The sequence below is a fragment of the Sagittula salina genome (assembly GCF_017813235.1).
Taxonomy (GTDB): Bacteria; Pseudomonadota; Alphaproteobacteria; order Rhodobacterales; family Rhodobacteraceae; genus Sagittula; species Sagittula salina.
This window is the reverse complement of record NZ_JAGISH010000001.1, coordinates 677103-732603: the sequence shown is the minus strand read 5'-3', so window position 1 is coordinate 732603 and position 55501 is coordinate 677103. Positions and strand designations below refer to the sequence as shown.

The 55501-nt window shown below is 65.6% G+C and carries 57 protein-coding genes and 1 pseudogene (2 of these 58 only partly in view); 42 read left to right on the top strand and 16 right to left on the bottom strand.

The genetic code is table 11. The features are described from left to right. The 4 genes from J5474_RS03475 to arsB form a co-directional block, all read left to right on the top strand. On the top strand, positions 1–41 hold the 3' end of the coding sequence (locus tag J5474_RS03475; protein ID WP_209359339.1) for a GAF domain-containing protein. Its footprint begins 418 nt before the window's first position; only the last 41 of its 459 coding nucleotides appear in the window; the start codon falls outside the window, past its left edge; the stop codon is at positions 39–41. 138 nt (positions 42–179) lie between these two features. Continuing rightward, entirely contained in the window at positions 180–1073 is an 894-nt protein-coding gene (locus J5474_RS03470; protein WP_209359337.1) for a homocysteine S-methyltransferase family protein, read from the top strand. A 586-nt stretch (positions 1074–1659) separates the two neighbouring features. After that, positions 1660–2304 (top strand): RluA family pseudouridine synthase, encoded by a 645-nt coding sequence (locus J5474_RS03465; protein WP_209359335.1) that lies wholly within the window; start codon positions 1660–1662, stop codon positions 2302–2304. A gap of 88 nt (positions 2305–2392) precedes the next feature. After that, positions 2393–3421 (top strand): ACR3 family arsenite efflux transporter, encoded by a 1029-nt coding sequence (gene arsB, locus J5474_RS03460; RefSeq protein ID WP_209359333.1) that lies wholly within the window; start codon positions 2393–2395, stop codon positions 3419–3421. A gap of 134 nt (positions 3422–3555) precedes the next feature. Here the strand turns inward: arsB and J5474_RS03455 are convergent, their stop codons facing one another. Continuing rightward, on the bottom strand, positions 3556–4995 hold the full coding sequence (locus tag J5474_RS03455; RefSeq protein WP_209359331.1) for an aldehyde dehydrogenase family protein: 1440 nt from the start codon (positions 4993–4995) through the stop codon (positions 3556–3558). 210 nt (positions 4996–5205) lie between these two features. Here J5474_RS03455 and J5474_RS03450 point away from each other — a divergent pair, with 210 nt between their 5' ends. The 3 genes from J5474_RS03450 (at position 5206) to J5474_RS03440 (ending at position 8043) form a co-directional block, all read left to right on the top strand. Further along, a complete protein-coding gene (locus J5474_RS03450) occupies positions 5206–5859 on the top strand; it encodes a peroxiredoxin (protein ID WP_209359329.1) in 654 nt (217 codons plus the stop codon). A 306-nt stretch (positions 5860–6165) separates the two neighbouring features. Then, positions 6166–7206 (top strand): succinylglutamate desuccinylase/aspartoacylase family protein, encoded by a 1041-nt coding sequence (locus J5474_RS03445; protein ID WP_209359327.1) that lies wholly within the window; start codon positions 6166–6168, stop codon positions 7204–7206. 48 nt (positions 7207–7254) lie between these two features. After that, positions 7255–8043: an exodeoxyribonuclease III gene (locus tag J5474_RS03440; protein WP_209359324.1), complete on the top strand. Its 789-nt coding sequence runs from the start codon at positions 7255–7257 to the stop codon at positions 8041–8043. A gap of 35 nt (positions 8044–8078) precedes the next feature. On the opposite strand, the pseudogene J5474_RS03435 reads toward J5474_RS03440, so the two are convergent. After that, a pseudogene (locus J5474_RS03435) lies at positions 8079–8501 on the bottom strand (transposase); the annotation flags it as partial. Positions 8502–8853: 352 nt separating this feature from the next. Between J5474_RS03435 and trxA the strand changes: the two are divergent. The 3 genes from trxA to J5474_RS03420 are packed head-to-tail and all read left to right on the top strand — an operon-like array spanning position 8854 to position 10678. Next, positions 8854–9762 (top strand): thioredoxin, encoded by a 909-nt coding sequence (trxA, locus tag J5474_RS03430; protein WP_209359322.1) that lies wholly within the window; start codon positions 8854–8856, stop codon positions 9760–9762. Between the two features lie 53 nt (positions 9763–9815). Beyond that, positions 9816–10475 carry an LON peptidase substrate-binding domain-containing protein gene (locus J5474_RS03425; RefSeq protein WP_209359320.1) on the top strand — a complete coding sequence of 220 codons (660 nt, stop codon included), beginning with the start codon at positions 9816–9818 and terminating at the stop codon, positions 10473–10475. Then, positions 10472–10678 carry a Trm112 family protein gene (locus J5474_RS03420; protein WP_209359318.1) on the top strand — a complete coding sequence of 69 codons (207 nt, stop codon included), beginning with the start codon at positions 10472–10474 and terminating at the stop codon, positions 10676–10678. The genes J5474_RS03425 and J5474_RS03420 overlap by 4 nt, the downstream gene beginning before the upstream one ends. Positions 10679–10895: 217 nt before the next feature. On the opposite strand, the gene J5474_RS03415 is transcribed toward J5474_RS03420, so the two are convergent. Next, entirely contained in the window at positions 10896–11864 is a 969-nt protein-coding gene (locus tag J5474_RS03415) for a threonine ammonia-lyase (protein WP_209359316.1), read from the bottom strand. A gap of 142 nt (positions 11865–12006) precedes the next feature. On the opposite strand from J5474_RS03415, the gene J5474_RS03410 reads away from it, so the two are divergent. From J5474_RS03410 to rpsO, 3 genes are all read left to right on the top strand, one after another. Then, positions 12007–12528: a DUF1643 domain-containing protein gene (locus J5474_RS03410; RefSeq protein ID WP_209359313.1), complete on the top strand. Its 522-nt coding sequence runs from the start codon at positions 12007–12009 to the stop codon at positions 12526–12528. A 210-nt stretch (positions 12529–12738) separates the two neighbouring features. After that, complete coding sequence (locus J5474_RS03405) at positions 12739–13746, top strand: hypothetical protein (protein WP_209359311.1); 1008 nt, start codon at positions 12739–12741, stop codon at positions 13744–13746. 158 nt (positions 13747–13904) lie between these two features. Next, the gene (gene rpsO, locus J5474_RS03400) at positions 13905–14174 is read left to right on the top strand and encodes a 30S ribosomal protein S15 (protein WP_209359309.1); all 270 of its coding nucleotides are present in this window, start codon (positions 13905–13907) and stop codon (positions 14172–14174) included. A gap of 112 nt (positions 14175–14286) precedes the next feature. On the opposite strand, the gene J5474_RS03395 is transcribed toward rpsO, so the two are convergent. The 3 genes from J5474_RS03395 to J5474_RS03385 form a co-directional block, all read right to left on the bottom strand. Continuing rightward, positions 14287–14898: a glutathione S-transferase family protein gene (locus tag J5474_RS03395; protein ID WP_209359307.1), complete on the bottom strand. Its 612-nt coding sequence runs from the start codon at positions 14896–14898 to the stop codon at positions 14287–14289. 94 nt (positions 14899–14992) lie between these two features. After that, positions 14993–16255: a cation:proton antiporter gene (locus tag J5474_RS03390; protein WP_209359305.1), complete on the bottom strand. Its 1263-nt coding sequence runs from the start codon at positions 16253–16255 to the stop codon at positions 14993–14995. Positions 16256–16343: 88 nt separating this feature from the next. Continuing rightward, entirely contained in the window at positions 16344–17036 is a 693-nt protein-coding gene (locus J5474_RS03385) for a nitroreductase family protein (RefSeq protein WP_209359303.1), read from the bottom strand. Between the two features lie 549 nt (positions 17037–17585). Between J5474_RS03385 and pnp the strand changes: the two genes are divergently transcribed. Continuing rightward, a complete protein-coding gene (gene pnp / locus J5474_RS03380; protein WP_209359505.1) occupies positions 17586–19721 on the top strand; it encodes a polyribonucleotide nucleotidyltransferase in 2136 nt (711 codons plus the stop codon). A gap of 487 nt (positions 19722–20208) precedes the next feature. Next, the gene (locus J5474_RS03375; protein ID WP_209359301.1) at positions 20209–20556 is read left to right on the top strand and encodes a YigZ family protein; all 348 of its coding nucleotides are present in this window, start codon (positions 20209–20211) and stop codon (positions 20554–20556) included. A 381-nt stretch (positions 20557–20937) separates the two neighbouring features. Here J5474_RS03375 and J5474_RS03370 read toward each other — a convergent pair whose 3' ends face one another. Next, positions 20938–21624 (bottom strand): response regulator transcription factor, encoded by a 687-nt coding sequence (locus tag J5474_RS03370; RefSeq protein WP_209359299.1) that lies wholly within the window; start codon positions 21622–21624, stop codon positions 20938–20940. Positions 21625–21784: 160 nt separating this feature from the next. On the opposite strand from J5474_RS03370, the gene ribA reads away from it, so the two are divergent. From ribA to J5474_RS03350, 4 genes are all read left to right on the top strand, one after another. Continuing rightward, positions 21785–22861, top strand: a complete 1077-nt coding sequence (ribA, locus tag J5474_RS03365; protein ID WP_209359297.1) for a GTP cyclohydrolase II — start codon at positions 21785–21787, stop codon at positions 22859–22861. A gap of 63 nt (positions 22862–22924) precedes the next feature. Next, entirely contained in the window at positions 22925–23530 is a 606-nt protein-coding gene (locus J5474_RS03360) for a hypothetical protein (protein ID WP_209359295.1), read from the top strand. A 44-nt stretch (positions 23531–23574) separates the two neighbouring features. After that, the gene (locus J5474_RS03355; protein WP_209359293.1) at positions 23575–24576 is read left to right on the top strand and encodes an LLM class flavin-dependent oxidoreductase; all 1002 of its coding nucleotides are present in this window, start codon (positions 23575–23577) and stop codon (positions 24574–24576) included. Beyond that, positions 24576–25085 carry a L,D-transpeptidase family protein gene (locus J5474_RS03350; RefSeq protein ID WP_209359290.1) on the top strand — a complete coding sequence of 170 codons (510 nt, stop codon included), beginning with the start codon at positions 24576–24578 and terminating at the stop codon, positions 25083–25085. Before J5474_RS03355 ends, J5474_RS03350 begins: the two co-directional genes overlap by 1 nt. A 143-nt stretch (positions 25086–25228) precedes the next feature. On the opposite strand, the gene J5474_RS03345 is transcribed toward J5474_RS03350, so the two are convergent. Next, positions 25229–26413 carry a M24 family metallopeptidase gene (locus tag J5474_RS03345; RefSeq protein WP_209359288.1) on the bottom strand — a complete coding sequence of 395 codons (1185 nt, stop codon included), beginning with the start codon at positions 26411–26413 and terminating at the stop codon, positions 25229–25231. A 525-nt stretch (positions 26414–26938) separates the two neighbouring features. Between J5474_RS03345 and J5474_RS03340 the strand changes: the two genes are divergently transcribed. The 8 genes from J5474_RS03340 (at position 26939) to J5474_RS03305 (ending at position 36505) form a co-directional block, all read left to right on the top strand. Beyond that, positions 26939–28042 carry an ABC transporter ATP-binding protein gene (locus J5474_RS03340; RefSeq protein WP_209359285.1) on the top strand — a complete coding sequence of 368 codons (1104 nt, stop codon included), beginning with the start codon at positions 26939–26941 and terminating at the stop codon, positions 28040–28042. 115 nt (positions 28043–28157) lie between these two features. Then, positions 28158–29279, top strand: a complete 1122-nt coding sequence (locus tag J5474_RS03335; protein WP_209359283.1) for an extracellular solute-binding protein — start codon at positions 28158–28160, stop codon at positions 29277–29279. Positions 29280–29436: 157 nt separating this feature from the next. Then, positions 29437–30558, top strand: a complete 1122-nt coding sequence (locus tag J5474_RS03330; protein ID WP_209359280.1) for an extracellular solute-binding protein — start codon at positions 29437–29439, stop codon at positions 30556–30558. A 98-nt stretch (positions 30559–30656) separates the two neighbouring features. Further along, on the top strand, positions 30657–30947 hold the full coding sequence (locus tag J5474_RS03325) for a DUF1330 domain-containing protein (RefSeq protein WP_209359278.1): 291 nt from the start codon (positions 30657–30659) through the stop codon (positions 30945–30947). Continuing rightward, positions 30944–32599: an ABC transporter permease gene (locus J5474_RS03320; RefSeq protein WP_209359276.1), complete on the top strand. Its 1656-nt coding sequence runs from the start codon at positions 30944–30946 to the stop codon at positions 32597–32599. The genes J5474_RS03325 and J5474_RS03320 overlap by 4 nt, the downstream gene beginning before the upstream one ends. A 3-nt stretch (positions 32600–32602) precedes the next feature. Next, positions 32603–33784: an ABC transporter permease gene (locus tag J5474_RS03315; RefSeq protein ID WP_209359274.1), complete on the top strand. Its 1182-nt coding sequence runs from the start codon at positions 32603–32605 to the stop codon at positions 33782–33784. A 117-nt stretch (positions 33785–33901) separates the two neighbouring features. Beyond that, the gene (locus tag J5474_RS03310) at positions 33902–35185 is read left to right on the top strand and encodes a PAS domain-containing protein (protein WP_245216200.1); all 1284 of its coding nucleotides are present in this window, start codon (positions 33902–33904) and stop codon (positions 35183–35185) included. A gap of 63 nt (positions 35186–35248) precedes the next feature. After that, positions 35249–36505 (top strand): PAS domain-containing protein, encoded by a 1257-nt coding sequence (locus J5474_RS03305; protein ID WP_209359272.1) that lies wholly within the window; start codon positions 35249–35251, stop codon positions 36503–36505. Between the two features lie 56 nt (positions 36506–36561). On the opposite strand, the gene J5474_RS03300 is transcribed toward J5474_RS03305, so the two are convergent. Beyond that, on the bottom strand, positions 36562–37434 hold the full coding sequence (locus J5474_RS03300; RefSeq protein ID WP_209359269.1) for a branched-chain amino acid aminotransferase: 873 nt from the start codon (positions 37432–37434) through the stop codon (positions 36562–36564). A gap of 169 nt (positions 37435–37603) precedes the next feature. Here J5474_RS03300 and J5474_RS03295 point away from each other — a divergent pair, with 169 nt between their 5' ends. From J5474_RS03295 to dxs, 6 genes are all read left to right on the top strand, one after another. After that, entirely contained in the window at positions 37604–38107 is a 504-nt protein-coding gene (locus J5474_RS03295; RefSeq protein ID WP_209359267.1) for a MarR family winged helix-turn-helix transcriptional regulator, read from the top strand. Next, positions 38104–38805 (top strand): response regulator, encoded by a 702-nt coding sequence (locus tag J5474_RS03290; protein WP_209359265.1) that lies wholly within the window; start codon positions 38104–38106, stop codon positions 38803–38805. The genes J5474_RS03295 and J5474_RS03290 overlap by 4 nt, the downstream gene beginning before the upstream one ends. 97 nt (positions 38806–38902) lie before the next feature. Next, positions 38903–39829 (top strand): histone deacetylase family protein, encoded by a 927-nt coding sequence (locus J5474_RS03285; RefSeq protein ID WP_209359264.1) that lies wholly within the window; start codon positions 38903–38905, stop codon positions 39827–39829. Beyond that, the gene (locus J5474_RS03280; RefSeq protein ID WP_209359262.1) at positions 39826–40068 is read left to right on the top strand and encodes an exodeoxyribonuclease VII small subunit; all 243 of its coding nucleotides are present in this window, start codon (positions 39826–39828) and stop codon (positions 40066–40068) included. Before J5474_RS03285 ends, J5474_RS03280 begins: the two co-directional genes overlap by 4 nt. Beyond that, positions 40068–40952 (top strand): polyprenyl synthetase family protein, encoded by an 885-nt coding sequence (locus tag J5474_RS03275; RefSeq protein ID WP_209359260.1) that lies wholly within the window; start codon positions 40068–40070, stop codon positions 40950–40952. Before J5474_RS03280 ends, J5474_RS03275 begins: the two co-directional genes overlap by 1 nt. 81 nt (positions 40953–41033) lie before the next feature. Further along, positions 41034–42959 carry a 1-deoxy-D-xylulose-5-phosphate synthase gene (gene dxs, locus J5474_RS03270; protein WP_209359258.1) on the top strand — a complete coding sequence of 642 codons (1926 nt, stop codon included), beginning with the start codon at positions 41034–41036 and terminating at the stop codon, positions 42957–42959. A 51-nt stretch (positions 42960–43010) separates the two neighbouring features. Here dxs and J5474_RS03265 read toward each other — a convergent pair whose 3' ends face one another. Both J5474_RS03265 and J5474_RS03260 read right to left on the bottom strand, forming a co-directional pair. Beyond that, positions 43011–43619 carry an exopolysaccharide biosynthesis protein gene (locus J5474_RS03265; protein ID WP_209359257.1) on the bottom strand — a complete coding sequence of 203 codons (609 nt, stop codon included), beginning with the start codon at positions 43617–43619 and terminating at the stop codon, positions 43011–43013. A 4-nt stretch (positions 43620–43623) separates the two neighbouring features. Beyond that, positions 43624–44481: an SDR family oxidoreductase gene (locus J5474_RS03260; RefSeq protein ID WP_209359255.1), complete on the bottom strand. Its 858-nt coding sequence runs from the start codon at positions 44479–44481 to the stop codon at positions 43624–43626. A gap of 112 nt (positions 44482–44593) precedes the next feature. On the opposite strand from J5474_RS03260, the gene paaA reads away from it, so the two are divergent. The 7 genes from paaA to J5474_RS03225 all read left to right on the top strand — a co-directional run bounded on the left by paaA (position 44594) and on the right by J5474_RS03225 (position 49690). Continuing rightward, positions 44594–45577 carry a 1,2-phenylacetyl-CoA epoxidase subunit PaaA gene (paaA, locus tag J5474_RS03255; protein WP_209359252.1) on the top strand — a complete coding sequence of 328 codons (984 nt, stop codon included), beginning with the start codon at positions 44594–44596 and terminating at the stop codon, positions 45575–45577. A gap of 140 nt (positions 45578–45717) precedes the next feature. After that, positions 45718–46002 (top strand): 1,2-phenylacetyl-CoA epoxidase subunit PaaB, encoded by a 285-nt coding sequence (gene paaB / locus J5474_RS03250; RefSeq protein WP_209359251.1) that lies wholly within the window; start codon positions 45718–45720, stop codon positions 46000–46002. Further along, complete coding sequence (gene paaC, locus J5474_RS03245) at positions 46002–46748, top strand: 1,2-phenylacetyl-CoA epoxidase subunit PaaC (RefSeq protein ID WP_209359249.1); 747 nt, start codon at positions 46002–46004, stop codon at positions 46746–46748. The genes paaB and paaC overlap by 1 nt, the downstream gene beginning before the upstream one ends. Continuing rightward, positions 46742–47221 carry a 1,2-phenylacetyl-CoA epoxidase subunit PaaD gene (gene paaD, locus J5474_RS03240; RefSeq protein ID WP_209359503.1) on the top strand — a complete coding sequence of 160 codons (480 nt, stop codon included), beginning with the start codon at positions 46742–46744 and terminating at the stop codon, positions 47219–47221. The genes paaC and paaD overlap by 7 nt, the downstream gene beginning before the upstream one ends. A gap of 7 nt (positions 47222–47228) precedes the next feature. Next, on the top strand, positions 47229–48284 hold the full coding sequence (locus J5474_RS03235) for a 2Fe-2S iron-sulfur cluster-binding protein (RefSeq protein WP_209359247.1): 1056 nt from the start codon (positions 47229–47231) through the stop codon (positions 48282–48284). A 185-nt stretch (positions 48285–48469) separates the two neighbouring features. Continuing rightward, positions 48470–48961 carry a transglycosylase SLT domain-containing protein gene (locus J5474_RS03230; protein ID WP_209359245.1) on the top strand — a complete coding sequence of 164 codons (492 nt, stop codon included), beginning with the start codon at positions 48470–48472 and terminating at the stop codon, positions 48959–48961. A gap of 114 nt (positions 48962–49075) precedes the next feature. Beyond that, positions 49076–49690 (top strand): class I SAM-dependent DNA methyltransferase, encoded by a 615-nt coding sequence (locus tag J5474_RS03225; protein WP_209359243.1) that lies wholly within the window; start codon positions 49076–49078, stop codon positions 49688–49690. An 86-nt stretch (positions 49691–49776) separates the two neighbouring features. Here J5474_RS03225 and J5474_RS03220 read toward each other — a convergent pair whose 3' ends face one another. Together J5474_RS03220 and J5474_RS03215 are read right to left on the bottom strand one after the other, a co-directional pair. Beyond that, complete coding sequence (locus J5474_RS03220; protein WP_209359241.1) at positions 49777–50136, bottom strand: hypothetical protein; 360 nt, start codon at positions 50134–50136, stop codon at positions 49777–49779. 13 nt (positions 50137–50149) lie between these two features. After that, a complete protein-coding gene (locus J5474_RS03215; RefSeq protein WP_209359239.1) occupies positions 50150–50905 on the bottom strand; it encodes a class II aldolase and adducin N-terminal domain-containing protein in 756 nt (251 codons plus the stop codon). A gap of 179 nt (positions 50906–51084) precedes the next feature. Between J5474_RS03215 and J5474_RS03210 the strand changes: the two genes are divergently transcribed. Beyond that, on the top strand, positions 51085–52569 hold the full coding sequence (locus J5474_RS03210; RefSeq protein WP_209359237.1) for an AMP nucleosidase: 1485 nt from the start codon (positions 51085–51087) through the stop codon (positions 52567–52569). Between the two features lie 168 nt (positions 52570–52737). After that, positions 52738–53025, top strand: coding sequence for an HU family DNA-binding protein (locus J5474_RS03205; protein WP_209359235.1), 288 nt, complete (start codon positions 52738–52740; stop codon positions 53023–53025). Positions 53026–53603: 578 nt separating this feature from the next. Here J5474_RS03205 and J5474_RS03200 read toward each other — a convergent pair. From J5474_RS03200 to J5474_RS03190, 3 genes are all read right to left on the bottom strand, one after another. Next, positions 53604–54197 (bottom strand): ImmA/IrrE family metallo-endopeptidase, encoded by a 594-nt coding sequence (locus J5474_RS03200; protein WP_209359233.1) that lies wholly within the window; start codon positions 54195–54197, stop codon positions 53604–53606. 197 nt (positions 54198–54394) lie between these two features. Then, complete coding sequence (locus J5474_RS03195) at positions 54395–55075, bottom strand: GNAT family N-acetyltransferase (RefSeq protein ID WP_245216199.1); 681 nt, start codon at positions 55073–55075, stop codon at positions 54395–54397. 14 nt (positions 55076–55089) lie between these two features. Continuing rightward, on the bottom strand, positions 55090–55501 hold the 3' portion of the coding sequence (locus J5474_RS03190; protein ID WP_209359229.1) for an aminotransferase family protein. The gene runs 980 nt beyond the window's last position; the window shows 412 of its 1392 coding nt (coding positions 981–1392); the start codon falls outside the window, past its right edge; the stop codon is at positions 55090–55092.

Below are 55501 nucleotides of genomic sequence, written 5' to 3'. Positions count from 1 at the left end.
TGCAGGCGATCCTCGACGCGGTCTTCCGCCACGCCGCCTGATACCTGTCGGACCCGGCCAGCGTGCGGTCTGGCCGCCGTGAGGCGGGCGACTTCGGCTTGAAGTCCGGGGTCTTCCGTCCAGATATGCCCCGGAGGGGCGGCAATGGCGCGGCGCCGAGGCTTGGAAAGGATGTCCCGATGACAGCGATCACCCTGCTTGACGGCGGTATGGGGCAGGAACTGCTCCGGCGCGCGGGCGACCGGCCAACGCCGCTCTGGGCCACGCAGGTGATGGTGGATCATCCCGGGCTGGTGGGGCAGGTCCACACCGATTATTTCGCGGCCGGAGCCACGGTGGCCATGACCAACACCTATGCGTTACATCGCGACCGGTTGGTGAAGGCGGGGATGGAGGATCAGTTTCCGGCGCTTCTGCGGGCGGCCCTGGCCGAAGCAGAAAGCGCCCGCGACGCCCATGGCTGCGGGCGGATCGCGGGCAGCATCGGGCCACTCGGCGCCTCCTACCGCCCCGACATCCACCCGCCCCACGCGGAGGCGGTCCCGCTTTATGCGGAGGTGGCGGGAATGCTGGCGCCCGGCTGCGATCTCCTGATCTGCGAAACGGTCGCCTCGCTGAACCATGCCCGCGCGGTGCTCGAAGGCGCGCGGGGCATGGGCCTGCCTGTCTGGCTTGCTGTGACTGTGGACGACGAGGACGGCACGCGCCTGCGCTCCGGCGAGCCGGTGTCGGAGGTGGGTCCCATCGCCCGCGACGGTGCGGCGGCGCTGCTGGCCAATTGTGCGGCGCCGGAGGCGATGCCTGCCGCCTTGGCCCATCTGGCGAAGGCGGGGTTGCCTTTCGGTGCCTACGCCAATGCTTTCACCATGATCACCAAGGATTTCCTGAAGGACAGCCCCACTGTCGATGCCCTGACCCGCCGCCGGGACATGGGGCCGGAGATCTACGCCGACCACGTCATGCGCTGGCTGGACTGCGGCGCGACCATCGTCGGTGGCTGCTGCGAAACCGGTCCTTTGCATATTGCCGAGATCGCGCGCCGCTTGCGCGAAGTCGGGCACAAGATCGTCTGACACGCTGGCTCTTTTTCGCGGGCGCGCGCCCCCGCGGCGCGTTGGAGGATTCTGCCCCCTTGGGGCCTGCGGCGGCTCCCCCTGAGGTATCGTGAGAGTCAAAGAAGGCGGCTGGGATGCTGCCTGTGCCCCATCGCCGCCTGAGGGCTGCGCGCATGGGGCCTACGGGACTGCAGCAATCCGTCGCGGAATTGGGCTTGCACTCGCGGAATCGGGGGCGTGCCGTGGCGGGATTGCCGCGCTCCCGGGGGGGGGGGCGGGCATTGCCGTGGTCCCGGCATTCGCCGGAGAAGCACGCGTCGAATGTCACTCCGCCGCGGTCGATGGCGGTGCCAACCATCGGACACTGGCCTGCGGGGCCGAAAAACGCTGTCTGGGCTGCGGCGGTCACCCCGCAGGACAGGTTTGCCAGCGTCAGGGAGACGGGTCAGCGCGCGGCGATCCAGACCGTGGTGCGGGTGTTGGTGTCTGCGTGGGATCGCGCGCACTTTTCGCAAAGGGCTGTGGCGCGTGATATGTTTTGGCCCCGTCGGCCTGCCGCGGCAAAACCCGCTTGCACCGCACGGGCCACGCGGTAGGGAGGGGCATGAGCACCTACGATCCGCCGAAAGGCGACATCCCGATCCTGCACGAGGACAGCGACCTCTTGGTCGTCGACAAGCCCGCCGGCCTGCTGTCGGTTCCCGGCAAGGGTGAGGATCTGGCGGACTGCCTGCTGACGCGCCTCGAAACCGCCTTTCCGACCGTGCGGCTGGTGCATCGACTGGATCGGGATACTTCCGGCGTGATGGTCTTTGCCCTGACGGCCCATGCGCAGCGTGACCTCGGTGCCCAGTTCGAGGCGCGGAAGACGAGGAAGATCTACGTGGCTCGCGTCGCCGGGCGGCTCACGCCGAAGGCCGGAGACGTCGACCTGCCGCTGATTGTGGACTGGCCGAACCGGCCTCGGCAGATGGTCAGCCTGGAAACGGGCAAGCCCGCGCTGACGGGCTACAAGGTGCTGAGGACCTCCGACGAAGAAAGCCGTGTCCGACTGTTCCCGCATACCGGGCGGACGCACCAGCTGCGGGTCCACATGCTGGCGCTGGGGCACCCGATCCTCGGCGACGAGCTGTATGCGCCCGAGACCGCGGCGCAATTTCCGCGCATGATGCTGCACGCCGAAGAGCTGCGGGTGAACCACCCCGAAAGCGGGCGCGGCATGAGTTTCCGCGCCAGGACGCCGTTCTGACGGACTGTCGCAAGGCTGTCATGTGCCCCCGATAGTTGCCAGACTTCGGTTTCCCGGCGTATCCGGGGAGGGAGATGAGGGGGACGAGATGATCGACGAAAACGCGCCGCTGGGTATTTTCGAGCGTTGGCTGACGCTTTGGGTAGCGCTGGCCATGGTGGTGGGCATCGCCGGCGGGCTTGTTGCGCCGGGACTGGTGCAGGGTATCGCGCGGGCGGAGATCGCGTCGATTAACCTCGTCGTCGCGGTGCTGATCTGGGCCATGGTCTACCCGATGATGGTGGGCGTTGATTTCGGAGCGGTGGCGGGCGTGGCGCGGCAGCCCAGGGGACTGCTGGTCACGCTGACAGTGAACTGGCTGGTGAAGCCCTTCACCATGGCGGCGCTGGCGGTGCTGTTCTTCGACCACGTCTTTGCACCGTTCATCGCGCCCGAGGACGCGGCACAATACACCGCCGGGTTGATCCTGCTGGGAGCGGCGCCCTGCACGGCGATGGTCTTCGTCTGGTCGCAGCTGACGCGCGGCGATGCTACCTACACGCTGGTCCAGGTCTCGGTGAACGACATCATCATGGTTTTCGCCTTCGCCCCCATCGTGGCTTTTCTGCTGGGCGTGACAGAGATCGCGGTGCCTTGGGCAACGCTGGTTCTGGCGACGGTTCTCTATGTCGTCCTGCCGCTGCTGGCGGGGCTGATGACACGGCGGGTGCTGGGGACCGACGCCCGGATCGAGGCCTTCACCGCGCGGGTCAAACCCTTCTCGGTGATCGGGTTGATCGCCACTGTCGCGATCCTGTTCGGCTTGCAAGGTGAGGTGATTCTCGCAAGACCGGCGGTGATCGCTCTGATCGCGGTGCCGATCCTGATTCAGGGCTACGGCATCTTTGCGCTGGCCTATGGCGCGGCATGGGCGCTGAACGTGCCGCACCGCATCGCAGCGCCCTGCGCCATGATCGGCACGTCGAACTTTTTCGAACTCGCCGTGGCTGTGGCCATCTCGCTTTTCGGTCTGCACTCCGGTGCAGCGCTGGCGACAGTGGTTGGTGTCCTCGTCGAGGTCCCCGTCATGCTGTCGCTGGTAGCCTTCGCCAACCGCACGCGTGGCCGCTTCGCCTGAAGGGGTCAAATAACGGTAGAAGCAGGACTCGGGGTCCTGCTTCTTTGGTTTGAAAATACCGCGTGGGTATGGGGGCCGCGCCCCCATACGCGCCACAGGCGCGTCGGTCGCCTGACGCAGTCAGGCGAAACCGTTCACTCCGCCGACCAGCCGGAGATCGCCTTGACCTCGACGAAGTCGTGGATGCCCCAGGCGCCGCCTTCGCGACCGTTACCAGAGGCCTTCACGCCGCCAAAGGGCGCGCCCGGCCCGCGCGACTTGCCGTTCATTTCCACCATGCCGGACCGCAGCTGCCGCGCCAGTCGGTGACGGCGCTCCGTGTCCGACGACTGCACGTAATTGGTCAGGCCGTAGACCGTATCATTGGCCATGGCGACGGCCTCTTCCTCGGTCTCGAATTTGAGGATCGACAGCACCGGGCCAAAGATCTCCTCACGCGCGATGGTCATCTCCGGCGTCACGTCGGCAAAGACGGTGGGGCGTACGTAGAAACCCTTGTTCAGGCCCTCTGGGCGGCCGACTCCCCCGGCAACCAGCCGCGCGCCCTCGTCGATACCCTTCTGGATCAGATCCTGGATCTTGGTCCACTGGGTCTCGTTCACCACCGGGCCTATGTGGCGGCCTTCCTGGGAGGCAGGGCCAACAGTGACCTTGGAGGCGACATTGGCGGCCTCTTCGACGGCGGCGTCGTAGCGCCCCGCCTGAACCATCATCCGCGAGGGCGCGTTGCAGGACTGGCCGGAGTTGTTCATCATGTGCAGCACGCCGCGCTTCACTGCCTTTTCGTCGGCGTCTTCGAAGATCAGATTGGCGCCCTTGCCGCCCAGTTCGAGGTGCACGCGCTTCAGCGTGTCGGCGGCGGCCTTGGAGATCGCGATGCCCGCGCGGGTGGAGCCGGTGAAGCTCACCATATCCACGTCCTTATGCGAAGACAGCTGCGTGCCCACGCCCGCGCCGTCGCCATTGACGAGGTTGAAAACGCCCTTCGGAAGGTCCGCGGCATCCATCACCTCGGCAAAGATCATGGCGTCGATGGGGCTCTCCTCCGACGGCTTCAGCACCATCGTGTTCCCCGCCACCAGTGCCGCGCCGACCTTCAGCGTGATCTGGTTCATCGGCCAGTTCCACGGCGTGATGAGCGCGCAGACGCCCACCGCCTCGTGGCGGATCATCGTGTCGGGATGCTCGTCGGACAGCGGCTTTTCCCACTCGAAGGCTTTTGCCGCGGCAATGAAGTTCTTCAGGTGTCCGAGGCCCGCGCCGAACTGCGAGGTCCGCGCCAGTTCGATCGGCGCGCCCATCTCCATGGACATGGCCTGGGCCAGATCTTCTGAACGCTTCCTGTACTCGGCGTAGACCCGTTCCAGGGCCGCGAGGCGTTCTTCGGGCGGGGTGGCCATCCAGCCGGGCAGGGCGGCGCGGGCGGCTGCCACGGCGCGGTCGGTGTCGGCCTGACCGCCCAGCGAGATCACCGCGCAGGGGTCCTCCGTCGAGGGGTCGATCACGTTGTGGTCGCGGGCCTCGGCGGGGTCGACCCATGCGCCATCGATGTAGAACTGGCGTTTCTCGAGCATTGCTGATCCTCCCGATCAATGATTAGGTCCGCCCATGAGGGGGGCCTCGTCCGTGCTTCGTTGCTGTTTTCCCGACCGGTCGGTCGGGTTATGGCGACACTCTGTCACTGGCCGGAAAGGGGTGCAAGCGGGGCCTTTACATATCAAAAATTGAATGTAACTAACTGGCATAAAGCAACTCCGATGACATCGGACAGGAAAGGAAGAGACATGGCACTGCGTATCAACGACGTGTTCCCGAATCTCCACGTCACCACTGACCTCGGCGCATTCGACCTGCACGACTGGCAGGGTGATGCCTGGGCGATCTTTTTCTCGCACCCGAAGGATTTCACCCCCGTCTGCACGACCGAATTCGGCGCCGTGGCGCAGTTGGCCGACGAGTGGGAAAAGCGCAACACCAAGGTCATGGGCATTTCCGTCGACGGCGTGGCGGAGCACAAGGACTGGAAAGGCGACATCGAGAAGACCGCCAACGCGAAGGCCGGTTTCCCGATCATCGCGGACGAGGACCTGGCCGTGGCCAAGGCGCTCGACATGCTGCCCGCCGATGCCTACCTGCCCGACGGCCGCACGCCCGCCGACAGCGCCACGGTGCGATCAGTCTTCATCGTGTCGCCGGACAAGAAGGTGCAGCTGATGATGACCTACCCGATGTCGGTCGGCCGCAACTTTGCCGAGGTGCTGCGCGCGCTCGACGGTCTGCAGCGCACTTGGCAGCAGCCGCTGGCTGTGCCTGCAAACTGGGAAGTCGGGCAGGACGTGATCGTGGCTCTGTCGCTCGACAACGATGCGGCCAAAGAGAAGTACGGCGATCTGGATATCAAGCTTCCCTACCTGCGTTACGCCAAGAACCCGGCGTAATCGGCTCCTTTGGACCGTTTGGCGGGCGTCCCTGCGGGGGCGCCCGTTTTCGCCTGCAACCTCCCTCCGGGTGCGCGTCTGCAATGCACTCCGGCAGGCTGCTCGGGCGGTGCGGTAGCTACTGGCGGACAAGACACCGCCCGACCGCCGCCGGTGGCACGACAAAACCGAAGGACCACCCTTTAATGGCAACCTCCAGATCCTCGTAAGAAAGCCGATGCACTGGGTCCTTGCGTCCCGGAGTTGGGGGCGCTGCTTGCAGTTTCCGGCAAAACTGTCCCTTATGCGCGCGAAAGGGATCAAGACATGCGTGAGCCGTTCCAAATTGGCAGTGAAACCGTGCGGCCCGGCGAACGCCGGACTATCGACATGCCGGTCTCCGTGCTGTCGGACCACACGCCGGTCACGCTGTCGGCGCATGTGGTGCATGGGCGCAAGCCAGGTCCGGTGATGTTCGTTTCGGCTGCAATCCACGGCGACGAGGTGATCGGAGTGGAAATTGTCCGCCGCCTGCTGCGCGCCGCGCCGGTCAGCCGGCTATCGGGTACTCTGATCGCGGTGCCGATCGTGAATTCCTTCGGCTTCCTGAACCAGTCGCGTTACCTTCCGGACCGGCGTGACATGAACCGTGTGTTCCCGGGGCATGGCCGGGGATCGCTGGCTGCAAGGCTCGCCGATCTCTTCATGACAGAGGTTGTGCGCCGCTGCGATGTCGGCATTGATCTGCATTCCGCGGCGGTGGGGCGCGACAATTTTCCCCAGATCCGGCTGACCCCGGGATCGCAACGGCTGCGCATCCTGGGCGATGCCTTCGGCGCGCCGGTGACGCTGCTGTCGAAAGTGCGCGAAGGGTCCCTGCGGCTGGAGGCCGGTGCGGCCGGGGTGGACGTTCTGCTGTATGAAGCCGGCGAAGGATTGCGTTTCGATGAATTCGCCGCACGCGCCGGGGTGACGGGCATCCTGCGGGTGATGGAGACGTTGGGCATGGTTTCCGGCCGGGGCGTGCCACGGGCGCGCGGACTGTCGGTCTTCTGCGAGCATTCCGCCTGGTCGCGGGCGCCGTCCGGCGGGCTGCTGAGGACGCTGAAGGGTTCTGGCGAATACGTCGACAAGGGCGCGGTTCTGGGCGTGATCTCCGACCCGTTCGGCGAGCAGGAGGTCGAGGTGCGGGCAGAAACCGCCGGCATCGTTATCGGCCGCACCAACCTGCCGGTGGTCAACGAGGGCGACGCGCTATTCCACATCGCGGAACCGGCGCTGAAGACACATGCGACGGCGGTTGCAGAGGGCGGCTTTGACACCCACCTCGAGGCGGAACAGCTGCCGGACGAAGACGAAATCATCTGAGATACTGACCTGAAAAGACGAGGGGGTCCGCCCCCGGAAGGAGCGACAATGGCGTTCACGCTCGCGACGTGGAACATCAATTCGGTGCGGCTGCGCAAGGCGCTGGTGGCGCGGCTTCTGGCGGAGGAAGCGCCCGACGTGCTCTGCCTCCAGGAGTGCAAGTCGCCGGTCGAGAAGATACCGCTCGAGGTCTTTGCCGAGGCGGGCTACCGCTACATGGTGGGGCGCGGGCAGAAGGGCTACAATGGCGTGGCGATCCTGTCGAAACTGCCGCTGGAAGACGCGGGCGATCAGGATTTCGCGCAACTCGGTCACGCCCGTCACGTCGCGGCGCGGCTGCCGAACGGGGTGACGGTGCATAACTTTTACGTCCCCGCAGGCGGCGACGAACCCGACCGCGAGAAGAACGTGAAGTTCGGGCAGAAACTGGATTACCTGACTGAGATGCGCGACTGGTTTCACGCCTCGAAGCCGGAAAAGGCCATTCTGGTCGGGGACCTGAACATCGCCCCGCGCGAGGACGATGTCTGGGACCACAAGAAGCTTCTGAAGATCGTCAGCCACACGCCCGTGGAAGTGGAGCACCTCGCGCAGGTACAAGATGCGGGCGATTGGGTGGATATCACCCGCAAGGACGTGCCCGAGGGGCTGCTTTATTCCTGGTGGTCCTACCGCGCAAAGGACTGGGCCGCCGCCGACAAGGGGCGTCGGTTGGACCACATCTGGGCCACGCCGGACATCGCCAATGCAGCGCATTCCTCGCGTATCCTGAAGGCAGTTCGGGGCTGGGAACAGCCCTCGGACCACGCGCCTGTCTTTGCGAGCTTCGACGTCTGAAGGGGGCCTGCCACGCGGAGCCTTAGGGTCAGGACTCATAGCCGGGAGATGACCGTGGCGGCGAGAGCGATAGCCGAGAGGAAGACCGTCGGGCACCGGTCGTATCGCGTGGCCACCCGCCGCCAGTCCCAGAGACTGCCGAACATGATCTCGATCACTGCCCGGCAGTGCATTGCGAAGCCATGTCACGAAAGGGGCGGTTGCGCCGTTTTAGCGACGCTTGTCATACTTCACCGGCGTCTTCCGCTGCTTCCGGCCCGGGATGCAGGCGCGTATCCCCTTGTCGTTCAATATTTTTCGGAACCAGTCGGCGTCATAGCCGCGCTCCCCAGCAGCCAGTCGACACCCGGCAGGCTGTCGCAAAGCGCCCGCGCACCGATGTAGTCGCTGCCCTGTCCTGCCGTAACGAACAGGTTGAGAGGGCGTCCCTGGCTGTCGCAGATGGCATGCAGTTTGGTCCCTCTCGGGACAGTGCTGCGCACTGCCCTGCCGAGCAGTGGACGCGTGGCTTGCCATGGAACTTCGAGGGCTCCAGACGCGCCATCTGTGCATCGCTCAACCAGAAAAGATCTGACATGTTCACCGCTCTGTTTTCGCGCGATGAATCGTGCCACACGGCTGAGATCAATGGGGCCTGAGCCTGGTGCCCGCGCCGCAGCCTTGGCTCGTTGACCGGGAATGTGGCCCGGCGCTCGCCTGTATGGCGCTTAGGGCGGTCGCGCGTCTTCAGCCAACTGGCTCGGGCCTTGCAAGTCAGCGGGGGGTGATCCATCTAGGTTGCAACATGCATGACAACCCGGAGGGGACGAGATGGAACTCAATCTGCAGCCAAAGGGCACGGCCGACGTGGTCAAGGACATCACCGAGGCGGAGTTCATGGCGGAAGTCGTCGAAGGTTCGATGGAAACCCCGGTGATCGTCGATTTCTGGGCGCCGTGGTGCGGCCCGTGCAAGCAGTTGGGACCCGCGCTGGAGAAGGTCGTCACCGCCGCCAAGGGCGCGGTGAAGATGGTCAAGGTCAACGTCGACGAAGCACAATCGATCGCCAGCCAGTTGCGCATCCAGTCCATTCCCACGGTCTATGCCTTCTACAAGGGGCAGCCGGTGGACGGTTTTCAGGGCGCGCTGCCGGAATCCGAACTCAAGGCCTTTGTGGAGCGCGTGGTGCAGGCGGCGGGCGGCGATGCCTCCGGCGGGCTGGACGACGCGCTGCTGGCGGCAGACGAGATGCTGGAGAGCGGCGCCGCGGTGGACGCGGCAGAGATCTATTCGGCGGTGCTGGGCGAGGACGACAAGAACGCCCGCGCCTGGGCTGGCATGGTGCGCTGCCAGATCGCGCTTGGCGATCTGGAACAGGCAGAGGCCACGCTGAACGGCGTGCCTGCCGAAGTCTCGACCTCGCAGGAGGTAGAGGGCGCGCATGCCCAGCTGGAACTGGCAAAGCAGGCGGCCGACGCTGGCCCCGTGGCGGAGCTGACGGCCTCGGTGGAGGCGGAGCCTGACAACCACCAGGCGCGCTTCGACCTCGCGAAGGCGCTGCACGCGAAGGGCGATGCGGAGGGCGCGGTGGCGCAGCTTCTCGAACTTTTCCGCCGCGACCGCGAGTGGAACGACGGCGCGGCCAAGGCACAGCTTTTCACCATCTTCGAAGCCCTGAAGCCCAACGATCCGGTGGTGCTGAACGGCCGCCGCAAGCTGTCGAGCATGATCTTTGTGTGAGTTCCCGGCCCGGGGGCGTTGCCGGACGGCGGGGGCGGTCTAGCTTGCGCCTCATGACACGTTTCAGCGACCTTCCGGATGCGATCCCGGTGTTTCCTCTGCCTGGGGCGCTGCTCCTGCCGCGGGCCCGGCTTCCGCTGCATATCTTCGAACCGCGCTACCTGCAGATGCTGGACGACTGTCTGAAGACCGATACCCGGTTGATCGGCATGGTGCAGCCCATGCCTGTGCCCGCGACGGGGCCGGGGGCGGAAGCGGGTTCGGGCGCGCTGCACCGGATCGGCTGCGCGGGGCGCATAACGCAGTTCTCAGAAACGGAGGACGGTCGTTACATGATCACGCTGGCGGGCATGTCACGCTTTCGCGTGGTCGAAGAGTTGGAGGGCTTCCAGCCCTATCGCCGCTGCCGGGTCAGCTGGGACGGCTTCTCCCGCGACCTCGGCGGAACGGAGCGCGACGACACCTTCGATCGGGAACGTTTCCTGGCGCTGCTCGACCGCTACTTCGCCGCTCGGCAGCTGCAGGCCGACTGGGAGACGTTGCGCGAGGCGGAAGACGAATTGCTGGTGAACTCGCTGTCGATGCTGCTGGACTTCGGACCCGAAGACAGGCAGGCGCTGCTCGAGGCGCCGAGCCTCGCGACCCGGCGCGAGACGCTGGTGACGCTCATCGAATACGGCCTGAGAGGCGGCGAAGAGGACCTGATGCAATGACCACGGAACGGGCTACGGGGAACGATGACAGCAAGTTCGATCGCAGGATGCTGGAGGCGCTGATCTGCCCGGTGGCGCAGCACACGCTGGAATACGATGCGGAGCGTCAGGAGCTTGTCAGCGAAGCGGCGGGCCTGGCCTACCCTATCCGCGATGGCATTCCGGTCATGCTGGTGGATGAGGCGCGCCGCCTCGATCCCTGAGCGCCCGCGCCGTAAACGGCGCCGGTTTCTCCTTCGGCCCACGCGTCCTCAAGGCGAAAGGCACCCCAAGCGCCCGGCCTGTGTTTCTCTTTCGCAAATCTACTCCGGGGAGTCTTCCCACAGGGTAGACTGGGCAGAGCCCCTCCGGCGTGCCAAAGGTGCGCTTCCCCGTCGTGAAGCGAACAGGCTACCGAGGCCACTCAGCCGCGGAAGCGGGTCAGGCGTACTCCAGCGCCCGCGCAAAGGTGGCGACGTCCACATTGCCCCCCGAAACGGTGCAGACTGCCACCTCGTTTTCGATCTCCTGGCCGTGGAACAGGGCGGCTGCCAGGGCGACAGCGCCGCCGGGTTCGGCCACGACCTTGAGATGGCGGAAAGCCATGGCCATGGCACGCAGGGCCTCTTCCTCGCTAACGACGATGCCGGGACCGCAGAGGCGGGCATTGATCGGAAAGGTGATCTCGCCCGGTTGCGGTGTCAGGATCGCATCGCACAGCCCGCCCGCCTCGGTCGCGTTCCCCTCACGCGTCCCGCTTTGCAGGGAGCGGGCAGTGTCGTCGTAGCCCTCGGGTTCCACCGGGCGGACGCGCAGGCCCGGCGCGCGCGCGGCACAGGCCAGCGCGATTCCCGCAGTCAGCCCGCCGCCTCCACAGCAGACCAGCACCTCCGCGCGGGTGATGTCCATCTTCGCCGCCTGTTCCGCGATTTCCAGCCCCGTGGTCCCCTGTCCGGCGATCACTTGCGGTTCGTCGTAGGGCCTGACCAGCGTCAGCCCGCGTTCCTTGGCGAGGCGGGCGCCGATGGCCTCGCGGCTCTCGGAGGCGCGGTCGTAGGTGATCACCTCCGCTCCATAGGAGCGCGTGCCCTCGATCTTGGCCCGTGGCGCGTCGGCGGGCATCAGGATCACCGCGGGACAGTCGAAGATCTGCGCCGCGCGCGCCACGCCCTGCGCGTGGTTCCCGGAGGAGTAAGCGAGAATGCCCCGCGCGCGGGTCTCGGCGTCCATCGCGGAGAGCGCGCTATAGGCGCCGCGGAACTTGAAGCTGCCTGTTTGCTGCAGGCATTCGGGTTTCACCAGAACGCGGCGCCCGGCGATGGCATCCAGCGCTGGCGCATACAGCAGCGGCGTGCGCCGGGCGATACCGTTCAGCCGGGCGGCGGCGGCGTCGATCATCTCGATGTTCATGGGGGTGTCCTTTCGTCCGGGGCGGACGGTGGCGGCCTGTCCGTGCAGTGTCAACCGTGCCTTATGCGGACTGACAACCGCGCTGGAGGGCAAGATTTCAGGCGGGGTTGCAGATCGCGCGGTACAGCGGCAGTCTGCCGCGATGATGATCCGGACGGCAGAGCAAGGCGGCGTATGGAGCCGGGCGTGGTATTCGCCTTGCGAACATTATCGCTATGGGCTTCGGCGGGTCTGGGGCGAGGGCGACGAGGTGCTCTTTGTCATGCTGAACCCATCCACCGCGACGGAACTGGCCAACGATCCCACCATCGAACGCTGCCAGAGGCGGGCGGCGGCGTTGGGCTTCGGCGGGATGCGGATCGCCAACCTCTTTGCTTGGCGGGCGACACGGCCGGAGGAATTACGCCGCGTGGCAGAGCCGGAAGGTGCGGAAAACGCGGCGTTTCTCGCCGACTGGAGTGTAGATTCCGGTATGGTTCTGGCGGCTTGGGGCGTGCATGGCGCACTGCGCGGGCAAGGCATCGCAGCGGCGCGCGCCTTGCGCGGCGACGTGCGCCACCTCGGTCTGACAAAGGCAGGGCACCCACGCCACCCGCTCTATGTGTCTTATTGCGTCGACCCGCAGCCCTGGCCCGAGGCGGAGCGGTATCCGGGCCTTGGATGACAATCCGGTTGAGGGAAAAGCTTCCTTAACCGCTCTGCGGGAAACTCGTTGAAGGGACTCGGGCGATCTGGTCTGATCCTTCGCGTCCGGACCCGGTGGTTTGCCGCGGGTCGGCTGCGGCTCCGTCCTGCAATGAGGCAGGGGGGACGACGGGTGCACTGGGGCGCTCCGCCTTGCGGGGTGCCCGGGGCTAGGCAGGATCGGGCCAGGATGTTCTTTCTCGCGGGATTGCTGGGCATGATGGCGCTGGGATCGGTGGTGATCGCCAGCACCGGCAGCGCCGAGGCAGAGGATGTGGAGGATGGCGTGGTGCCTTCGACCGCTTTGCGCGCTGGCGCGGGCGGCGATGGGGCGGGCGCGGTCCTGATCGACCTGAATCCGGCAGAACCACCGAAGGCTGAGGCCGGGGAAGAAACGGACGGCGATACGGGCCTGGATTCGGACTGGCATTCGGACTGGGATTCGGACTGGGATTCGGGTCAGGTTTCGGGCCAGGGCGCGGCCTCCGCCGTGTCGGGGGAACCGGGGTCGCTTTTCGCTCGGCTGGGCCTGATCAACCTGCTTGGCGGATCGGCAGACCTGACGGCGGGTGCGTCCGCAGGCGCGTCGCCGGATGGTCCGGCGACCGTCCTGGACGAGGCCGGGCCGGCTGCGTTCGGCGTGGACGCGCCGGATGTGCTGGCGGATACGCGCATCACGGATCTGCGGGGCGGGCCGGGCGAAGACCCGCCACAAGTTAGTGACGTTGCGAATACGATGGCAGGCGGTGCCGGGCCGGACGGTTCGTTCGACGGCCGGGACGGGAACGTGCTGTCCACCGTTGAACGCGCCGCGGATGGAGAGGACACGGACGGCAAGGATTTTGCCAACGTCGGAGATAGCCACGACACCATTACCGCCGGTATGAGCGGCGTGGCGCATGCCGTGGCGGGCGCCGACATGGCGGTGCAGGGGAGGGAGAACGCACTGGTCGTTGCCGGGCCGTCCGGAGTGGCGGATTTCGACAGGGCGGAGGATCAGCTGCTGATTGTCTACGACGATTCCGGCGGCGCGGCGGAGCCGGAGCTGGAGATACGCATCTCTGCCACCGATCCGGCAATGTCGGAGATCGTGCTGGACGGGCTGGTGCTGACCGTGCTGCCCACGCAGGATGCACCTGCGCTTGATGCGCTGGTATTGGTCGGCGAAAGCGTGGCGGCTGCACTGGCCTTACGCTGAGGCGGCCGGACTGGTAGCGCGTGGGCGGGTTTTCCGCTTTGCAAATCGGTGGGAATCGCGTAAGCGCACCCATCCGCGCGGGGCAACCCGCTTCTCCACGGGCCTTGCTGGACGACATCCCGGCTCGAGCCATAACCCTTTGACCAAAGGAGCCCCCGATGTCGATTACCGCCGAAGAAAAGACCCGCCTGATGAAGGAATTCGCAACCAAGGACGGCGACACCGGTTCGCCGGAAGTCCAGGTTGCGATCCTCACCTCGCGGATCACCACCCTGACCGAGCACTTCAAGACCCACAAGAAGGACAACCATTCCCGTCGTGGTCTTCTGAAGCTCGTCGCACAGCGCCGCAAACTGCTGGACTACCTTAAGGCGAACGACGTGGGCCGTTACCAGACCCTTATCCAGCGCCTCGGCATCCGCCGCTAAGCGTACCATCCGGACGCGACGGTTCGCGTTCGGGGGACAGTGTAGGCAACGCCCGCCCCGGTAAGACCGTGGCGGGCGTTTTCCTTTTGCGGTTCTGCTTCGGGGGGCTGGGTTATTCGACCTCCATTGCGGCGCGGTCGCGCGCCATGGTGTTCTGCGCTGCGGGGCGGGCGGCGATGCGCTCGTGCCAGGCTTTCGTGCCGTGGTGATCGGGCAGCATGTCGGGCATCCAGTTGAACAGGGAATGCACAATCAGGTCGGCCACGGTGTAGTGATCGCCCACCAGCCAGTCGCGCCCGTCAAGTGCGCCGGTCAGACGGGTCATCGCAGTGTCCCAGTCACGAAAGTTGCTCGCAAAGCGGGGATCGTCGATATTCAGGAACTTCGCCACCACCACCGGTTCGATCACGCCCGCATACCACGCCAGCCATTCGAGGCATTTGCCGCGCTGCGGCGTGGCAGCGGCGGGCAGCAGACCCGCATCGGGGAACAGCTCGCACAAGTGCTGCGCGATGGCGATGCTCTCGAGGATCAGCGCGCCATCGTGTTCGAGCGCGGGCACCTTGCCCTCCGGGTGCGGATTGGCCGGGTCGCGATAACCGGTGCCGTCCTGCCGGGCTATGCCGACCTCGACGATCCTGACGGTGTCGGCGGCGCCCAGTTCCTCGATCAGGGTGACAATGCGGGAACTGCGCGACATGGGCGAATGGTAAAGGGTCAGCATGGGATCATCCTTTGCGCTGTGCATGATGCCGATATAGGGCGGGGCGCTGTCAGTTTCCGGCAGCACGCCGTTTCCGGACACCCCCGCCCAGGCATCACACGAGGTCGGGCTCGCGGCCGACCCTGTTGGCCAGCTTGCCGACGGTCAGCCCCTGCACGATTATCGAGAAGACCACGATCACGTAGGTGACGGTGAGGATCAGCGGCTTCCATTCGCTTTCGGGCAGCGCCAGCGCGAGCGCAACAGAGATGCCGCCCTTCAGCCCCCCCCATGTCATGATCGGCAGCACCCCCGGTGCGAAGTCGGCGAAGGGTCTGAGAATTGCGACAGGCACCGCCACGGCGGCGAGGCGGCCGATCAGTGCGATGACGATGCAGACCGCGCCGGTTGTCACCATGCCAAGGTCCAGCTGCACGGCGAAGATTTCCACCCCGATCAGCATGAAGAGCACGGCGTTGAGGATTTCGTCTACGAGCACCCAGAATTTCTCCACGTATTCGCGGGTGAGGTCGGACATGCCGTGCTTTGCCCCGATGTCGCCAATCAGCAATCCGGCGCAGACGGCGGCGATGGGGGCGGAGACGTGCAGCCAGATGGCCAGCTCGTAGCCGCCAAAGGCCAGCGCGAGGGTCATCAGCACCTCGAGCGAGTAGTCGTCGATGTGGCGCATGACGCGGAAGGTCAGCCATCCGAGCAGAAGGCCGAGCGCCGCGCCGCCGATCGCCTCCTGCGCAAAGAGCGTGGCCGCCCCCGTGAGCGCGCTTTCGTCGCCGTGCCCGGAGCCGTGGGACATGGCGGGGAAGGCGAGGCCGACAAGAACGAGGTAAACCACATAGCCCACACCGTCATTGAACAGGCTTTCACCCGCGACCTGCGTTTCCAGCGACTTGCGCAGGTTGGCCTCCTTCAGGACACCCATGACGGCAACGGGATCGGTGGGCGAAATCAGCGCGCCGAAGACCAGCGCCACCATGATCGGTGCCCCAGTCAGCCAGTGAAACCCGAAGCCGATGACGGCGGTGGAGAGGCCGACCCCGATGGTGGCCATCAGCAGGACGGTCGGCCAGACGGCGCGCAGGTCGGAGAGCTTCACGTGCAACGCCCCGGCGAAGAGCAGCAGGCCCAGCATCCCTTCGAGCAACGCGTCGGAGAAATCGATGTCGCGGACAAGGGCGCGCAGGTCGTCGGCCAGCGTGAAGCCTGCATAAAGCGTGTCGATAGCCAGCAGCCCCATGGAGGCCAGCAGTGCTACCACGAGGATCCCGATGGCAGAGGGGAGTTTCAGCACGAAGTAGTTGATGACGCCGAAGACCGCCGCGAGCACGATCAGGAATGAGGCGATCTGGAGAAGGGTCATGTCACTGTCCGCAATGCTGGGTTTTGGCGTGATCTAGCGCGAATGCACGGGAAGGGGCGGGAAAACTGGCCCTGCCACCGCGCGAAGGTCAATCCATCAGTGTCAGGATCTCGGAAATCGGTTTTTTCAGTGTGGCTGCGCGCGGTATGGTGGCGTCCGGTGCCGGATGGCCGCAGGCGAGGATCATGAGGGGCTTTTCGCTGTCCGGTCGCCCCAGCGTTTCGGTGAGGAATTTCATCGGGTTGGGCGTGTGGGGCAGGCACGACAGCCCGGCCTGATGCAGTGCCGCGATCAGAAAGCCCATGGCGATGCCGGTGCTTTCGGGGACATAGTAGTTCTTGTACCGGGTGCCGTCGTCGAACTGGCCATAGCGCTGGGCAAAGACGACGACGAGCCAGGGCGCGACCTCCAGATGCGGTTTCGAAGGGCCGGTGCCTATGGGCTCCAGCGCCTTGAGCCATTCGTCCGGGGCCGCACCCTCGTAAAAGCGTGCCTCTTCCTCCTCGGCTGCCGCGCGGATCTGTCGTTTGACCTCCGGATTGGCGACGGCGACGAAATGCCAGGGCTGGTGATTGGCCCCCGAAGGCGCGGTGCCGGCGGTGCGGATACAGGCCTCGATCACGTCGCGCGGGACCGGGCGGGGGGCGAAGTCGCGCACAGTATGACGCGTCTGCATGGTGGCAAGGAACAGGTCGGCGGCGTGGCGCATCTGCCCGTCGGTCAGTGCCGCGCGCGCGGGCAGGGGGAGCGGTTCGTAGGCGAGGGCGGTCTTGGTGATCACTTCTGGCTCCGGACGTTTTCAGCATCGTCTGGGGCGCTGGCAGCCCTGTCAAGCGGCGCGCGAGGGCGATTCATCTGCGAAAAACTGGTGCAGAGGATCAGGGGGGATCCGGGCTTTCGACCAGACCACGGCATATTGCGGCCCGCATTCCAGCAGCTGCCCTCATTGCAATGAAAGCGGCGGTGCTCCTCCTTCTCGAAGCGCTTCGTACCCACGTCCTCCGCCATCCCGTGTCGTGACAGGCGCACCACGCCGCGCTTCTGGACTGCCTCGGTGGCGAAGACCTCCCTTGGCCAGTGGCGCGTGCTGTTCGTCGACCAGGGCGCCAGATTGCCCAGTCGTGCCTGATACGGCGCAGGGGCCGACGACTGGGACGCGCAACGAAACCGGGTTTCCAAGGCACTGGATTTCAGGTATGGCAGCCCCCATCTGAGACGTGACGCACAGACCCCGGCGCATGAAACGATAAGAGGGGTCGGCGGCAATGGGGCCGCCATTCAAACGGGGGACCCGAGAGGGCTCGGGAGTGCCTCCAGACAGGATACGATGATGTTCAAAGAAGCGAAAAAGACACTCCAGTGGGGCGAAGAGACGCTGACACTGGAGACCGGCAAGGTTGCGCGCCAGGCCGACGGCACCGTGATCGCCACGCTGGGCGAAACCTCCGTCATGGCCAACGTGACCTTTGCCAAGTCGCAGAAGGAAGGCCAGGACTTCTTTCCGCTGACCGTCCACTACCAGGAAAAATACTACGCCGCCGGCAAGATCCCGGGCGGCTTCTTCAAGCGCGAGGCGCGGCCGACCGAAAAGGAAACGCTGACCGCCCGCCTGATCGACCGCCCGATCCGCCCGCTGTTCGTCCCCGGCTTCAAGAACGAAGTGCTGGTGATGTGCACCGTGCTGAGCCATGACCTCGTGAACGACCCCGACATCGTGGCGATGATCGCCGCATCGGCGGCGCTGACCATCTCGGGCGCGCCCTTCATGGGTCCGATCGCGGGCTGCCGCGTCGGTTTCGAGGACGGCTCCTATGTGCTGAACCCGACGGTCGACGACATGCACCAGCTGCGCAACAACCCCGAGCAGCGCCTCGATCTGGTTGTCGCGGGCACCAAGGATGCCGTCATGATGGTGGAGTCGGAGGCCTACGAGCTGACCGAGGACGAGATGCTGGGCGCCGTGATGTTCGCCCACGAGCAGATCCAGCCGGTCGTCGACATGATCATCGACCTGGCGGAGGAATGCGCGAAGGAGCCCTTCGACTTCACCCCGCCGGATTACTCCGACCTGTTCGCAGCCGTTCAGGCAGCCGGTGAAGAGAAGATGAAGGCCGCCTACGCGATCTCCGACAAGCAGGAGCGTGTGGCTGCCGTCACGCGCGCCAAGGAAGAGATCAAGGCATCGCTCTCCGAAGAGCAGCTGGCCGATGCCAACCTCGGCTCCGCGCTGAAGAAGCTGGAATCGAACGTCCTGCGCTCCGACGTGGTGAAGAACAAGCGCCGCATCGACGGTCGCGCGCTCGATCAGGTCCGGTCCATCGTGTCCGAGACCGGCATCCTGCCGCGGACCCATGGTTCGGCGCTGTTCACCCGCGGCGAAACCCAGGCGCTGGTCGTGACCACGCTGGGCACCGGCGACGACGAGCAGATGATCGACGCGCTGCAGGGGACCTACAAGTCCAACTTCCTGCTGCACTACAACTTCCCTCCGTATTCGGTTGGCGAAGTGGGACGTGTCGGCTCCCCGGGTCGTCGTGAAATCGGCCATGGCAAGCTGGCATGGCGCGCGCTTCAGGCCGTTCTGCCCGCAGCGACCGATTTTCCCTACACCATTCGCGTGGTGTCGGAGATTACGGAATCGAACGGGTCCTCCTCGATGGCTTCCGTTTGCGGCGGGTCGCTGTCGATGATGGACGCGGGCGTGCCGCTGAAGGCGCCGGTGGCCGGCGTCGCCATGGGTCTCGTGCTCGAGGATGACGGCTCCTACGGCATCCTGACCGACATCCTTGGCGACGAGGATCACCTCGGCGACATGGACTTCAAGGTCGCAGGCACCGAGAACGGCATCACTTCGCTGCAGATGGACATCAAGGTCGCGGGCATCACGCCGGAGATCATGAAGACCGCGCTGGCGCAGGCCAAGGACGGCCGCCTGCACATCCTGAACGAGATGTCGAAGGCGATCACCGAGGCGGGCGCGTTCTCCGAGCACGCGCCGCGCATTGAGACGATGAACATCCCGACCGACAAGATCCGTGAAGTGATCGGCTCCGGTGGCAAGGTCATCCGCGAAATCGTCGAAGTGTCGGGCGCCAAGGTCGACATCAACGACGATGGCGTGATCAAGATCGCGTCCCCGAACGGCGAAGCCATCCAGAAGGCCTACGATATGATCTACTCGATCGTGGCAGAGCCGGAAGAGGGCCAGATCTACAAGGGCAAGGTCGTGAAGATCGTCGATTTCGGCGCCTTCGTGAACTTCTTCGGCAAGCGGGACGGGCTGGTGCACGTCTCCCAGATCGAGAACCGCCGTCTGAACCACCCCTCCGACGTTCTGAAGGAAGGTCAGGAAGTCTACGTGAAGCTTCTGGGCTTTGACGATCGCGGCAAGGTGCGTCTGGCCATGAAGATGGTCGATCAGGAAACCGGCCAGGAACTGGCGAAAGAAGAAGAGCAGGCCGAGTAAGGCCCCAAAACGGGGCGGGGAAACCCGCCCTGCGGATTGTTGCGCGGGCGGCCCGGGGGCCGCCCGTTTTTCGTCGCCGGGGACAGGGGATTTGCCGCCTCCGGTTTCGGTCTCGACTGTCGGCGCGCGCCATGCGTGCCTTGGGCCAGTGCAAATCGCGCAACCTGCCCCGAAGGGCAGGGCAATCTTTGCCTCCCTGGGGCTGGCGGCGGTTCAGAAATTATTAACCTGTTTCCCGCATCGTGGTCCCATCGGACCGGAATTCGGATCACCGGAAATTTCTACACCGGAACAACCGTTCAGCCTCCAGAAAACCACTCACGGAACCGCCTCACAGAACCGCTTGGGGCCCCGGATCAGGTGCCGGGGCCCGACCGCCGGGGTCAAAGTGCTTTGTCCTACCCTGATTGCGCCGACGACCACGAACTGTCCCGAACGCGCCCGACCGTGTTTGCCACCGGCCGTTCAGTGGTGTACCCGGCCTGCCATGCTGGTGCTCGAAAACATCATTTCCGACCGTGGCTCACGCTACGCGGTTTCCGGAGGCGCTTGCGCGTCGGAGGCCGAAGCCGCCGCTTTCCTCAAGGAACTGAAGCGCCGAAAGAAGTTCGCCAGGGCCACGCACAACACATGGGCCTGCCTGCTGGGCTCCGGACCGCTGAAAAACGACGATGGCGAAAGCGGCGCCGGCATGGTGATCCTGCGGATGCTCGAACGCGAGAACGTCACCAACCAAATCGTCGTCGTCACCCGCTGGTACGGTGGCAAGCATCTCGGCGGCGACCGCTTCCGCCATGTGCAGGAAGCAGTTCGCCAGTACCTCGAAGCGCTCTGAGACTTCCCGCCGGAAGACGAAACGGCCCGCGCGCGGCTGCTTCTTGGACCTAATATCTCCGGGGAGTCGCGTCCTTGCCGCGGCGGGGGCAGAGCCCCCCATGCGCCCGAAGGGCGCAGAGCCCCCATGCGCCCGAAGGGCGCGCCGGTCGCTCGTGTTAGCACGCGAAATAACCAAAGCCGCAGACAAAAAAAGGCCGGGCAAAAGCCCGGCCCAGTCCAACAGGGAGGTGCATATGATTACCCGCATATGCGACGGGATTCCTTGGGATGGCCCGTTACCCGGCCAGCGGCAGAGCAAAGGGATTCGCATCCTTGGACCTGCATATATGCCGCCTGCTCCGGGATGGAAGGGCGACCTAGGTCGCTTACGTGACGAATTTCATGAAACCAGCCGGTATCCGCCGGACTCGGTCACCAGAAGTCTTGCGTTTGACGGGTCGGGTTCGATCTTTTGACGCAGGCGGTAGATGTGCGTCTCCAGTGTGTGGGTCGTGACACCCGCGTTATAGCCCCAGACCTCGTGCAGCAGCGTGTCGCGCGGCACCACGCCATCGGTCGAGCGGTAGAGGAACTTCAGGATGTTCGTCTCCTTCTCGGTCAGGCGGATCTTCTTGTTGTCGTCGGTCTCCAGCATCTTCATCGCGGGCTTGAAGGTGTAGGGCCCAACGGTGAATACCGCGTCCTCGGATTGTTCATGCTGGCGCAGCTGGGCCCGGATACGGGCGAGAAGCACGGGAAACTTGAAGGGTTTGGTCACGTAATCGTTGGCGCCCGCGTCGAGCCCAAGGATCGTGTCAGCGTCTGAATCGTGCCCGGTCAGCATGATGATCGGCGATTTGATCCCCTGCTTGCGCATCAGGCGGCACAATTCGCGCCCGTCGGTATCGGGGAGCCCGACGTCGAGAATGATCAGGTCGTAGATCTGTTCCTTGGCGCGCATCATGGCCGTGGCGGCGCTGTCCGCCTCGAAGACCTCGAAATCCTCGGTCATGATCAATTGCTCGGCCAGAGCCTCGCGCAGGTCTTCGTCGTCGTCGACCAGCAGGATGTTTCGCAGTTGCGCCATCGTGATGCTCCCGTGAAGTGTGGTTGCCTTTCCGGGCAGATGGCGGCAAGCAGGGGCGCTGACAAGGAATGTGCCAGAGGTCTCACGGTCTCGTGTCCATAAGAGGCTTTTGTTACAGGATTGTCCGGGGTTTGCAACGGAAACGGGATGGGGCGACGCCATGGGACCGGATCTGAACGAGACGCTGGCGCGCGCGCGCGGGGATCTGCGGATGGGTGTTCCGGTCGTGCTGTCGGGGGCCATCGGTACGGTTCTGGTGGCCGCGGCAGAGACGCTGCCCGCCGCCCGCCTGACAGAGGTTCTGGCGCTCGGGTCCTGCGATCTCGCGCTGACGGACCGGCGGGCCGAAACCTTGAAGGCGCGCGCCTATGACGGCGATCTCGCCCGGGTGATCGTGCCGAATGACGCCTCCATGGCGTGGGTCCACGGGCTTGCCGACCCGTCAGAGGACCTTTCCCAGCCATTGAAGGGCCCTCTTGCAACGCGGCGCGGTGGCGACGCGAACCTGCACCGGCTCGGTATCGCGCTTTGCAAGGCGGCACGGCTGCTGCCTGCCGCTCTGGTGGTCCCTGTAAACGCGGGCTTTGCGGGGGAAAACGGTCTGGTCGAGATCGTGGCGGAAGCCGCGGCCCCGCTCATGGCGGCCCTGCCGGCACTGGATCACGTCGTCTCCGCCCGCGTGCCGTTGCGCGCGGCGGAAAACGCCCGCCTGCACATCTTCCGTCCCGCCGACGGCTCGGACGAGCATTACGCCATCGAGATCGGGCGCCCCGACCGTGCAAAGCCCGTGCTGGCGCGGCTGCATTCGGCCTGCTTTACAGGCGACCTGTTGGGATCGCTGAAATGCGATTGCGGTCCGCAGCTGAACGCGGCGCTGGCGCAGATGGGTCAGGAGGGGGAGGGCGTGCTGCTCTACCTCCAGCAGGAGGGACGCGGCATCGGGCTGGCCAACAAGATGCGCGCCTATGCGCTGCAGGATCAGGGGTTCGACACGGTCGAGGCGAACCATCGGCTTGGGTTCGAAGACGACGAGCGAGACTTCCGTCTCGGTGCTCAGATCCTCGGAAAGCTCGGCTTTGGCGCGGTGCGGCTGATGACCAACAACCCGGCAAAGATCGCCATGATGGATGCCTCAGGCATCAAGGTGACGGAGCGCGTGCCGCTGAAAGTGGGCCATTCCGCCCATAACGCCCGCTACCTCGCCGTGAAGGCGGAGAAATCGGGTCACCTGTTCTAAAGCGTATTCTGGCGCTTGTTCTGGCTTCAGGCGCGGGGCAGGCTGGCGCTGGAGGTGCCCGCCATGCCCTTGTTGAACCGCGTCGATCCCTTTGGGCACATCACGGCCCACGCGGCGCGTGGCACCCGGATGGGCAATCGTGGCATTCTGCACGACGAAGCCGGGACCGTAGTCCGCATCCACGCGCACCAGAACTGGGTCTGTTGCCTGACCTCCTTCAAGGGGCGCAAACGCGCGCTGATGCAGCCGGGGCATTACACTGAATTGTTCTTCCTCGACGAGGCGACGGCACTCGCGGCGGGGCACCGCCCCTGTGGGGAATGTCAGCGGGACCGCTATCGCGCCTACGCTGGGCTCTGGGTCAAGGTACACGCACTGCCCGAAGGCGTTCCGGTTCCGCGCGCCATTGACCGCGCCTTGCACCGGGCGCGGATCAGTCACCGCAGGAAGGTGACGTTCGAAGCGAAGGCGTCGGACCTCCCGGAGGGCACCATGGTGGCGGTGGCGGATGTGGCCTTTCTCCTCTGGAAAGGCCGAGTCTGGCGCTGGTCGTTCGAAGGCTACACAGAGGCGGACGCGTTGCCGCTCACGGTCACCGTACTCACGCCCGCGCCTTCCGTTGCGGTGCTGCGGGCGGGATACGTGCCAGAAACATGCATCCCGCCTTGAACCCGACGGGCCGCGGCCCCATTCTCCGGACAAAGGAGACCTCCATGCATTATTCCCTGCTCGACCTCGCCCCCGTGCCCGAGGGCGCGACCACAGCCGACGCGCTGCGTAACACGGGCGAGTTGGCGCAACACGCCGAGCGGCTCGGCTACCACCGCTACTGGCTGGCGGAGCACCACAACATGCCCGGCATCGCCTCGGCGGCGACCGCCGTGCTGATCGGTCATGTGGCCGGGCTGACCAGCACCATGCGCGTGGGCGCCGGGGGCATCATGCTGCCAAACCATGCGCCTCTTGCGGTGGCAGAGGCCTTCGGCACGCTGGCCACACTTTACCCCGGCCGGATCGACCTCGGTCTCGGGCGTGCACCCGGCGGCGATCACGCGGTGATGCAGGCACTCGGCGTACACCACGAACGGGCGGAAAACTTTCCAAACGAGGTGGCGGAGCTGGGGGCGCTGCTTGGCCCGCATATCGAGGACCGCGCCGTGCGCGCCCATCCGGGCGAGGGTACTCAGGTGCCGCTCTGGATCCTCGGCTCATCGCTTTACGGTGCGCAGGTGGCGGCGGCACTGGGGCTGCCCTACGCCTTTGCCTCGCATTTCGCACCCGGGGCGCTGGAACAGGCCTTCGAAGTCTACCGCCGCTACTTCCGCCCCTCGGCCACGTTGGAAAAGCCGCACGCCATGCTGGCGGTGAACCTCTTTGCCGCAGAAACGGAGGCCGATGCGCGCCGCCTGCGCACCTCCATGCAGCAGGCCTTTTACCGGCTGCGCACGGGCGCACCGGGGAAGCTCCCCGCGCCGGTCGATGACCTGTCGTCGGTGGTGCCCGCCGGGGCGATGCCCGCGTTGAACGAAGCACTGCGTGTTACCGCCGTGGGCGACCCTGCGCAGGTCGAGGCGCAGCTGCGCGGGTTGATCGACACCCATCGACCGGACGAGGTGATCCTGACTGGCAACATTCACGACCACGCCGCGCGGATGCGCGCCTTCGAAATCGGGGCGGAGGCCATGACCCGCATCAACCGGGCCGAGGCCGCCTGATGGTGTCCTCCGCCGACATGGTCCTGACGCGCCAGGGGATGCGGTTCGCGGGGCGGCTCTGGCCCTGCAGCATCGGGCGCGGCGGGGTGACGACTCGCAAGCGCGAGGGTGACGCCGCCACGCCTGCCGGTGTGCACGCCATCATGGGGATGCTCTACCGTCCTGACCGCATCGCCCGCCCGGTCCCCTGGGCGCAGCCGATCCGGCCCGGCGACCTCTGGTCCGATGATGCGGGCGACGGGCGGTACAACCAGCTGGTTCGTGCGCCCTACGGCGCCAGCCACGAAGACCTGCGGCGGGCCGATCCGCTTTACGACCTTGTGCTGTTGACCGACTGGAACTGGCCGGAGGCGACGCCTGGCCACGGCTCGGCGATCTTCCTGCACCGCTGGCGCCGTCCCGGGTTTCCGACCGAGGGCTGCGTCGCCTTCCGCCCCGACCACCTGCGCCGCATAGCGCGTGCGATCACGTCCGACACCCGCCTTGTCGTGCCGTGGGCGCTCGCCTGAGATTGGCGGGCTCCCCGGGGCAAGTCCCAGGTAAGGAGCAGGGTCGCCCTTGTTTCTGCGTAGTGCAAGTATTCCTGGGTGAGGCCGCAGGCCGAGGGGCTGCGCCCTTTTTCAGTATGCGGACTCGCGCGGCGATCCGAAATCTATTTCACGAACAGCATCCGGGGCCGGTCGCACAGGCACTCCGGTGGCCCGCTTTCGCGGATCACGATTGATTCGGTGATTTCCAGCCCCCAATTCTCCATCCACAGCCCCGGCATGAAGTGGAAGGTCATTCCGGCCTCGAGCACGGTTTCGTCCTCCGGCCGGATGGAAATCGTCCGCTCGCCCCAGTCAGGCGGGTAGCTCAGCCCGATCGGGTAGCCGGAGCGCGCGCCGCGCGTGATGCCATGCCGCGCCAGCGTGGCGTTCAGCGCATTGGCGATGTCGCAGGCCCGGTTTCCGGCGCGGGCGGCGTCGAGGCCGGCGGCGATACCTTCGACCAGCGCCTCCTCCGCGTGGCGGATGTCATCCGGTGGCGTGCCGAGGTAGATCGTCCGGCAGAAGGGCGCGTGGTAGCGCCGCACGCAGCCCGATATCTCGAAAAATGTGGCCTCGTTCATCGCAAAGGGCTTGCCGTCCCATGTCAGGTGCGAAGCGGAGGCATCCGCCCCCGAGGGCAGCAGCGGCACGATGGCGGGATAGTCGCCCCAGTGTCCTTCGGCGCCGCGGATCGCGTCGCGATACGCTTCGGCCACCACCTCGTTCTTGGGCACGCCCGGTTCGACGCGCTCCACCAGCCCGTCGATGATCTTTTCCGAAATGCGCGCTGCCCCCCGCATGTAGGTCAGCTCTTCGTCGGATTTCACCGTGCGCTGCCAGTTCACCAGCGCGGTGGCGTCCTCGAAATGCGCGTCGGGCAGGGATTTGCGCAGCACCAGCCAGGCCTTGGCGGAGAAATAGTAATTCTCCAGTTCCAGGCCGATGCGCGCGGCGCCGAGGCCGAGATCGCCCAGCCGCCCGGCCAGGTCCTGCATGGGGTGGCGTTCGGTCGATTGGATATAACTGTCGTCGTAGCGCGCGATGCGGTCGTCAGCCATCCAGACGGTGCGCAACGCACCGGCCCCGTCCATGTAACGGCCCCACCAGATCGGGTCGGCATCCGGAAAGACCAGCACGCCCTGGTGCACGTAGAAGGACCAGCCGTCATACCCCGTGATCCACGCCATGTTGGAGGGATCCGTCACAAGCAACACGTCGAGGTCCGCCAGCGCCATGGCGGCACGGACCTTTGCGAGGCGGCGGGCGAATTCGGGGCGGGTGAAGGGCAGGGCCTTGGGAAGATGCATGAAACGGGCTCCTTTCTCCTCTCCACCAAACCGGAAAGCGGCCAGGCTGGCTGTCGGAAAGCGACACGGAATGACGCAAGCGCATTCCGACGCTGCATTTTTCGGCAGCGGTGCAGCGCTGTCGCACATCCGTGGCAGGCGGGCGAATCGCCTGCCGTCAGGACGCTGACATCCGGGATGTACCGGGGCAGGGCGACAGATGCCGCCCATGGGCGAAGTTTGATCGCCGTGCTGCCTCGTCTGGCCGAAAAACGGGCGCTGGACATAAGTCCGGGTTTGCCGATGCCGCCATGCCGCCATGCTCCCGAACCGACGCGCGTCGCCAGCCGCAGGCCATTCGCCTGAACCCCTCCCCCGGACCCGCCGAATGCTGCGTATGATGCCGTTTTTATGACCGGAAGTGCCGGAAACGCGCAACGTTTGGGCTGCTTCGGGGAGGATGCTTGCAGTTGCGCCCCCGGTCCGGTTTAATCCGGGGACGAGACAGCGGACAAATCCGCGGGACATAACACGGGGAGCCAACCTTTGGCTGATGGATCGAACGGCGATGCGTTCGTCGCCTTTGAGCGCGTTCAGAAGAGCTACGACGGCGAAACGCTCGTCGTGAAAGACCTCAACCTCTCCATGCCGAAGGGCGAGTTCCTGACGATGCTCGGCCCGTCGGGGTCGGGCAAGACCACCTGCCTCATGATGCTCGCGGGCTTCGAGACCGCCACCCACGGCGAGATCAAGCTTGACGGGGTGTCGATCAACAACATCCCGCCGCACAAGCGCGGGATCGGCATGGTGTTCCAGAATTACGCCCTGTTCCCGCACATGACGGTGGCGGAGAACCTCGCCTTCCCTCTCGAAGTGCGCAAGCTGGGCAAGTCGGAGCGCGAGGCGAAGGTCAAGCGCGCGCTCGACATGGTGCAGATGGGCGCCTTTGGCGGCCGCCGTCCGGCGCAGCTTTCGGGCGGTCAGCAGCAGCGGATCGCGCTGGCGCGCGCGCTGGTCTTCGAGCCGGAGCTTGTTCTGATGGACGAACCGCTCGGCGCGCTCGACAAGCAGCTGCGCGAGCACATGCAGTTCGAGATCACCAATCTGGCGCACAGCCTCGGGATCACCACGGTCTACGTCACGCATGACCAGACCGAGGCCCTGACCATGTCGGACCGCGTCGCCGTCTTCAACGACGGACGCATCCAGCAGCTCGATCCGCCGGACGTCCTGTACGAGGAGCCGAAGAACAGCTTCGTCGCGCAGTTCATCGGCGAGAACAACACGCTCGAAGGCGTGGTGCAGGAGATCCGCGGCGACACCTGCGTGGTGAAGCTTGACGATGGCGAGGTGATCGACGCCACTCCGGTGAATGTCACGCAAGTGGGCGAGCGCACGAAGGTTTCCATCCGGCCCGAGCGGGTCGAGATCGACAGATCCCGCCTCCAGCCCGGCGCGCATACGCTGAAGGCGGAGGTGTTGGAGTTCATTTATATGGGCGACATCTTCCGCACGCGTCTGCGGGTCGCGGGGAACAACGACTTCGTGATCAAGACGCGCAACGCGCCCGACCAAGTGAAGCTTTCGCCCGGCACGATGATCGACATCGGCTGGTTGCCGCGCGACTGTCGCGCGCTGGACGCGACCTGAGATCAGAATGCCTCCGCGCGTGCCGCAGAGGCGCGCCCGGAAGGACGACCAAGGGGCCGGAACAATAATCCGAACACCGGACCTATCGTTAACGGGTGTTATCAGGGAGATACACATGACACTCACGAAAACGCTGCTGGCGACGACCTGCCTGACCTTCGTGGCGGGTATTGCCGGCGCCGAGAGCCACGGCAACATGGCCGACAGCATGACCATCGTCAGCTGGGGCGGTGCCTATCAGCAGTCCCAGATCAAGGCCTACGCCGAGCCCTACATGGAAGCCAACCCCGGCGTGACCATCACCTGGGACGAGTCCTCGAACGAGGCCGTGGCCAAGCTGCGCGCTCAGTCCGAAGCCGGCAACATCACCTGGGACCTCGTGGACGTCGAAGGCCCCGACAGCCAGCGTCTGTGCGACGAAGGCCTGGCGATGGAGATCGACTTCAACGAGGTATTGGCGGAGGGCGACGATGGCTCTTCGGCCGAAGACGATTTCGGCCCGTCGGTGATCAACGAATGCTTTATCCCGCAGATCGTCTTTTCCACCACCTTCGGTTACCGCACCGACGTGGCGGAGTGGAACGGCGCGACCCCCGACAGCGTCTGCGCGATCTTCGACACCGAGACCTTCCCCGGAAAGCGCAGCCTCGAAAAGCGCCCCAAGAAGAACCTCGAATGGGCGCTTCTGTGTGACGGCGTGGCGAAAGACGACCTTTATGACGTGCTCGACGAGGACGGCGGCGTGGAGCGCGCGCTGGCCAAGCTCGACACCATCAAGGATCAGGTCGTCTGGTGGTCCGCTGGCGCCGATACGCCGCAACTGCTGGCCGATGGCGAGGTCGTCATGGGCTCCACCTACAACGGCCGCCTGTTCTCTGTCATCGAGGAGCAGAAGCAGCCGGTGGCGATGCTGTGGGACTACGAGGTCTTCGACTTCGACGGCTGGATCATCCCCGCCGACCTGCCGGAGGACCGCCTGAACCGCGTGCTCGATTTCGTGAAGTTCGCCACCGACACGCAGCGGCTGGCCGATCAGGCGAAGTACATCTCCTATGGTCCGGCGCGTGCCTCCTCGCAGCCGCTGGTGGGGCAGCACGCCGACCTCGGCATCGACATGGCACCGCATATGCCGACCAACCCCGCCAACCAGAAGAACTTTCTGGTGAACAACATCGAATGGTGGTCGGACAACCAGGACGACGTGGAATCCAAGTTCCAGTCGTGGCTGGTAAAGTGATGTGACCCTGCGGCGCGGCCTTCGGGCCTTGCCGCGACGCATCGCAGGCGCGGGGGCAGGAGGCCCCCGTGACCCAAAGGCGGTACTCCGGGCGAACCGGGACCGCACGCACGGCGGCGTGGATGACGAACCCACACCGCACAAAGGGAGTTCGTAAATGACCCTGAAAAAGATCCTCACTGCAACCACCGCCCTGACCATGGCTGCAACCGGAGCCTATGCCGAAAGCCATGGCAACATGGCCAACGAGATGACATTGGTCAGCTGGGGCGGCGCCTACCAGACCAGCCAGCAGAAGGCCTATCTCGAACCCTACCTCGAAATGCACCCCGACGTCTCCGCCGTCTGGGATGAATCCTCCGCCGAGGCCGTGGCCAAGCTGCGCGCCATGAGCGAGACGGGCAATGTGACCTGGGACCTCGTGGACGTGACCGCCGCCAGCGCGATCCGCCTCTGCGACGAAGGTCTGGCGATGGAAATCGATCCGGACGAGGACCTTGCAGCGGCTCCAGACGGCACCTCCGCCGAGGATGATTTCGGCGACCTGATGGTGTCGGACTGCTTTATCCCGCAGATCGTCTATTCGACCACCTTCGGCTATCGCACCGACATGGTGCCCGAAGGCGCCGAGCCGCCGAGCGAAATCTGCGATGTCTTCGACCTCGAAACCTACCCGGGCAAGCGCGCGCTGGAAAAGCGGCCGATCAACAACATGGAATGGGCGCTTCTGTGTGACGGCGTGGCCAAGGACGACGTCTACGACGTTCTGGAGACCGAGGAAGGTCAGGATCAGGCGCTGGCCAAGCTCGGCACCATCAAGGACCAGGTCGTCTGGTGGAACGCCGGTGCCGATACGCCACAGCTGCTGGCCGACGGCGAGGTCTTCATGGGCTCGACCTACAACGGCCGCCTGTTCTCCGCCATCGAGGAGCAGGACCAGCCGATCGCCATGATGTGGGATGCGCAGGTCTTCGACCTGGACGGTTGGGTGGTTCCGGCGGACCTGCCGGAGGACCGCAAGGCACGAGTGATGGATTTCCTGAAGTTCGCCACCGACACGCAGCGTCTCGCAGATCAGGCCAAGTACATCTCCTACGGTCCGGCACGCCAGTCGTCCGCACCGCTGGTGGGCAAGCACGCCGATCTGGGCATCGACATGGCACCGCACATGCCGACCGATCCGGCAAACGCGCAGAACACCTTCCTCTATAACTACGAGTTCTGGGCCGACTATCGCGACGACATCGACGCGAAGTTCCAGGCCTGGCTCACGCAGTAAGGGCAGGGCGGGCCGGGGTTGCCCCGGCCGGCGAGAAACATCCCGCGGCGCGCACCATGCGCGCCGCGGGGCAACCAGAAGAAAACAGGGTGGGACAGATGCCCAAGGGCTATATCATCGGCCATATCACCGTGAAGGACCCGGAAGCCTACCGGGAATACGTCGAACGCGACACGCCGATCCTGCATCGGCTGGGCGGGCGCTTCATCGTGCGCGGCGGGCAGTCCCAGGTGGTCGAGGGCACGGCGCATGACCGCCACGTGGTCATCGAATTCCCGACCTACGCAGAGGCGCTCGCCGCCTACAACGATCCCGATTATCAGGAGGTCGCAGCGATCCGCCATGCCACGGCAGACAGCGTGATCCTCGTCGTCGAGGGCGCAGAATGACCGATACCGCAGCCACCACCGCCACACCCGAGGACACCGGCCCGATGCTGGCCGCCGACGGCACGCCGCTGAAGCGCAGCCTCGCCCGCGCCCTGCGGGCCCAGAAGATGCGCGCGCTTGCGCTGATCGCACCGCTGCTGATCTTCGTGCTGCTGACCTTCATCGCGCCCATCGTCGACATGCTGTTCCGTTCGGTCGAGAACCAGATCGTGTCCGACACGCTGCCGCGCACGACGCTGGCCCTGAAGGACTGGGACGACAGCACGGGCGACCTGCCCGGCGACGACATCTTCTTTGCCGCCTATCAGGACATCTTTCTTGCCGCAGAGGCCAAGACGCACACCCGGCTCGGCACCCGCCTGAACTATGAATTCACCGGCGTCTCCTCGCTGTTCCGCAAGTCGGGTCGCGGGCTGGACGATATCGGAGAGGTCTATCAGGACGCCTTCAAGGATCTCGACAAGGACTGGGACAAGGGCGCGCCGTGGGTCGAATTGATGGGCTCCGACGATTTCGTAGCGGAGGCGCAGGCCTGGGAGAAGGGCGACGCGCTGCCCGAATTCGAACTGCGCGACGGCATGGCCGATCTGCTGCCACTGACGGCCGTGGCCTACGAGGACTTCGCCCGCTTCCAGCGTGTCGAAGAGGAAAAGAGCCTGCTGAAGGAAGAGCCCTGGACGCTGGTCCACACCATGCTCTTCCGCGACCTCCAGGCGCAGGATGTCTCCGGCTACTCCGGCCCGCGCGCCGAAATGCTGAAGGCTGCGGATGCGTTGGTCGATGGCGGCGAACTGCCCCCGCTGGACGTCAGGACCACCTTCGAGAAGATCGACAAGGACTGGATGGACGTGGACGTCTGGGAGACAATCAAGATGTACTCCCCGAACTACACCAACGGCTACTTCCTGAACGCGGTTGACATGCAGAAGACGCCGGACGGCCCGGCATGGCGCGACGATGACGAACGCATCTATGGACTGCTGTTCAAGCGCACCATGTTCATGAGCCTCGTCATCACCTTCAGCTGCATTGCGCTGGCCTACCCGGTGGCATTCCTGCTGTCGAACCTGCCGGCGCGTACGGCAAACCTGCTGATGATCCTCGTATTGCTGCCGTTCTGGACCTCGCTTCTGGTGCGGACCTCCGCGTGGAAGGTGATGCTGCAACAGCAGGGTGTCATCAACGACGTGCTGGTCTGGATTGGCCTTGTGGATGACGCGAACCGGCTGGTGATGATCAACAACCAGCTGGGCACGATCATCGCCATGACGCATATCCTGCTGCCCTTCATGATCCTGCCGATGTATTCGGTGATGTCGACCATCCCGCAGACCTACGTGCGGGCGGCGAAATCGCTGGGCGCGACGAACTGGACAGCTTTCTGGCGGGTCTATTTCCCGCAAAGTGTGCCGGGCATCGGGGCGGGGTCGATCCTCGTGTTCATCCTCTCGATCGGTTACTACATCACGCCCGAGATCGTCGGCGGCACAACCGGCACGTTCATTTCGAACCGGATTGCCTACCACATCTCGTCGTCGCTCAACTGGGGGCTCGCGGCCGCGCTGGGGACGATCCTTCTGGCGGTGGTGCTGATCCTCTACTGGGCCTACGACAAGATCGTCGGTATCGACAACGTGAAGCTGGGGGGCTGAACCATGGCCGTCGAAACGCAAGCCATCAAGAAACCCCTAGGGTTCACCGCCGCCGTGATCGGCGCCTTCGGAGCACTGTTCGGCGTCTTTGTCGGCGCGGCGAACGGGTCGGTACTCGGAGGGATCGTGGCAGGCTTCGTCATCATGGCGGCAGTGGCCGCCGGGGCGATGTCGGTCGACCGGAAGATGGAGGCTCCGGTGAAATGGGGATTCGTCATCCTCATGGTACTGGCGGGGTTCGTGCTGGGCGGGCTGCCGGGCGCCGTGGTCGGCGCGATCTTCGGTTACATCTTCGGCCTGCTGATCTACTGGGTCGGCATGGGCCGCTACCGTGTACCGCTGCCGCCCTACCTGACAGCTGGGCAGGTGCTCTGGCACTATGCCTTTCGCACGATCTGCGGGGCGATCTTCGTCTTCCTGATCACGCCGATCCTGGTGGTGATGCCGTTGTCGTTCAATGCCGAGAACTTCTTTACCTTCACGCCGGAAATGCTGCGCTTCGACCCGGAGGGCTACTCTCTGCGCCATTACCGCGAGTTCTTCCAGTCCTCCGACTGGCAGCAGGCGCTGCGCAATTCGCTGATCATCGCACCGCTGGCGACGCTGCTTTCGGTCAGCTTCGGCACGCTGGCGGCCATCGGCCTGTCGTCCGAGCACGTGCCGTTCCGCCGCGCGATCATGGCGGTGCTGATCTCGCCGATGATCGTGCCGCTGATCATCTCGGCGGCGGGGATGTACTTCTTCTACTCCCGCATCGGCCTGCAGGGCACCCTGGCGGGCGTCGTCCTGGCGCATGCCGCGCTGGGCATACCCTTCGTCATCATCACCGTGACGGCGACGCTGGTTGGCTTTGACCGTTCGCTGACGCGGGCTGCGGCGAACATGGGGGCGAACCCGGTCACCACCTTCTTCCGGGTGCAGATGCCGCTGATCCTGCCGGGGGTGATCTCGGGCGGGCTGTTCGCCTTCATCACCTCCTTCGACGAGGTTGTCGTGGTGCTCTTTGTCGGCTCGGCCAAGCAGCAGACGCTGCCTTGGCAGATGTTCACCGGTCTGCGCGAACAGATCAGCCCGGTGATCCTTGCTGTCGCGACGATTCTGGTGGTGATCTCGATCGGGCTGCTGGCGACGGTCGAAGTCCTGCGTCGACGCTCCGAAAGGTTGCGCGGCATGAGCCCAGGCTAAGACCCTTATAGGTAGCGTTAACCACGCAGCCGGATACCTTGGCAATTTTAGACAGAGAGCGGACGGCAGGGTGGTTAACGCCCTGCCGTATTCACATTCTGCAAAGGAGTGTTGTCGATGCTGGCGCGGCATTCGTCCGAGGAACCCGGCATGAGCCACCATGACACCACCCTGACTCCACAATCCCGCGGCACCTCGAGCAGCGAGGTGCCCTTTGAGGCCGGGGAACTGTTCTTCTCCCGCACTGACAAGCGGGGCGTCATCCAGGAGGGCAATTCGACCTTCCGGCGCATCGCGGGCTACCAGTGGGAGGAACTGAAAGGCGCTCCCCACAAGCTGGTACGCCATCCCGACATGCCGAAGGGCGTGTTCCAACTGATGTGGGACCGCTTCGGGCGGGGGGAGAAGGTCGTCGCCTACGTGAAGAACCGCGCCAAGGATGGCCGCTTCTACTGGGTGATCGCCCTCAGCTGGCCCATCGCGGAGGGCTATATTTCCACCCGGATCAAACCGATGTCCCCGCTGCACGCAAAGGTCGAAGCGATCTACAAGACGCTGCGCACGGCGGAGCAGGAAGAAGGCATCACCCCTGCAGAAAGCGCCGAACGCCTGCTGGAGGCGATCTGCGGACTCGGCTTTTCCGATTACGACGCCTTCATGGGGCACGCCCTGCGGCAGGAACTCGAGTGCAACTCGAAAGCGACGCGCACGACGCTCGGTCCGATGCAGCAGCGCTTCTTTGCGATGTACGACACCATTCTCGAACTCGGCGAAGAAGTCGAGGGCCTAGTGGACGTGATCCGCGCCATCCGTACCGTGCCCATGAACATGCGCATCCTCGCCTCCCGGCTGGAGAATGTCGGCGGTCCGATCAGCGCGATCTCCGTCAACTACAGCCAGATGCTCGAAGAAATGTCGACCTGGATCAAAGACTTCGCCGTTGGGCCGGACTGTACCTTCGCCCGGATCAGGGGACAGATCCTGCGCGGGCAGCTACTGGTCTGCGCGATGGATATCCAGGGTCGGATGGTGGAGGCCTTCGAGAACGATATCGCGGCCGCGCCCGACAAGGCGGCGCTCCAGAGCGACCGTGCAGGCCTTCTGCGCGAGGCTGAAAATTTTCACGAGGAGGCGCAGGAGGCGCTGAAGATCATCGAAAAGGAGGTCCGCCGCCTCAGCCGCAGCGTCCTCGACATGAAGCGCTACGTGACCGGGCTGTCGAGCACCCGCATGATGTGCAAGATCGAGAGCGCGACCCTCGGTGACAGCGACACGGCGCTGGCGGGTATCGTCGAACAGCTCGACGAGCGCCAGAACGAGATCGAGCGACGCCTCGCACGGGTGGTGGAGATGAACACCAACATTCAGGGCCACAGCGCCATGCTCCGAACCATCGCGTGACGCTTCACGCTTTCTAACACGATCCGGGGCAGAGTGCCCCGGCCTTTGTTTCGGGGACACGGCATGACAGAACAACCGGCGCAGTTCACAGCAGACAGTTCATACTCCGGCTCGGAGGCACAGTTCCACCTGTCCGAGCTTTTTCATTCCCGCACGGACGCGCGGGGCGTGATCCAGGCGGGCAACACGGTGTTTCAGCGCGTTGCGGGCTACGAGTGGTCGGAACTGGTTGGCGCCCCGCACAAGATCATCCGCCATCCCGACATGCCGAAGGGCGTGTTCGAACTGATCTGGTCCCGGATCAAGGCGGGCAAACCCACGGGCGGCTATGTGAAGAACCGCTGCAAGAATGGCCGCTACTACTGGGTCTTCGCCCTGATCGCTCCGATCGGCGATGGTTATATCTCCACGCGTCTGAAACCCAGTTCGGCCCTTCGCGGTGAAGTGGAGAAGCTCTACAGCTCCCTGCTCGCCCGCGAAACAGAGGAGGGGCTGAAGCCCACCGAAAGCGCGGAAATCCTGTTGCAGGGGATTACCGACCTCGGCTTCACCAACTACGAATCCTTCCAGAGCCATGCCCTGGCGACAGAAGTCGAGGCGCGGGCGCAACAACTTGGCCGGCAACTCGACCCGCTGCAGCGTCGCTTTCTCGAAATGTCGAAGGCCATCGCGCAGGTGCAGGTAGAAACCTCCGAGATGACGGAAGCTTTCGAGGTGATCCGCACCGTGCCGATGAACATGCGCATCATCGCCTCCCGGCTGGAAAGCGCGGGCGGGCCGATCAGCGCCATATCGGTAAACTACAGCCAGATGCTGGAGGATATGTCGACCTGGGTGGAAACCTTCGTGGAGGGCGAGTCCTGTGTTTTTGCCCGGATTCGGGACGCCATTCTGAAGGGGCAGTTCCTCGGGTTTGCCGCGGGTCTCGTGGATGAGATGTTGGAGACCTGCGAAGGGGAGGAGGGCGGCATCGGCACCCATACGGACGGCTTGTCAGTCCAAGCCGAAGCCGAAATCTGCGCCGAGCTGAAGCGCGGTTTCCTCGAGGAAACCGCGAAGGCCCTCACGGAGGTGGAGGTGGAGGCCAAGCGCTTTGCGCGCAGCGTCCTGGACATGAAGCGTTTCGTGACCGGTCTCTCCAGCACGCGCATGATGTGCAAGATCGAAAGCGCCGCGCTCAATAATTCCGGCACGGCCTTGGCCGGGATCGTCGAGCAGCTCGACGAGCGGCAGGACGAGATCGAGGCGCGGCTGGCCCGCGTGGTGGAGCTGAACTCTGTTGTTCAGAGCAACACGGCGATGTTGAGAACCCTGCTCTGATACGCAACAGGCCCGGTCCATCGGACCGGGCCCTCATGCCGCCACGCGCGAAAGTGTCAGGCGCGCACCAGCTTCTCGTAATCCTCAGCGATCGACCGCGTCAGTGTCCCCACCTCAAAGGTATAATCGCCGATCTGGCCCACCGGGGTCACCTCTGCCGCGGTGCCGGTCAGCCAGCACTGCTCGAAGCCTTCCATTTCTTCAGGCATGATGTGGCGCTCGTGGACCGTAACGCCCTTTGCCTTCAGCATGTCGATGACCGTCTGCCGCGTCAGCCCGTTCAGGAAGCAGTCCGGCAGCGGTGTGTGGACCTCCCCGTCCTTGACGAAGAAGATGTTGGCGCCGGTCGCTTCGGCCACGTAGCCGCGGTAATCCATGAAGAGCGCGTCGGAACAGCCCTTTTCCTCCGCCGCGTGCTTTGACGTCGTGCAGATCATGTAAAGGCCGGCGGCCTTCGCATGGACCGGGATGGTTTCGGGCGAGGGGCGCTTCCAGCGGGAAATGTCGAGCTTGGCGCCCTTCATCTTGGCGTCGCCGTAGTAGTTGCCCCAACCCCAAGCGGCGATGGCCAGACGCACGGGGTTGCGCGACGACGACACGCCCATATCCGGGCCCGCCCCCCGCCATGCCACCGCGCGCACGTAAGCGTCGGTGAAGCCGTTGGCCTTCAGGACCTCCTCCTTCGCCGCTTCGATCTGGTCCACCGTGTAGGGGATCGCGAAATCGAGGCACTGGGCGGAGAAATGCAGCCGTTCCGAGTGCTTGCGCGACAGGAAGATCTTGCCATTGTAGGCGCGTTCGCCCTCGAAGACGGAGGAGGCATAGTGCAGCGCATGCGTCAGGACGTGGACCTGGGCAGAGCGCCACTCCACCAGCTGGCCGTCCAGCCAGATCTTGCCGTCGCGGTCGTCATAGGCCCCGTCTGCCATCGCTTCTCTCCTCGGTGTCCTGCGCTTTTGGCAAAAATTGCGCAACGCGCGTCGCCTGGCGACATAATGTTGCGCTGATCGCGTTCACGGCTAGCAATTGAGTCTTGGAATGTCAACATGCCTGACTTAAAATGCCCGGCAAAACGCGGGATCGAAGGCGGGAGCAGACATGTCCGACGGGCGCACGGTGCAGGGCGAAACGTTGCTGTACCTGACAGACGAACAGCTGCGTCAGGGGGCGGAGGCGATGTTCTTTGCCTACCGGGGTTTCACCGCCGATCCCGACCGGATCCTCGCGGGGCTCAGCTATGGGCGGGCGCACCACCGGGCGCTGCACTTCATCCACGGCGCGCCGGGGACGACGGTCAACAACCTGCTCGCCATCCTTGGCGTGACGAAGCAATCGCTCAACCGCGTTCTGCGCTCGCTCATCGAGGACGGGCTGGTGGAATCCCGTGTCGGCCGTGTTGACAAGCGCGAGCGTCACCTGTTCCTGACCCCCGGTGGCGAGGCGCTGGAACGCGAGCTGTCCGATGCGCAGCGGTTGCGGATGCGCGCTGCCTTCCGGGAAGCGGGGCCGGAGGCGGTCGCAGGTTTCCGGCGCGTGCTGGAGGCGATGATGGACCCTGAGATGCGGCTCCAGTATCAACGGCTCAGGGAGGGCCGGGGATGAGCGAGACGGATGCCCATCTGCTGATCGTCGACGACGACGAACGCATTCGCGGGTTGCTGCAGAAGTTCCTGATCAGGAACGGATTTCTGGTCAGTGCCGCACGCGACGCGGCCCATGCGCGGCGGCTTCTGGCGGGACTCGACTTCGACATGATCGTGCTCGACGTGATGATGCCGGGCGAGGATGGCATCAGCCTGACTGCGGGGATTCGCGAAACCTCCACCGTGCCGATCCTGCTGTTGACCGCCCGCTCCGAGATCGAGGACCGCATCAAGGGGCTGGAGGCGGGCGCCGACGATTACCTCGCCAAGCCGTTCGAACCTAAGGAACTGCTGCTCAGGATCAATGCGATCCTGCGGCGGATGCCGGAAACGGCGGCCTCGGAGGCCGCGCCAAAGCTGCTCGCGCTGGGCGGGATCCGCTACGACATCGAGCGCGGCGAGATGTGGCGCGGCGACGACATGGTTCGTCTGACCGCCACGGAGGCGCAACTGATGCGCATCTTCTCGGCCCGTCCAGGCGAAGCGCTCAGCCGCTCGCGGCTGGTAGAGGAGCTGGGCCGCGACAAGGGGCAGGCGCAGGAACGCGCGGTCGACGTCCAGATCACCCGCCTGCGCCGCAAGCTGGAAAGCGACCCGAAACAACCGCGGTACCTGCAGACGGTGCGCGGAGCAGGCTACATGCTGGCGCCGGACTGAGCGCGCGAGATGTCGGGCAGGGCGCTGGCCCCGGCATCGGATTGTGAGTAACTGGAAAGCAAGGAAGCAAGGAAGCAAGGAAGCAGGGGAGAAGCCCATGGCGACAGCATTGATCACCCATGCGGACGGAATGAACTACGTCACGCCCGATGGCCACCCGGAGCAGGTGGCGCGGCTGGAGCATCTGTTGCACGCCGTGGCGGGGCTGGACCTCAGGCGTGTCGGCGCACGGGAGGCCACGCAGGAGGAACTGCTGCGCTGCCATCCGCAGCGCTACATCGACCTCATCCGCGCCGCCATTCCCGGGAGCGGCCAGCATCAGCTGGATGCCGATACCTGGGTTTCGCCCGGCTCCTTCGAGGCGGCGCTGCGCGCGGCGGGGGGCACTTGTCAGGCGGTGGACATGGTGCTGTCTGGCGAGGTGGCGAATGCCTTCTGCGCCATGCGCCCGCCCGGCCACCACGCGGAGACGGAGAAACCCATGGGCTTCTGCCTGTTCGGCAGCGCGGCCATCGCGGCGAAGCACGCGCTGGAGGCGCACGGGCTGTCGCGCGTTGCGGTGGTGGATTTCGACGTGCACCACGGCAACGGCACGCAGGATCTGCTCTGGGACGAGGCCCGCGCACTTCTGGTGAGTTCGCAGCAGATGCCGCTTTGGCCGGGCACCGGCACGCCGGAGGAACGCGGCGGTCATGACAATGTCATGAACCTGCCGCTGCCGCCGGGATCGGGCGGGGCGGAGATGCGCGCGCGCTACCTCAACGAGGCCTTCCCACGCCTGCGCGCCTTTTCGCCCGAACTCATCATCGTTTCCGCCGGCTTCGATGCCCACAAGGATGACCCGCTGGCACAGCTGGAATGGGAGGTCGAGGACTTTGTCTGGATCACCCGCGAGCTCTGCGCCATCGCGTCAGAGGCGGCGGGAGGGCGCGTGGTCTCGACTCTCGAAGGCGGGTATGATCTGGCGGGTCTGAGCGCCTCGGCGAAGGCGCATGTCGAAGTTCTGATGGAGGCGGGCACATGAGCGAGATAGCTGTCGAAGAGATGTCCTTTGAGCAGGCCATGGCGGAGCTGGAGCGTGTGGTCGGTGCGCTGGAGCGCGGCGATGTGGCACTGGAGGATTCCATCGCCCTTTACGAACGTGGCGCGAAGCTGAAGAAGCGTTGCGACCAGAAGTTGAAGGAAGCCGAAGAGAAGGTCGCCGCGATCACGCTCGACGGCGAGGGCAACCCGTTGGGGACGAAGCCGGTCGAGGGCCTCTGATGATCGCCGACGCGGGCTTTTTGCCGTTCCCGGATGCGCTGGCGCGGGCCGGGGCTCTGTCCTTCGGCCAGATCCGCTCTGCCACCGGCGGCGTGCCCGGCGCGGTGGCAGAGGCGATGCGCTACGCGGTCGAGGGCGGCAAGGGGCTGCGCGCCTTTCTCGTGATCGAGAGCGCGCGCGTCTTCGGCATCGCGCCCGACCGCTCCGCCCCGGCGGCGGGGGCCATCGAGGCGCTGCACGCCTACAGCCTCGTGCACGACGACCTGCCCTGCATGGACGACGACGACCTGCGCCGCGGCAAACCCACGGTGCACCGCAAGTGGGACGAGACCATCGCCGTGCTGGCGGGCGACGCATTGCAGGCGCTGGCTTTCCAGTTATTGGCCGAGGCCGGTTGCGACGCCGACCGCCGGCTGGCGCTGGTGTCGGGTCTCGCGCGGGCGGCGGGATTGCGCGGCATGGTCGGCGGACAGGCGATGGACATCGCCGCCGAGAGCGCCGCAGACCCCCTGACCCTGGCGGAAATCACCGCCCTGCAAGCGGGCAAGACCGGCGCGCTGATCGCCTGGTCCAGCACCGCAGGCGCCGTCATGGCGGGCGAAAGCCCCGAACCGCTGCGCGTCTATGGCGACTGTCTCGGCCTCGCGTTCCAGATCTGGGACGACGTGCTGGACGTCGAGGGCGACGCAGCGACCGTGGGCAAGGCCGTCGGCAAGGACGAGGGCCGCGGCAAGGCCACCTTTGTCAGTCTGATGGGGCCAGACGGGGCGAAACGTCGCGCAGAGGAACTCGTGCACGAAGCCTGCACATCCCTCGATGTATACGGGGAGCGGGCCGAATGCTTGCGGGAGGCAGCCCGCTTCGTTATCTCGCGCCGGAACTGATGCCCGATCTGCGGCCTCGCGCGCTGGCAAACGCGCGAAAACGCATTAGGTCAGGCGGGATTGTGACTTGCGGAGGACCCCATGTCCCAGCGACCCGAAACGCCCCTTCTGGACCGCGTCCAGTACCCCTCTGACCTGAAGGGGATGTCCGACGCCCAGCTGAAGCAGGTGGCGCAGGAACTGCGGGCGGAAACGATCTCTGCCGTCTCCGAGACCGGTGGCCATCTGGGCGCGGGCCTGGGCGTGGTCGAACTGACGGTCGCGCTGCACGCGGTCTTTGACGCGCCGCGGGACAAGATCGTCTGGGACGTGTCGCACCAGTGCTATCCGCACAAGATCCTCACGGGGCGGCGCGACCGCATCCGCACGCTGCGGATGAAAGACGGGCTTTCGGGTTTCACCAAGCGTTCGGAATCGCCCTACGACGCCTTCGGGGCGGCGCATAGCTCCACCTCCATCTCCGCGGCGCTGGGCTTCGCCGTGGCGCGCGACCTCGGCGGCGCGCCGGAAACCGGGCTGGGCGACGCCATCGCGGTGATCGGCGACGGCTCGATGAGCGCGGGCATGGCGTTCGAGGCGATGAACAACGCGGGCCACCTGAAAAAGCGCCTGATCGTCATCCTGAACGATAATGAGATGTCCATCGCGCCGCCCACCGGCGCGCTGTCCTCCTACCTGACCCGCCTCTATTCCGAAACGCCCTTCCAGGATTTCAAGGCCGTGGCCAAGGGCGCGCTGGGCTTTTTGCCGCCGCCCTTTCAGGAAGGGGCAAAGCGCGCCAAGGAAATGCTGAAGGGCATGGCCATGGGCGGCACCCTCTTCGAGGAACTGGGGTTCACCTACCTCGGACCGATCGACGGCCACGACCTCGACCAGCTTCTGCCTCTGTTGCGCACCGTGAAGGCGCGCGCCACCGGGCCGATCCTGATCCATGCGCTCACCAAGAAGGGCAAGGGCTACGCCCACGCCGAACACGCCCCCGACAAGGGTCACGCCCGGGCGAAATTCGACGTCATCACCGGCAAGCAGAAGAAGACGCCGTCGAACGCACCGTCCTACACGCGCGTCTTTGCCGACGCGCTGATCCGCGAGGCCGCGGAAGATCCGCGCGTCGTCGCGGTGACGGCGGCGATGCCCGATGGCACCGGGCTGGATCTGTTTGCGGAGCGGTTCCCGAACCGCTGCTTCGATGTCGGTATCGCGGAGCAGCATGGCGTCACCTTCTGCGCGGGTCTGGCCGCCGGCGGGATGAAGCCCTTCTGCGCCATGTACTCGACCTTCCTGCAGCGCGGCTACGACCAGGTGGTGCACGACGTGGCGATCCAGCGCCTGCCGGTGCGCTTTGCCATCGACCGCGCCGGGCTGGTGGGGGCCGACGGGGCGACGCACGCGGGGTCCTTCGACGTGGCTTACCTGTCGAACCTCCCCGGCTTCACGGTCATGGCCGCGGCCGACGAGGCGGAGCTGAAGCACATGGTCGCCACCGCCGCCGCGCATGACGAGGGCCCCATCGCCTTCCGCTACCCGCGCGGCGAGGGCGTCGGCGTCGAAATGCCGGAACGCGGCAAGCTGCTGGAAATCGGCAAGGGCCGGGTGATGAAGGAGGGCACGCGCGTGGCGCTCCTGTCTTTTGGCACGCGGCTGGCGGAATGTCTCTCCGCCGCCGAGGCGCTCGAGGCGCGCGGCGTGTCGGTCACCGTGGCGGATGCGCGGTTCTCGAAACCTCTGGACGAGGCCCTGGTGCTGCGTCTCGCGCGCGAACACGAGTCGCTCATCACGGTGGAGGAGGGCGCAATCGGCGGCTTCGGCAGCCACGTGGCGCAGTGCCTGGCGGAAAACGGTGTCTTTGACCGGGGGCTGAAGTACCGATCCATGGTGCTGCCGGATATCTTCATCGACCAGGCGAACCCGCGTGACATGTACGCGGTGGCAAAGCTGAACGCCGAGGATATCGAGGCGAAGGTGCTGACCACGCTGGGGGTCGAGGTGATGGACCGTCGCGCCTGAGTTCGCGCCCGGAGTGGGGACGGCCCGCGCCGGGCCCCGCAAATCAGCCCGTTAGACCAGCCCGGCCCAGATCGACAGAACGATGGCATAAAGCGCTGCGCCCTGCAGGTAGCCCCAGAGCGCATAGGCGCCATCGCGCACCATCAGCCCGTACATGATCATCGCCACCGCGCCCGCGCCAAAGCTGGTGACGAAGGGCAGGATCTCCAGCAGCGGCCAGCTGGTGGAAATCACCGCCGTCGCCACATAGGCCGCCACCCGCGCGGCACTCCCGCGGACCAACAGCGACAGCCGGTCGTGACTGTGGCGGTCCATGTAGGCCGCCGGTCTTTGCAGCCAGTCCAGCGCCTTGTTCATCCGTGCCGAGGACAGCGACCGCCGCATGATGAACCCCGGCAGCCAGAGGTGCTTGCGCCCCATCAGCACCTGCACCGTGATCAGCAGGATCACCATCCCGCTCACAGTGGGCATGCCCGGAATGCCCGACAGGGGCGATACGACCAGCACCGAAGGCACCAGGATCACCGCCGGGAAGGAGCGGAAGCCGACCCGCTCCAGCGCTTCCTCAACCGAAACGCTCTCCTCTCCCGGCTCGGGTCGCAGCACCGCGAGCAATTCCACGAGGTTCTCGGGCGGGGGGCTGGAGGCGTCGAACGCCACCGGCTCAGCCCTCTGCCGCCAGCACGGCGCGCAGGCCGGTGCGGTAGTCGGGGTACTTCAGCGTAACGCCCAGTTCCTCGCGGATGCGGGCGTTGCATACGCGTTTGTTGTCGGCGTAGAAGCTGCGGGCCATGGGCGACATCTCTGCCTCCTCGAAGGCGACCTCGGGCGGCGGGAGCATCTCCAGCAGTTCGGCCGCGTAGGCCAGAACGTCCTGCGGTGGCGCGGGATCGTTGTCGCAGACGTTGTAGGCAGCGCCGGGATTGGGGCGCGCCATGGAGGCGCGCAGCACCTGCGCGATGTCCTCGCCGTGAATACGGGAAAACACCTGATCGGGCTTGATGATCCGCCGCGCCGTGCCGTTTCGCACCTTCTCGAAGGGGCCGCGGCCGGGGCCGTAGATGCCCGCCAGCCGGAAGCTGTGGATGGGCAGGCCGGGAATGGCGCGCCAGTCTGCCTCTGCCCGGATGCGCGCGCGGGCACGTTTCGAACGGCCGTTGAGTGGCGCGCTTTCGTCGACCCAGGCCCCGTCGGCGTTGCCGTAGACCCCGGTGGTCGACAGGTAGCCGGCCCAGTCGAGCCGCTGCGCCGCCTGTGCCAGCTCCGGCCCGATCAGCCGCAGCGCGGGGTCTCCGTCTTCGTCGGGGGCGGCGCTCATCAGGACGTGGGTTGCCTGAGCCAACGCCTCTGCCACGGGACCGTGTTCCCAGAGGATCGCCTCGATCCCCGTCGCGCGCAGCGATTCGCGCTTATGCGGGCTGCGCGTGGTGCCGATGACGCGCCAGCCGCCTTCTGCCAGCAGATCGGCGGCGAGGAATCGGGCGGAAAACCCGTGCCCGAGAGAAAGAAGCGTCTTTTCCATGGGGGCATAGGTGGCGCGACCGGGGCTGTTTGGCAAGTATTACAAAAACGTCTTTGACGGATTGCCTTTGTAACGTATTGTGGTGATGCGGGTTCCGGAGGAGACTTGAGCCATGTACAGTCAGGGATTGATCGGCGCGGACGGGCGCACGGAAGAGACCGAGGACTTCCTCGCGGCCTTCCAGCGACGCATGGACGCGGAGGAAAAGATCGAACCCAACGATGCCATGCCGGAGGGGTATCGCCGCACGCTTGTGCGCCAGATCGGCCAGCACGCGCATTCCGAGATCGTCGGCATGCTGCCGGAGGGCAACTGGATCACCCGCGCGCCCTCGCTGAAGCGCAAGGCCGCGCTGCTGGCAAAGGTGCAGGACGAGGGCGGGCACGGGCTTTACCTCTATTCCGCCGCCGAAACGCTGGGCGTGACCCGCGAGCAGATGACGGAGGAACTGCTGTCGGGGAAGGCCAAGTATTCCTCGATCTTCAATTATCCCACGCTGAGCTGGGCCGACATCGGCATCATTGGCTGGCTGGTGGACGGGGCCGCGATCATGAACCAGATCCCGCTGTGCCGCTGTTCCTACGGCCCTTATGCGCGGGCGATGATCCGGGTTTGCCGGGAGGAGAGCTTTCACCAGCGGCAGGGCTATGAACTGTGCCTGACGCTGTCGCGCGGAACGGAGGCGCAGAAGGCCATGCTTCAGGACGCGCTGGACCGCTGGTGGTGGCCCTGCCTGATGATGTTCGGCCCGCATGACGGTGACAGTCTGCATTCGGACCAGAGCATGGCGTGGAAGATCAAGCGGTTCTCCAACGACGATCTGCGCCAGAAGTTCATCGACGCCACTGTGCCGCAGGGCGAATACCTCGGCCTGACCTTCCCCGACCCCGAGCTGAAGTGGAACGAGGAGAAGGGCGGCTACGATCACGGGCCGATCGACTGGGAAGAGTTCTGGCGCGTGGTGAAGGGGGGCGGGCAGATGAACCGCGACCGCATCACGGCCCGCAAGAAGGCCTGGGACGAGGGCGCCTGGGTGCGCGAGGCGGCGCTGGTCCATGCGGAAAAGCGGCGGGCGCGGCAGCTGGCTGCGGAGTAAGCGGTTTCGCCCCGGGCCAGAGCCAGGGCTGGAGCCAGGGCCGGAGCTTGGGCCGGAACCCGCGCGGCGCGCCTGCGGCGCGCTGGAGGCTCTGCCTCCAGACCTCCGAGGTATTTGGGAACCAAAGAAGGAAAGAGGCCATGGCGAACGAGACGCCGCTTTGGGAAGTGTTCATTCGCCCGCGCAACGGGTTGAGTCACAAGCACGTGGGATCGCTGCACGCTGCCGATGAGGTGCTGGCACTGCAGGCAGCACGCGACGTCTACACGCGGCGGGGCGAGGGCAATTCGATCTGGGTGGTACGCTCGGTGGATATCGTGGCCTCCGACCCGGATCAGTCGGCGGAGAATTTCGATCCCACGGCCGAGAAGATCTATCGTCACCCGACCTTCTACGAGATCCCCGAAGACGTGGGGCACATGTGATGGCGCCGGATCTGGAGCTGTTCGATGCGGTCCTCGAACTGGCGGACGATCACCTCGTGCTCGGGCACCGTCTTTCGGAGTGGTGCGGTCATGCGCCCATGCTGGAGGAGGATCTTGCCCTGCCCAACATGGCGCTGGACCTGATCGGCACCGCGCGCACACTATATGACCATGCCGGGCGGCTGGAAGGGCAGGGCCGCGACGAGGACACGCTGGCCTATCTGCGCGGCGATCGCGCGTATCGCAACCTGCTGCTGGTCGAACGCGAGAATGGCGATTTTGCACATACCATGCTGCGGCAGCTCTATTTTTCCGCCTTCATGCATCCGTACTGGGAGGCGGCACTAGGGTCTTCGGACGCGGTGATCTCCGGGGTCGCGGGCAAGGCGGTGAAGGAGATGGCCTACCACATCCGCCACGCGGCAGAATGGGTGATCCGCCTTGGCGACGGCACGGAGGAAAGCGCGCGCCGCATGGGGGCTGCCGTCGACGCGCTGCACCTCTATACCCCCGAACTGTTCGAGGAGGGCGCGGCGGCGGGCTGCGACGCGCTGCCGGCGCGGGCCGCCATGCGCGGTGCCTTTGATTCGACCATCGCGCAGGTCTTTGCCGAGGCCGGGCTGTGCGTCCCGGAGGTGGCCTATCCGCCGTCGGGCGGGCGACGCGGCCTGCACGGCGAGGAACTGGGCCCCATGCTGGCGGAGATGCAGTCGCTGCACCGCGCCCACCCCGGGGCGCTCTGGTGACCGAGGCCGCGCGCGCATGGGCGGCGGCCGCCGCCGTGCCGGACCCGGAGATCCCGGTCCTGACGGTGGCGGATCTCGGCATCCTGCGCCGCGTCTCGCTGGACGGGGGCGTTGCGGTGGCGGAAGTCACGCCGACCTACTCAGGCTGTCCCGCGACGGTGGCCATCGAACTGTCGATCGAGGCGGCGTTGCGCGCGGCGGGGTTCGAGGCGCGGATCGCACGCGTCCTTTCCCCCGCCTGGACCACCGACTGGATCACTCCGGAGGGCCGCGAGAAGCTGCGCGCCTGTGGCATCGCACCGCCCGTCGCGGGGGCGGGCAAGGCCGCGCTCTTCAGCGCGCCGGAGGTCGCCTGCCCGCGTTGCGCCAGCGCCGACACGCGCCGCCTGTCCGAGTTCGGCTCCACCGCATGCAAGGCACAGTACCAGTGCCGCGCCTGCGCCGAGCCCTTCGACTATTTCAAATGCATCTGAGGCCCTCATGACCCCGACGTTCCACGACCTCACCCTCTGCGACGTCCGCCCCGAAGGCGAGGGCGCCGTGGCGCTGACCTTTGCCGTTCCCGAGGTGCTGGCGGAGACCTTCGCCTTTGCCCCCGGGCAGTACCTGACCCTGCGCACGGCGGTGGGCGGCCAGGACGAGCGCCGTTCCTACTCCATCGCGCGGGGCGAACCCGGCAGGCTCACCGTGGGAGTGAAACACGTGCCGGACGGGGCCTTTTCCACCGCCGCGCAGGACTTTCGCGCGCAAAAGATCCTGCACGTCATGCCGCCGCAGGGGCGCTTCGTGTGGCGCGGCGAAGCCAAGGTCGTGCTGATCGCCGCCGGATCCGGGATCACGCCGATGGTCGCCATCGCCGAAGCGGTGTTGAAGGCGGGCGGCGAGGCGGCGCTGGTCTACGGCAACCGCTCCGCCGCGGCGATCATGTTCCGCGACACGCTCGACGCCCTGAAGGACCGCTACATGGGGCGCTTCAGCCTGATTCACGTGCTCAGCCGCGAACCGCAGGACGTGGCGCTGCTGAATGGCCGCGTCACCGGCGAGAAGGTGCTGGCGCTGCACCGCGCGGGCGCGCTTGATCTGCACGGCGCGGAAGGCGTCTTTCTCTGTGGGCCGGGGGGCATGATCGAGGATGTCTCGACGGCACTGGATGGCATTGTCGCGCCGCATCGCATCCATTTCGAACGTTTCTACACCGAAGGCGAAGCACCCCGGGCCGCGCCGTCGGAGGCCGCTCAGAAGGCTGCCGCCGATGGCGTTTCGGTCGAGGTGGTGCTGGACGGCACCCGCCGCACCTTTGCCGTGGGGCAGGGGGACGACAATGTTGTGGACGCCGCCGCCCGCGCAGGGCTGGAATTGCCCTATTCCTGCAAGAACGGCATGTGCTGCACCTGCCGCTGCAAGGTTGTCGAGGGCAGCGCAGAGATGGCGGTGAACTACTCGCTGGAACCCTGGGAGATGGAGGCGGGCTTTATCCTCGCCTGTCAGGCGCGTCCGACCTCGGACAGGCTGGTGCTGGATTTCGACGCGGCTTGAGGCGGCCAGCGAGGCAGGCTGGGGAAACCTGCGGCGGCGCAGGCGGTACAGTCTGCTCTAGGTGGCACAGGCGCTTGCCCGCCCGCGGTTGAGCAGAGGATTGCCGATGTCCCAGAAGCGGACTCCCCGGAGCGATCCGGCCGGCGTATGAGTCGCGCCCAAGGCAACGGCGGCGCGAGGGACACATGCGGCGAGCGATGGGACGAGCGGGGGCACTGGCCCTCGGACTGGGCGTGGCGATGGCGATGACGGGATGTGCGGAGAGACCGGCGCCCGCGCCGGTGGCGGCCCCTGCGGCGCTGCCGCTCTTCCCCAACGAGACGCCGGAACTCCGCGCCTCCATCAACCAGTGGTCGGACCACTACGGGCTGCCGCGCGGGTTGGTGCACCGCCTCGCGATCCGCGAAAGCACGCATAATCCGGCGGCGCGCAACGGGCCCTATTTCGGGCTGTTCCAGATCCTGCCCGCGACCGCGCGCGGCATGGGATTCAACGGTTCGAACGAAGAGCTTCTCGACGCCAACGTGAACCTCAAATACGCGCTGAAGTACCTCAAGGGCGCCTATATCGTCTCGGATGGCGATTGGGACGACACCATCATGTGGTACGCCCGTGGCTACTATTACGAGGCCAAGCGCAAGGGGCTTCTGATCGCCACGGGCCTGCGCAAGGGGTAACGGCTCATCGGTCGGCGATGGAAAAGGCGGGCTATAGTCGGGTCCAAGTCGTGCCGGGCAGCATTGGCCGGCTGGCACGTTGCGCGGGGCCTCCCCGCGCGCTAGCCTGAGTCCATGGTACAGGATCTCGAAGCCGCCTATGCGCTGCAGACCCCCGACGATAATCTGAAACTCTACCGCGACTGGGCAGAGAGCTACGACACCGGCTTTGCCCGCGACATGGACTACATTCTGCCACGCCACGTGGCGGAGTTGTTCCGTGCATTGGGCGGGGCGGCCCCGGTGCTGGACATGGGCGCGGGCACCGGCCTGTGCGGTGCGGCGCTGACGGCCTTGGGCATCGGTCCGGTCGAGGCGACCGACCTTTCGCAGGACATGCTCGATGTCTCGGCGGGAAAGGGCGTCTATGCACGGCTTTTCACCGGCAACCTGCTGGAACGCTTGCCGGTGGAGGATGGCGCCTACGCCGGCGTGACCTGTTCCGGCACCTTCACCCACGGCCACGTTGGCCCCGAAGCGTTGCCGGAAGTGCTGCGTGTGCTGCGCCCCGGCGGGCTGGCGGTGATTTCGGTGCACGCGGAACACTGGCGGGCGAAGGGCTTTGCCGCCGCCGTCGACGGGCTCGACCTGAGCGAGACCGGCTGGCGCGAGGTCGCTATCTTTGGCGAGGGCGCCACTGGCGATCACGCCCGGGACAAGAGCCGAATTTTGTGGCTGCGCAAGCGGTAGGGGAACGACGCCCCGCTCAGAGATTGTTCCTTACCAGCAGCAGCAACGAGACTGCGGCGATGGCCAGCAAGACGATCTGGACGTAGTCAAGAAGATCCATCGGTCATGTCCTCCAAGTCGTTTTGAACATGGCAGTTGCTGTCCATCATTTCAACCAACTCACCGATCACCCTGTCGCGGTCCGCTGGCGGCAAACTCTTCAGCGGCGCCCCGCCCAGCTTTTCCAGCCCTTCGATGGCCAATTCGCAACGTCGGACGTCTTCCTTGTATTCATTGCCGAAAATCTCGATCACCTGGGTCACCGCCGCGGTGAACAGGGAGGAACCGAGAACCAGCGAGAGGATCAGGTTCGTGCGGGACTTCTGGCGGACTTCTTCGGTCCGCTTTTCATCTTTTTCACGCCATTGCCTGACTTCCTGCGCAAGCCGGTTCTCCAGTTCGCTCATGCTCCGGCCCCTCTCAGCTGGCGTAGTCGGACCCTTCCTCGTCCAGGATCGCCTTCAGCTCGGCCAGATGGCGCAGGTCCTGCTCCGGGTAATCCTCGATCTCCTGCGCGGTCTTTTCCGCGATCTCGTCCGAAAGCACGTGCAGCGGCTGGCCGGTCTGCAAGGCCATGATGTAGGTCTGCGCCGCGCGCTCGAAATAGTAGAGCCGGTTGAAAGTCTCCGCCACCGTGTCGCCGATCACCATGACACCGTGGTTGCCCATGATCAGCACCTTCACCTTCGGATCCGCCAGCAATTCCGCGCAGCGTTCGCCCTCTTCCTCGAAGGCCAGTCCGCCGTAATTGTCGTCGATGGCGATGCGGTTGTAAAAGGTGGCACAGGTCTGGTCGATGGGCGGCAGACGCTTGTCCTTAAGGCAGGCCAGCACCGTCGCATAGGGCGAATGCACGTGCATGGCGCAGCGGGCGTGGGCGCAGTGTCGGTGCAGCCCGCCATGCAGGCCCCAGGCGGTGGGGTCCGGCGCGCCGGGGCGGTTCAGCGTCTCGGGGTCGTTAGCGTCCACCACCAGCAGATCCGACGCCTTGATGCGTGAAAAATGCACCTGGTTGGGGTTCATCAGGAACTTCGTGCCGTCGTCGTTGACCGCAAGGCTGAAGTGGCTTGCCACCGCCTCGTGCATGTTCAGCCGGACGGTCCAGCGAAAGGCCGCGGCGAGATCGACGCGGTCCTGCCAGTGGTCGAGGTTGGCGCGGGTTGCGGGTGCGTTCATGGGGGCCTCCTTGGTTGCGGCCATCGAACGCGCGCCCGGCCGGGATGTCAACGCGGCAGGTGCAGACGCGCCGTCATCGCCCGTCATCGCCTGCCATGGGCCGGCGCGGCGCCCGGACCCGGTTGCGCAGGCTGTGACAAGCTGTCACCCTCGCATAAAACAAGAGAAAGACTCCGCCCATGCAGGACGCCAGCGACCAGCTCGTGATCGAGACCCCCGATGCCCCGGAAGCCGCGCTTTTCGACGATCCGCGCGCGGCGGTGGACCGGCTCTGTGCGTTATACGAGCAGGCGGCCGAATTTCTGCGCGACCGCTTTCTGCGCGCCATGCACGAAGGCCACCCCGGCGTCCGCCTGCGGGCCTTCTACCCCGAGATCCGCTTTACCACGGCGAGCTTTGCCAAGATCGACTCGCGGTTGTCCTTCGGCCATGTGACGTCGCCCGGCACCTATGCCACCACCGTCACCCGGCCCCGCATGTTCCGGCATTATCTGCGTCAGCAGCTTGGCCTGCTGCTGTCGAACCACGGGGTCAAAGTGCAGATCGGCCTGTCGGACACCCCCATGCCGGTGCATTTCGCGGTGGCGAATTTTCCTGATGTGACCGTGCCGCAGGAGGGGGCCGCGGAATTCGTGCTGCGCGACGTCTTTGATGTCCCGGACCTCGGGACCACCAACGACGATATCGTCAACGGCGTGGTGGTAACCCCGCCCGGCGGCGCCATGCCGCTTGCCCCCTTCACCGCGCAGCGCGTCGATTACAGCCTTGCGCGCCTCGCGCATTACACCGCGACCGACCCGGAGCACTTCCAGAACCACGTTCTGTTTACCAACTACCAGTTCTATGTATCGGAATTCGAGGCCTACGCCCGCGCCGCCCTTGCCGATCCGGCGACCGGTTACACCGCCTTCGTCTCCACCGGCAACGTCGAGATCACGACCCCCGATGGCGATCTCGGCATGCCCGCGCGCCTGCCGCAGATGCCCACCCACCACCTCAAACGCGCCGACGGGTCCGGCATCACGCTGGTCAACATCGGCGTCGGCCCGTCGAACGCCAAGACCGCGACCGACCACATTGCCGTCCTGCGCCCGCACGCCTGGCTGATGGTCGGCCATTGCGCGGGTCTTCGGAACTCCCAGTCGCTGGGCGATTTCGTTCTCGCCCACGCCTACCTGCGCGAAGACAAGGTGCTGGACGACGACCTGCCCGTCTGGGTGCCGATCCCGGCGCTGGCAGAAATCCAGGTCGCTCTGGAAAAGGCCGTGGAGCATGAAACCCAGCTTGACGGTTACGACCTGAAACGGATCATGCGCACTGGGACCGTCGCCACCGTCGATAACCGCAACTGGGAATTGCGCGATACCTCCGGTCCGGTGCAGCGCCTGTCGCAGTCCCGGGCCGTGGCGCTCGATATGGAATCGGCCACCATCGCGGCCAACGGTTTCCGCTTCCGGGTGCCCTATGGTACGCTGCTGTGCGTTTCGGACAAGCCGCTGCATGGCGAGCTGAAGCTGCCGGGCATGGCGTCGGACTTCTACAAGACGCAGGTGTCGCGGCATCTTCGCATAGGGATTCGGGCCATGGAATCGCTGCGCGACATGCCGCTCGAACGCATTCACAGCCGGAAATTGCGCTCCTTCGAGGAGACAGCCTTCCTTTGACGTTGGGGAAATCGGCACAAAATGCACAATATGGCGGCCGGGCGACCCACGAATTATTGTGTTCGTCGCACATATCCGATTTTAATGCGCGCCAGAGGCCCAAGGGAACTAGGGCAGTGAAGGGGCGTTTTCGCCGATAGCGAGCGCGCACGCAAAGGAGACCATGAAATGGCGAAGCCGATGACCAAGACCCAGCTGGTGGCAGCACTGGCAGAGAAGATGGAAGCGGACAAGAAGACCGCGGGCACGGCGCTGGACGCGCTGGTGGACATCATCACCTCCGAAGTGTCGGGCGGTGGTGCGGTGACCCTGCCCGGCGTCGGCAAGATCTACTGCCGCGAGCGTCCGGAGCGCATGGTGCGCAACCCCGCGACCGGCGAGCAGTTCAAGAAGGAAGCCGACAAGCAGGTCAAGATGACTATCGCGAAGGCCCTGAAGGACAGCGTCAACGCCTGATGCCGCCGTCGGGCACGGCCCGGGTTGGCAGGGTCCGATGCCGGACCGGGATCCCAAGGGGATCGGAATTTCAAAGGGTCGCCTCGGGGCGGCCCTTTTTCGTGCGCCCCTTGTCGAACGAGCTGTCTCGGACGACGCTTGCCGAACGTCAGTCATTCTGGGGCCCATTCGTTACCTGTCGTCGCGGCCCGTATCCGCGCGCCTGCGATCATGCCCCTGTCACGCCCGTCCCTTTGCGCCCGTCCCTGAGCGCCCCCTCTGAGAGTGTGTCCCTGAGCGCGTGGCCCCGTGTGCCTGTGTCTGTTCGACTGTCGCCGCGAGGACATCCGCCTGCGCGCCCGTGTCGAGCCGGCGTGATGTGTCGTAACATTTCGGATCATTCTGCGGGGCGCTCCTGTCAAAGCGGACCGACCTGCCTTTGACCCGTGTCGCGCAGGCCAAAGGGGCCTGAGACCGACACTCACGGCTTTGGCTGCCCTGAACCACGACCCTTGGCCGGATTACGGACTACGGACTACCGATCACAGACAGGGCAGGGGTCTTGGCCCGGTCTCCCGGTTGCGAACCGGGCCTTCGGCTCAGTAGCCGCCGAGGGCCGGGCGCTCTTTCCATTCGTACCTGCCGCCGCCGGAGTCATCCGGCTGGGTCAGATCCAGCATGGATGCCCGTTCGTAGACGACCTGCGTCGGCACGTTCAGAACATCGGCCACGGCACCCGCGCGGCCCTCGTACCAGAGTTCACGGAAATCGACCTCCGGCATCAGCAGCGTCAGCGCGAAGCGGCGCGCCTCCTGCTGGGCGGCGGGATCCTTCGGGGTCTGCAACGCCTGCACGCCGCAGCCGGGGTGCTTTTCCCGTGTGAGGGGGACGTGCAGGATCCAGTGCCCGACGCCGATGGCGGCGGCGATGCGATCGTGCTTTGGCCGGCCGTTCCTCGGCAGGAATATCACCGCGCGTTTGTCCAGTGGCACATCGAGCATCAGGTCGTGCGGCGGGCTGGAATATTCGACATCCACGTTCAGCGCGCGGCAAAGCCCGTCCAGCGCCCCTTCCCGCAGGCAGACGCCGGGGTTGTTTTCCAACAGATCGCCGATGATCGACTCGATTTCTGGTTGGGAGAGATTGGCGGCGACGGGTTCCACGTAGGGGTAGCTGGGGTATCGCTTTGGCATGCGGGGGCCTCCGGGGCTGGCAACTGGCGGGTCGCGGGAACCGCTCCAATTGCCAGACCTTGTGCCACGGAACAGGTTGACCGTTCCTGAATGCTCTCCCAAGTCGTCCTGCCAATTCAGCACAAACTGTCGGAAATGGTCCGTCTCCGGGAGGGCGGGGGATCAGATCCCGCCCCACCGGCGTCTGATCCCGGTCATCAAACCTCCGACAGGCGACGATTCTGCCGCCCAAGGGCGTCGAAATTGGACGCAGCCAGCCAGCGCTCCAGCCGCGCCTTCCGCTCTGGCCATTCGCCGTCCAGCAGCGAAAACCACGCTGTGTCGCGGTTGCGGCCCTTGTAGACCGTGGCCTGCCGGAAGGTGCCCTCGTAACCGAATCCCAGCCGCTCCGCCGCGCGCCGCGATGGCGCGTTCAGCGCATCGCATTTCCATTCGCAACGGCGATAGCCCAGCGTGTCGAAGACATGCGACAGGATCAGCAGCATGGCCTCCGTTGCCAGACGGGTCCGTTGCAAGCGGGGCGAGAACTGGATGTAGCCCAGTTCGACGCAGCCCGCCTCCGGGGCGATGCGCATCAGCGAACAGATCCCCGCCGCCCCGACACCGTCCTCGATGGCGTAGAACTGCGGGTCGGCGGAGCCTTGCGCCCAGAGGCACCAGCGCTGCGCCTCGTCCTCCGTCTGCCATGGCTCGATCGACAGATAGGTGCGGTCCCGCCCGGTCCGGTCCTCCGCGAAGGCCGCGAACAGCGCGGGCGCGTGGGCCGCGCGCAGCGGTGACAGCCGCCCGTGGCGCCCTCCCAAGACGACATGCGGCGGGCGTGGACGCGGCAGCGGGCCGGCAACGGGCAGGCCCACCGGCTGCCCGTGCGCGTTCATCACGTGATCCATGCTCAGCCGAAGACGCGACCCAGCGCGCCATCCACGGCCGACACGATCTGGTCGATGTCGTCCTTCGTGGCGATCAGGGGCGGCGCGAAGCACAGCGTGTTGTTGCGCCCCGGAACCGAACGGTTGGTCGCCCCGATGATGACCCCCTGCGCCATGCAGTCGGCCACCACCGCCTGCACCTGCGCCTCCGGCACAACTTCCTTGGTTACCCGATCCGCCACCAGTTCCGCGCCAAGGAACAGCCCCTTGCCGCGCACGTCGCCGATCACCCGGTGCCGGTCCGTCAGCGCGTTCAACTGGTCGACCATGTAGGTACCCATTGCCGTGGTATTGCCCAGCAGGTCCTCCTCCTCGATGATCGCCATGTTCTCGATCGCCGCCGCTGGCCCCGCCGTGCAGCCGCCGAAGGTGGAG

Coding starts and splice junctions, on each gene's coding strand:
- J5474_RS03470 (WP_209359337.1), top strand. CDS start 180: ATGACAGCGATCACCCTGCTTGACGGCGGTATGGGGCAGGAACTGCTC.
- J5474_RS03465 (WP_209359335.1), top strand. CDS start 1,660: ATGAGCACCTACGATCCGCCGAAAGGCGACATCCCGATCCTGCACGAG.
- arsB (WP_209359333.1), top strand. CDS start 2,393: ATGATCGACGAAAACGCGCCGCTGGGTATTTTCGAGCGTTGGCTGACG.
- J5474_RS03455 (WP_209359331.1), bottom strand. CDS start 4,995: ATGCTCGAGAAACGCCAGTTCTACATCGATGGCGCATGGGTCGACCCC.
- J5474_RS03450 (WP_209359329.1), top strand. CDS start 5,206: ATGGCACTGCGTATCAACGACGTGTTCCCGAATCTCCACGTCACCACT.
- J5474_RS03445 (WP_209359327.1), top strand. CDS start 6,166: ATGCGTGAGCCGTTCCAAATTGGCAGTGAAACCGTGCGGCCCGGCGAA.
- J5474_RS03440 (WP_209359324.1), top strand. CDS start 7,255: ATGGCGTTCACGCTCGCGACGTGGAACATCAATTCGGTGCGGCTGCGC.
- trxA (WP_209359322.1), top strand. CDS start 8,854: ATGGAACTCAATCTGCAGCCAAAGGGCACGGCCGACGTGGTCAAGGAC.
- J5474_RS03425 (WP_209359320.1), top strand. CDS start 9,816: ATGACACGTTTCAGCGACCTTCCGGATGCGATCCCGGTGTTTCCTCTG.
- J5474_RS03420 (WP_209359318.1), top strand. CDS start 10,472: ATGACCACGGAACGGGCTACGGGGAACGATGACAGCAAGTTCGATCGC.
- J5474_RS03415 (WP_209359316.1), bottom strand. CDS start 11,864: ATGAACATCGAGATGATCGACGCCGCCGCCGCCCGGCTGAACGGTATC.
- J5474_RS03410 (WP_209359313.1), top strand. CDS start 12,007: ATGATGATCCGGACGGCAGAGCAAGGCGGCGTATGGAGCCGGGCGTGG.
- J5474_RS03405 (WP_209359311.1), top strand. CDS start 12,739: ATGTTCTTTCTCGCGGGATTGCTGGGCATGATGGCGCTGGGATCGGTG.
- rpsO (WP_209359309.1), top strand. CDS start 13,905: ATGTCGATTACCGCCGAAGAAAAGACCCGCCTGATGAAGGAATTCGCA.
- J5474_RS03395 (WP_209359307.1), bottom strand. CDS start 14,898: ATGCTGACCCTTTACCATTCGCCCATGTCGCGCAGTTCCCGCATTGTC.
- J5474_RS03390 (WP_209359305.1), bottom strand. CDS start 16,255: ATGACCCTTCTCCAGATCGCCTCATTCCTGATCGTGCTCGCGGCGGTC.
- pnp (WP_209359505.1), top strand. CDS start 17,586: ATGTTCAAAGAAGCGAAAAAGACACTCCAGTGGGGCGAAGAGACGCTG.
- J5474_RS03375 (WP_209359301.1), top strand. CDS start 20,209: ATGCTGGTGCTCGAAAACATCATTTCCGACCGTGGCTCACGCTACGCG.
- J5474_RS03370 (WP_209359299.1), bottom strand. CDS start 21,624: ATGGCGCAACTGCGAAACATCCTGCTGGTCGACGACGACGAAGACCTG.
- ribA (WP_209359297.1), top strand. CDS start 21,785: ATGGGACCGGATCTGAACGAGACGCTGGCGCGCGCGCGCGGGGATCTG.
- J5474_RS03360 (WP_209359295.1), top strand. CDS start 22,925: ATGCCCTTGTTGAACCGCGTCGATCCCTTTGGGCACATCACGGCCCAC.
- J5474_RS03355 (WP_209359293.1), top strand. CDS start 23,575: ATGCATTATTCCCTGCTCGACCTCGCCCCCGTGCCCGAGGGCGCGACC.
- J5474_RS03350 (WP_209359290.1), top strand. CDS start 24,576: ATGGTGTCCTCCGCCGACATGGTCCTGACGCGCCAGGGGATGCGGTTC.
- J5474_RS03345 (WP_209359288.1), bottom strand. CDS start 26,413: ATGCATCTTCCCAAGGCCCTGCCCTTCACCCGCCCCGAATTCGCCCGC.
- J5474_RS03335 (WP_209359283.1), top strand. CDS start 28,158: ATGACACTCACGAAAACGCTGCTGGCGACGACCTGCCTGACCTTCGTG.
- J5474_RS03330 (WP_209359280.1), top strand. CDS start 29,437: ATGACCCTGAAAAAGATCCTCACTGCAACCACCGCCCTGACCATGGCT.
- J5474_RS03325 (WP_209359278.1), top strand. CDS start 30,657: ATGCCCAAGGGCTATATCATCGGCCATATCACCGTGAAGGACCCGGAA.
- J5474_RS03320 (WP_209359276.1), top strand. CDS start 30,944: ATGACCGATACCGCAGCCACCACCGCCACACCCGAGGACACCGGCCCG.
- J5474_RS03315 (WP_209359274.1), top strand. CDS start 32,603: ATGGCCGTCGAAACGCAAGCCATCAAGAAACCCCTAGGGTTCACCGCC.
- J5474_RS03310 (WP_245216200.1), top strand. CDS start 33,902: ATGCTGGCGCGGCATTCGTCCGAGGAACCCGGCATGAGCCACCATGAC.
- J5474_RS03305 (WP_209359272.1), top strand. CDS start 35,249: ATGACAGAACAACCGGCGCAGTTCACAGCAGACAGTTCATACTCCGGC.
- J5474_RS03300 (WP_209359269.1), bottom strand. CDS start 37,434: ATGGCAGACGGGGCCTATGACGACCGCGACGGCAAGATCTGGCTGGAC.
- J5474_RS03295 (WP_209359267.1), top strand. CDS start 37,604: ATGTCCGACGGGCGCACGGTGCAGGGCGAAACGTTGCTGTACCTGACA.
- J5474_RS03290 (WP_209359265.1), top strand. CDS start 38,104: ATGAGCGAGACGGATGCCCATCTGCTGATCGTCGACGACGACGAACGC.
- J5474_RS03285 (WP_209359264.1), top strand. CDS start 38,903: ATGGCGACAGCATTGATCACCCATGCGGACGGAATGAACTACGTCACG.
- J5474_RS03280 (WP_209359262.1), top strand. CDS start 39,826: ATGAGCGAGATAGCTGTCGAAGAGATGTCCTTTGAGCAGGCCATGGCG.
- J5474_RS03275 (WP_209359260.1), top strand. CDS start 40,068: ATGATCGCCGACGCGGGCTTTTTGCCGTTCCCGGATGCGCTGGCGCGG.
- dxs (WP_209359258.1), top strand. CDS start 41,034: ATGTCCCAGCGACCCGAAACGCCCCTTCTGGACCGCGTCCAGTACCCC.
- J5474_RS03260 (WP_209359255.1), bottom strand. CDS start 44,481: ATGGAAAAGACGCTTCTTTCTCTCGGGCACGGGTTTTCCGCCCGATTC.
- paaA (WP_209359252.1), top strand. CDS start 44,594: ATGTACAGTCAGGGATTGATCGGCGCGGACGGGCGCACGGAAGAGACC.
- paaB (WP_209359251.1), top strand. CDS start 45,718: ATGGCGAACGAGACGCCGCTTTGGGAAGTGTTCATTCGCCCGCGCAAC.
- paaC (WP_209359249.1), top strand. CDS start 46,002: ATGGCGCCGGATCTGGAGCTGTTCGATGCGGTCCTCGAACTGGCGGAC.
- J5474_RS03235 (WP_209359247.1), top strand. CDS start 47,229: ATGACCCCGACGTTCCACGACCTCACCCTCTGCGACGTCCGCCCCGAA.
- J5474_RS03230 (WP_209359245.1), top strand. CDS start 48,470: ATGCGGCGAGCGATGGGACGAGCGGGGGCACTGGCCCTCGGACTGGGC.
- J5474_RS03225 (WP_209359243.1), top strand. CDS start 49,076: ATGGTACAGGATCTCGAAGCCGCCTATGCGCTGCAGACCCCCGACGAT.
- J5474_RS03220 (WP_209359241.1), bottom strand. CDS start 50,136: ATGAGCGAACTGGAGAACCGGCTTGCGCAGGAAGTCAGGCAATGGCGT.
- J5474_RS03215 (WP_209359239.1), bottom strand. CDS start 50,905: ATGAACGCACCCGCAACCCGCGCCAACCTCGACCACTGGCAGGACCGC.
- J5474_RS03210 (WP_209359237.1), top strand. CDS start 51,085: ATGCAGGACGCCAGCGACCAGCTCGTGATCGAGACCCCCGATGCCCCG.
- J5474_RS03205 (WP_209359235.1), top strand. CDS start 52,738: ATGGCGAAGCCGATGACCAAGACCCAGCTGGTGGCAGCACTGGCAGAG.
- J5474_RS03200 (WP_209359233.1), bottom strand. CDS start 54,197: ATGCCAAAGCGATACCCCAGCTACCCCTACGTGGAACCCGTCGCCGCC.
- J5474_RS03195 (WP_245216199.1), bottom strand. CDS start 55,075: ATGAACGCGCACGGGCAGCCGGTGGGCCTGCCCGTTGCCGGCCCGCTG.